The following is a 57,060-nucleotide window of genomic DNA, read 5'->3' as shown; positions in this document are numbered from 1 at the left end:
GGGCCGCGCCGAAGTCGGCCATGGCCATGAGCGTGAGCGACACGTAGGGCCAGGAGACCACCTTGGCCCCGCCCACCCCCACGACGATGGGGCGCAGGGCCATGGGCGCGGCCAGCAGGAGGCCCGAGAGGTACTGGCTCGATTCCTCCAGGCTCACGTCGGCGTGGTCGCCGCAGAGGCCCTCGGTGCGGATGACGAAGGGGGGGAAGCCGGGCTTGCCCTCCCACTCGAACACCGGCCCCAGGTGTTCCAGGGCGCTGACCAGCTGGCCGATGGGGCGTTCGTGCATGCGGCCCTCGCCGTGGATGCGGAAGAGCCCGCGTCCGGCGGCCAGCACGGCGGTGAGCAGGCGGCAGGTGGTGCCGGATTCGCCCACGTCGCAGTCGGCGGGGTGCTTCATGCCGCCGGAGGGTCGGCCTGCCGTGCCGGTGATCTCCCAGCCGCGCTCGGTGTTGCGGAAGACGGCCCCGGCGGCCGTGAGGCAGCGCCGGGTGCGGATGAGGTCGTCGGACTCCAGGGCGTCGGTGACCAGGGAGGTCCCCTCCGCCAGCGCCGCGCAGATGAAGGCGCGGTGCGAGACGGACTTGGAGGCCGGGGCCTTGATGTCGATGGGGGCGTTCACGCGATGCTCCTCATGTGTTGATCAGGCCCGTTCCAGCACGGCGGACCCGGAGACGTCCAGGTGCGGCCCCGTGGGGTAGCTGCCCAGGATGCGCAGGGAGTTGAGCTCCTGGCGCAGCTGCTCCAGCATGGTCTTGAACTCGTCGCGGCCCAGGTCGCACTGGAGGTCCGCGAAGAAGACGTATTTCCACTTTTCGCCGCGCAGCGGGCGCGATTCGAGCTTGGTCAGGTTGATCCCCTCCACGGCCAGGCGGTTGAGCACGGCGGAGAGGCTGCCCGGCTTGTCGGGCAGGGTGAAAAGGATGGAGGTCTTGTCGCGGTTGCCGGTCTTGGTCTCGGCGGGGCCGATCACCAGGAAGCGGGTCCAGTTGTCGGGCAGGTCCTCGATGCGGCTGGCCAGCACGTTCAGGCCCAGCATCTCGGAGAGCTTCACGTGGCCCACGGCGGCGGCCTTGGGGTTGTAGAGCACGCGCCGGGCGGCGGCGGCCGTGGACTCGGCCGGGATGATCCGGGCCATGGGCAGGTGGGCCTTGAGCCAGCCGCCGCACTGGGCCAAGGGCTGGGGATGGGAGTAGATCTCCTCGATGCGCGAAAGGTCCGACCCCTTGGAGAGCAGTGCGTGGCTGATCTTGCAGTAGAGCTCGGACTGGATGAACACCTCGTGGCGCAAAAAGAGGTCCAGGCTCTGGCCCACGGTGCCCTGCAGGGAGTTCTCCAGGGGGATCACTCCCAGTTCGGCGTCGCGCAGGTGCACGGCCTCGAACACCTCGGGGATGCCGGGCTGGGGGGTGAACTCGGAGGAGCGGCCCAGGTAGCTCACGGCGGCGAAGTAGGAGAACGTGCCCTCGGGGCCAAGGTAGGCCACCTTCTGGGTGCGCTGGAGCCTGCGCGAGCTGGACATGATCTCGCGGTAGATGGAGCGCAGGTGCTCGTCGGGCAGGGGGCCGGGGTTCTCCCGGGCGAGCTTTTCGAGCACCTCCTTCTCGCGGAAGGGCTTGAACACGGGCTCGTCGCTGCCGGCCTTGAGGCGTCCCACCTCCAGGGAGAGGGCGGCGCGGCGGTTGAGCAGGGCCAGGAGGTCCTGGTCCACCTGGTCGATGGCGTCGCGCACGGCGACGAGGGGTTCGTCGCGCGCGGGGTCGTCGGTGTTGGAGGTCATGCCTAGCCTTCCTTGATCTCTTCGGCGATGCGCATGCCGAAGTGGCGTCCGGCCTGGTCGGAGCGCACGAGGATTTCGTCGCCGGGCTTGAGGGCCACCACGCTCACGGGCTCGCCGCCGGGCCGCGTGAGGCGGATGGTCTCGGCGTTCTGGAGGAACACCGCGCCCTCGCGCTCGGCGGTTCTGGCCGTCACCAGCAGCATGGGGCGCACCTCCACCTTGGTGCGGCCGATGGTGGCCAAGCTCGTTTCGCCAGAGGCCGAGACGATGAGCACCTCGTCGCCCGAGGCCAGCTCTTCGAGATAGGTGGTGCGGTCGCCGGGCATCACGGCGTAGGCGTGCACGGCCCCGGCGTTCACCCGGAAGGGGCGCGCTGCCACGTAGGGGTTGGATTCGGTCTCGGCGTGCACCAGGAAGGTGAAGGCGCTCGAATTGCCCACAAGCATGCCCTGGCCCTTCTTGAGCACGCTCATGGTGTCCACGCAGACGCGGTGGCCCAGCCCGGCGGCCTTGATGGACGTGACCACGGCCGTCTCCAGGGGCATGGCCCCCTGGGAGAGCTTCACGCCGGCCACGATACGCTTGAGGTCGCCCGCGGCCTCGGGGAGCACCAGCACGGCGTCCACGCCGCGCTCCAGGATGCCCGCCGCCAGGAGCGCGCGGTCGAGCCCGTCCACTTCCACGGCCAGGCCCTTGGCCTGGGCCAGGATGTTCTCCACGGGGATGATCTCCCAGCCCAGGGTGAGCACGGTTTTGCGTCCGTCCCTGAGGGCGTCCACGGCGGTCTGCTCGTCGGCTTTGGAGGCCAGGGCCACGAAGGCGGCCTCCTCGGGGGTGAAGACCTCCACGCGGCCCAGGGCGCGCACGGCGTCGGCGTGTTGGGGTTCGGCGAGCACGGCGTCCACGCCCGACTCCAGGGCCAGGGTGACGAGCTTCTTCTCGAAGGGGATGGCTTTGAACCAGACCTGTTTCACGATGTCCCGCCTAGTCCTTGAGGAGTTCCATGGCCTGTTCCACCTCCCAGTTGAGGTGCACCACGCCGTGCAGGGCCTGCACCAGCCGGGAGGGCTGGGCGTACTGGAAGATGTTGCGCCCGATGGAGAGGCCCGAGCCGCCCGCCTGTACGGAGTCGTGGGCCATGGTCACCAGGTCGCGCACGTCGGAGAGCTTGGGGCCGCCCGCGATGACCACGGGGATGCAGCAGGACTCGCAGACCTTGGCGAAGGTTTCCACGTCTCCGGTGTAGGGCACCTTCACCACGTCCGCGCCCAGTTCCATGCCCACGCGGGCGCAGTGGGCCACGGTGGCGGGGTCGTACTCGTTCTTCACCTTGGGGCCGCGCGCGTAGACCATGGCCAGCACGGGCATGCCCCATTCGGTGGCCTTGGAGGTGGCGTGTCCGAAGTCTTCGAGCATGTGGCGTTCGGTCTCGTCGCCCAGGTTGATGTGCAGGGAGACGCCGTCCGCGCCGAGCTTGAGGGCGTCCTCGACGGTGGCCACGAGGGTCTTGGCGTTGGGGAAGGGCGAGATGGTGGTGGAGGCGGAGAGGTGGATGATCAGGCCCACGTCGCGGCCGCGCTTGCGGTGGGAGCAGCGCACGAGGCCTTTGTGCATGAGCACGGCGTTGGCGCCGCCCTCGGCCACCTGGTTGATGGTCTCGCGCATGTCGATGAGTCCGTCGATGGGGCCAACGGTGACGCCGTGGTCCATGGGGACGACGATGGTGCGGTTGTTGTTGCGGTTGAAGATGCGTTCCAGGCGTACGGCTTTTCCGATGAGCATTTTGCGATCCTCCGCGGTTGCGGCCTCCGGATAAGCCGGGGTCCTGGTAAACGAAGAGGGCCGCCGGCTTTATGCCAGCGGCCCTCGGTTTGGTTTCCGGTCGATTCGTTTCGTTACCGTGCACCACTCCCGATACCGCTGGCGCGGCTAAACCAAAAATAAAACCAGGAAAAGAAGCCAGCGGTAAAGTTGGTGGAGTGCATGGGCTGCATGACTACCCGCCCGGCGGCGGGGGTGTCAAGGGGCAAAGTGCGAAAAATGGGAAAAGGGGGGGCTAGCGCGCCCGTCCCCGTTTGCCCAGGCCCTCGGCGATGTAGGTGGCCACGAGCATGTTCATGGACACGCCCTCCTTCTTGGCCTGCGAGACCAGCCGGGCGTGCAGGCTCTTGGGAAGGCGCTGGCGAAACTGCCCCGAGGCCGTCTGGCCGGAGCCCGGCTCCGGCACGGGGTGACCGGTTTCCTCCAGGGCGGCGATGGTCTCGGCCAGGGCCTCGCGGCCGTTGGCCAGGGCCTCCTCGATGGTGGCCCCGTCGCTCACGCAGACGTTGAAATCGGGGTAGGAGATGAGGAAGCCCCCGCCGTCCTCGGGAGAGAGCGTGCGGATTTCGAAGGGGTACTTGCTCAGGTCGTGCATGGTCATTCTCCGAGGAATTCCAGGAAAAGCTTGATATAGACCGGCTTGATGGGCCGCTTGGCCGGAACGGGCAAGGTCGCTCCGTCCCGGCGCACGAAAATGCAATGGCTCGTGCCTTTATGCCGCCACTCGATCCCTTCCGCTCTGGCGATGGCCTGGAGGTCTTCGATGCGCCAGTCCTGGAGGTTGCGCCTCATGCGCGCCAGATTCTTCTTCGTTGAACCCATGAAGAATGGTACCGCATGTGGCCCCATTTGCCAACGGGATTTCAGGGGGGGGGAGAGAGGATGAGCAGGCCCGGGGAGGTGCGCCCACGCGGGCTGTTTGACGCGGCGTGACCATGGCCGAAGGGAAATACAGAACTTCCGTATGCCGTTGGTTGATTTCAGTCGTCAGTCATGTGAGAAGGGATGCGTCTAGCTGATGATGTGCGCATGTGCACGATGGATACAATTTGTTGATGTACGTTCAACAACCTGAACATGTCAGATGTTCCGACATTGAAAGAGGATCCGGCGCATGGGCAATGAAATCCGGGAGGCTTACGAAGCCCGCCAGTACCAGGGCGCTTCACCAGCGGTTGCAAGACATATCTTCTGGGGGACGGACGCGAATTTTGATTCGGAACTGTCCGGAGAGAATAGGAAGCTCGTTCTGGAATACCTCAGGGATGGGCCTGCGTTCTGGAGACAACATAAGGGTCAAAAGCATCATCCGTTCGTTGTGGATGGGTATAAGTTCCAGAAGGGGCGACGGTACCATGTGATGTTTCAAAAACTTGGTTTTTATGCGGCTGACGCCGAGGATGTCTGCTTTGCGGACCTTTGTGGATATTCAGAAGATGCGAAATTCGATCCGTCCAGGAGAGTTCCCCTTGATCATCTCGTGAACCTCGCGAGACAGTGTTTCACGGGCGGCAAGATGAATTTCATGCCCATTTCGGTCTTGCGCGGTTTCATGCAGCGCCTGCCGCATGTTCAGCCGCTCCTTGCGCTCTCTGCCAGCGATACGGAAGGCGTGCTTGCACTCACGAACTACAAGCTGAAGAATCCCCAGGAGATCCCTGTATATCTGGGCAAGGATTATGCTGTCGTCAGGCACTACCACTTCTCATGCTCCAATTTCTCGTGTGCTAATGCATTAAAATTGCGGAGCGTTTCCAGGAAAATTCTTTCCAGAGACATGGGTGAATCGGTGCGCGAAGGAGTGCTCCGGGTGTTTTGAACTATGATTTTACGTAATGTTATAGGTGTTTGATGAAATTGCGCATCCTGTGCCGGATCATCCGGTCCGCACAGGATGCACCTTCGTCAGCGCGACGACGATCCCGCCCCACTCCTTCCTGCTCATGCCCCGCTTTCGAAGGAGAACCCCGGGTATTCTCGGGCGTACTGCGTCTCGAAAAAGCGGAGCATCTCGTCCTCTTCCCCCGTCTCGTAGAAGCGCAGCATCTTCTCGTTGTATTCCAGGAGGCTTTTCGCGGGGACGCTGAAGGGCATCAACCCTTTGCTCAGGAACAGGCCGTTCATCATCAAGAGGCCGGTTCTCTTGTTGCCGTCGAAGAAGTATTGGTTGCGCGCCATGTCCAGGGCGACCAGCACGCCTGCCGTGAAGGTATGTCGCGTCGCACCGACTCGTGCCCGCAGCCCCTCGAATCGCGCGTCCAGCGTCGCGTGATCCGGGGGGGCGTAGTCCGTGCCCATGATCCAGACCGCGCCCTGCCGGAACCGACCGGGAACCGCAGCCTCGTCCTTGGCCACAATGGCGTTGAGTTCGCAGGCCACGTGCTTGGTGAACTCGAACGCGTCCTCCTCGACGATCCGGATGAGATGCTGCCAGGCGAGGGCCTGCTGCTTCAGCTTGTCCTGGTCGGAGACCTTGTGGCCCCCGACCGTGATCCCCTGCAGGTAGGTCTGCACCTCGGGCAAGGTGAAGGGCATGCCTTCAAGGGCCTGGAAATAATAGACCAGACCCGCCATGTTCTTCCTGGCGATGAACAGCGCCTTGTCCCTGCTGCGGCTCATGGCGATGGGCTCCACGTGGTTGGAATCGATCGCTCGCCAGCGACCGGCCCGGACGCTCCGGCGCGGGCGGCGTCGAGAAAGCGTAGCGCCATCCTACGTTTGAGCGCGAAAATGTCAAAGCAATGCGCGAAGAGTCGAAGTGGCGCATCGATGGCCGCCGCGCGGGCATGCCCGCCCCCCCGCAGGTCAGCGGACATGGCTCGCTGCCGCTGCGTTCACGCTTCCCCCGCCCGTTCCTGGGCGCGCGGCCAGGGCCGGGGGGATGCGGCAGCCCGCCCCCGTCAGTCCCTGGCGGGGTCGCCCCGGTCCAGGTCCAGGCGCATGGCCGCCAGGCACAGGGCCAGACCGGCCGCGCAGATCGCCGCGCCCAGCCAGAGGAACCCCGCCGGGCCGAAGGCGTGGACCGCCGCCGTGCCCACCAGCGGCCCCGTGAAGCTCCCGGCCTGCATGGCCATGGTGGCCAGGTTGGAGTTCACCCCGCGCATGCGCGGCTCCGACACGGCCACCATGAGCGCGTTCATGGCCGGGGACCCGGCCCCCATGCCCAGGCCCATCACGGCGGCGGCCGCCAGCAGTTGCGGGAGGCCCGAGGCCGTGGCCGCCAGCACGCACGAAACCCCCGAGAGCCCGAAGCAGAACCCGATCAGCCACATTTTGCGGATGCGGTCGAAGCGGTGGCTGGCCGCCAGGCGCACCAGAATGATGCAGGCCATCTGCACCACGAAGAAAGCCCCCACCTCGGGCACCCCCAGGGTCTGGAAATAGGCCTTGGCCAGGAAGAACACCGCCGAGAACACCGTGATGTAGAGCGCGCACACCCCCAGCACCGCCGCCACGGGCGGGCGCGCCGCGCCCCGGGCCATGGCCCGGTAGCCCACGGGCGCGGGCGGCGCGTGGCGGCACGCCCCGGCGCGGCGGCCGATGATCGGGGCCACCACCAGGGCCGGGGCCAGGCACAGCGACATGGCCATGTACCCCTGGGCCAGTGTCCCGGCCCGGGCGAAGAGGGCGTCGAACACGGCGGGCACCACGCAGTAGGGCAGGAGCATGGCGATGGAATACATCCCGAAGGCCTGGGCGCTGCGCCCGGGCGGGATGCGCTCCACCAGGAGCGTCATGGCCGAGGCCGAAAGGAGGTAGACCCCCAGCCCGTTGGCCAGGCGCACGGCCAGGATCGACCACGGGTCGGCGGCCGCCAGGTAGGCCGATCCGCAAGCCATGAGCAGCACGGCCCCGGCGCAGGCGCGGCGCGAGGCGTTGGCCGTGGTGGTGGAGGGCGAGAGCGCCAGGTAGGCCGCGATGGTGGAGAGGGACGACGCGCCGATGAGCAGCCCGCGCCATCCCGGCTCGATGCCCAGGCGCGCCAGGTGCACGTCCAGGCTGTAGAACACCGTGTGGTTGCAGTAGGCCAGGAAGATGATGCAGCACAGGCCGAGGAAATCGGCGGTGAAGAGGGGCTCGCGGCCCTTGGCGGAGGTCATGGATCGGGTGCGTCGCGGTCCGGCGGGGGATCAGGCCTCCCGGGCCATGTTGTCCAGCAGGGTGAAGAGCATGGCCTCCAGCTCCGGCAGGTGGCTGGGGGCCAGGCGGCGCAGGGTGTCGGCGTCCTGCGTGAAGGGCCCGGGGTCCATCTCGTCGCCGCAGTGGGCGATCAGGGCCTCCATGCTCTCGGCGGTGGTCTCGAAGTGGAACTGGAGCCCGGCCAGCTTGCCGCCCACGCCGAAGGCCTGGTGGGCGCAGGCCTCGCTTGCGGCCAGCAGCGTGGCCCCCTTGGGCAGGGAGAAGGTCTCGCCGTGCCAGTGGAAGCCCGTGAAGCGCGCGGGGATGCCCCGCATGAGCGGCGAAGCCGCGGCCCAGGGCGAGGCCGAAAGAGGATGCCAGCCGATCTCGCGCTGCGCGTTCTTCGTCACGTGGCCGCCCAGCACCTCGGCGAGCAGCTGCGCGCCCAGGCACACGCCCAGCACGCTGCGGCCCCGGGCCACGGCCTGCTTCACGCAGCGCTTCTCGTCGGCCAGCCAGGGGAACTCGAGTTCGTCGTGCACGCTCATGGGGCCGCCCATCACCGCGAGCAGGTCGAACTCCCCGGGCTCGGGCAGGGCGTGGCCCGCGTGGAGCAGGCGGCGGTCCAGGTGGTGGCCCCGGCTTGAGGCCCAGACGGCGATGTTGGCGGGCCCCTCGAAGGGGACGTGCTCGATGGTGGCGATGCGCATGGTCGGCTCCTCGGTCCGGGTGATGGACCCGTTCGCGGCCCAGGTCAAGGGGGAACCTCCAGGGAACCCGGGCGGCGGGATTTGCGCGGAGCGCGCCCGGCTGCTATGCCTGGGCCGCCATGTCCCCGAGCTATTCTGTCATCGTGCCGGTTCTGGGCGAAGCGGCACGCATCAACCGCCTGGTGGACCACGTGCGCGCCGTGGGCTACGGACTGCCCGTGGAGATCGTGGTTGTGGACGGACGCCCCGGGGCCGACACCCTGGCCGCCCTGGACCGCCCCGGCGTAACGGCCCTGTGCGCCCCGCGAGGGCGCGCGCGCCAGATGAACGCCGGGGCGGCCGTGGCCGGCGGCGACGTGCTGGTGTTCCTGCACGCCGACTGCGCCCTGCCCGTCGGGGCCTTCGCCGCCATGGAGCGCGTGCTGGCCTCAGGACGCAGGGTCGGGGCCTTCGGCCTGGCCATCCGTTCGACGCGCTGGTCGCTGAAGCTCGTGGCGCTGGCGGCCACGCTGCGCTCGCGGATCACGGGCGTGCCCTACGGCGACCAGGCCATCTTCATGGAGCGCGCTGTTTTCCACGCCCTGGGCGGCTACGCGGACATCCCCATCCTGGAGGACGTGGACCTCTTGGCGCGCGCCCGCCGCGCCGGGATGCGCGCAGGCTTCGCCCGGGGCCGCTGCACGGCCTCGCCCCGGCGCTGGGAGGCCGACGGGGTCTGGCGGCGCACCTTCGCCAACTGGGGCATCATGGCCCGCTATCTGCTGGGGGCGTCCCCGGAGCGACTCGCCCGGGACTACCCGCCGCTTACCGAGGAGGACACACCGTGAACGCATTCGAGGAACTGGCCGGAGGGGCCATCCGGGCCGACGGCCTGGACGTGCTCCAGGTGAACGTGGGGCTTCGGTGCAACCTCTCCTGCACCCACTGCCATCTGGAGGCCGGTCCGGCCCGCGTGGAGCTCATGGACCGCGCCACCCTGAACAAGGCACTCGCCGCCGCCCTGGCCGTGAGGCCCGCCCTGGTGGACGTGACCGGCGGCTCGCCCGAGATGAACCCCGGCCTGCCGGACTTCCTGCGCGGGCTGCGGGGCGCGGGCCTGGCCGTGCAGGTGCGCAGCAACCTGGCCATCCTGGAGGAGCCGGGTTTCGAGGACTTCCCGGCCCTTTACCGGGAGCTGGAGGTGGGGCTGGTGGCCTCGCTGCCCTGCTACCTGGAGCAGAACGTGGACCCCATGCGCGGCGCCGGGGTCTACCGCAAGGTGCTCTCGGCCATGCGCCGCCTGAACGCCCTGGGCTACGCCGCGCCCGGCGGCCCGGCGCTGGACCTGGTGTTCAACCACCCCCTGGGGCCCTACCTGCCGCCCTGCCAGAAGAGCCTGGAGGACGCCTACCGCAAGGAGCTGGCCCCCCACGGCGTGGCCTTCTCGCGCCTGATCGCCATCGCCAACATGCCCCTGGGCCGCTACCTGGAGGAGCTGGAAGCCATGGGCCAGGCCCAGGACTACTGGAAGCTCCTGCGCGATTCCTTCAACCCCGCCACGCTGCCCGGGCTCATGTGCCGCCGCCAGGTGAACGTGGGCTGGGACGGGGCGCTCTACGACTGCGACTTCAACCAGGCCCTGGGCCTGCGCGTGAACCACGGCGCGCCCGACCACCTGGACGCCTTCGACCGCGAGGCCCTGGCCGGGCGCACGGTGGTCACCGGGGCGCACTGCCTGGGCTGCACGGCCGGCGCGGGGTCCAGCTGTCAGGGGGCGCTGGCCTGAGCGGCGGGATGACGGAGAAGAAGCCTCCGGCGGGCAAAGAGGGCTCCGCACTCAGCTTGATGACAAACCCTGAAGCGGGGTTTGTGGGAGCCGCTTACGGGCGGCAGAGCCGCCCTACTCCAGGCTGCGCTCCGCGCAGGGCTCCCCGGCGGGTGGGCCGTGCGGCCTGACGTCCGCCTGCTCCTGATGCTGCGCGCCCCCCTGGAGGGGCGCGTGAAGACCCGCTTGGCCCGCGACGTGGGCGACAGGGCGGCCCTGGCCCTCTACCGCGCCATGGTGGAGGACGTGCTGGAGGCCCTGGACGGGGCGGGCGCGCGGGTGGCGCTGCTGGTGGAGCCGGGCGCGGAGATTCCCTTGGTCCGCCGCTGGCTGGGAGAGGGCCGGGAGTGCGTGGCCCAGCGGGGCGCGCACCTGGGCGAGCGCCTGGAAAACGCCTTCGCCTGGGCCTTTGCGGCAGGCTGCGACGCGGCGGCCGCCGTGGGTTCCGACGTGCCGTGCCTCTCGCCCGGGGCCGCGGGGCTCCTGGTGGAGGGCCTGCGCGCGGGCCGCGCGTGTCTCGGCCCCTCCCCGGACGGCGGCTACTGGACCGTGGGCTTCACCCGGGGGAACTTCCTGCCCGAGGTCTTCCGGGACATGCCCTGGAGCGAGCCCGGCCTGCTGGCCCGCACCCTGGAGGTGATGGCCCCCCTCGATCCCTTCGTCCTGCCGGAACTGGCGGACGTGGACACCCTGGCCGACCTGGGCCGCGCCCTGGGGGCCTGTCCGGAGGGGCTGGCCCGGCGCACGCGGGCTGCGGCGCGGGCGGCGGGGCTGCCTCCCGCCGCCCCCGGCCAGGTCCCCGGGCAATAGACGGAACCCGGCCCGGAGCGCGGCCAGGAGCGCGGTTCGGAACTTGGCCCGGGACCCGGGCAGGCCCGCAACCCTGCCCGTGCGAGAGCCGGAGCGCAGGGCGAGGGCGCGGGACGAAGTGAGACCCCGAACGCTGACCGGAGCGCAGGGCGAAGAGCGGACCGGATGGAGGCCGGAGGGCAGGGTGGTGAGGGGGGGCCGGAACCGCTCCCGGCTCAGCGGCCTGGCGGCGGCCCGTTCACGGACCAGTCGTAGGGCAGGAACTTCAGCGTAACGGCCTGCGGGTCCAGGACCGCCAGCTGTCCGGCCAGCTCCGGCGGGGCGTGGCGGGCCACGAAGGCGATCACGCCCGGCTTGCCGCCGAAATCATCGGAATACCAGTCGAAGATGGCGCTCACGTGGAGCGTCGCGCCTTCCAGGCGCGCCCGGTCCGGCACCGAGAGCATGGCCCTGGCCGCGCGGTCCAGCTGTTCGTCCAGGCGCGCGGCCTCGAAGGGCTCCCCGGCCAGGGGCGGGCAGCCTCGCGAGGCGCAGTTGAGGGCCGCGTGCACGCGCGACTCCCCGAAGCGCGGGCGCAGGAAGCCGTGCTCCAGTTCGTCCAGGGTCATCAGGCCCCGGGCCGTGCGCACGAAGCGGATCTTCCAGGGCGAGCCGAAGAGCCCCCCGATGTCGCGGATGGAGGCCACGGGCCAGTGGTCGCGCACCAGGGCCAGGGTGGCGGCGTTGTAGAGGTTGACGGCGGCGGCCAGGGCCTGCGCGCGGGGCAGGGCTTCCAGGTCCACGGCGGCCATGCCCTCCAGGTAGGCGTCCAGGTCCGCCCGGTCGGCCTTGAGGGCGGGGTAGTCCACGAGGCCGCCGCGCACGTGGGCCGCGAGCACCCGGGCGTACGGGGCGTCGTCTGCGGCCCGGGCCGGGGGGGCGCAGCACAGGCAAAGCGCCAGCAGGGCGGCCAGGAGGCGCGCCGTCGGGGCGAAGCCGAACACGCCAGAGCCGGGCACGCCAGAGCCGGGCACGACCGGACCAGACATGACCGGACCAGACGCGATGGGACGGGGCGCGGTGGAGAAGGGCGCGGCCGGGCGATCCGTCACGGCTTCTGCGTGGGCAGTTCCAGCACCAGGCGCTCCAGCGACATCCACGCGGCCTGACCCTCCAGGCCCTCGAAGCCGAGCACGTGGCCGCCCAGGGTGCGGTCCTCGCTGACGAAGTGGACGTGCCATCCCGCCACCCAGCCGCCGCCGGGGCGGGCCGGGCCGCGCAGGGCCACCAGGGTGCCCCGGGCGTTCGCGATGGTCTTCACGTGCTGGGTCTTGAGGGCGTCGGTGAGGTGGGGCCAGGGCTGGGCGTAGCCCGGCACGCTGCGGATGGTCAGGCTCTTGAATCCGGCGTCCACGCGGGCTGCCGCGAAGCCGCCCTTGGGCAGGCGGGCGTCCAGCCACTGGGTCAGGGCGGCCATGTGGGGCATGTCCTTCACGGCCTCCCGGCCCTGGGCCTTGAAGGTGACCAGATTTGCGAAGGGCGAGAGCGCGTCCATGGAGGGCCGCGTCAGGTTGCACTGGCCGTCGGCGCGGTAGAACACGCCGTCCACCACCACCATCTCGCCGTCCAGGCCGTGCAGGGTGCCCAGGCCGAAGTCGCCGCTTTTGGCCAGCTCCTTCAGGGGGCGCGTGCCCTGGTAGTCGCCCAGGGCGAACACCTCGAAGTCGCCCAGCTGGTAGACGGCCGGGGGCTGCTTGGGGGTGCAGGCGGCCAGGAGCAGGGCCAGGATCAGGCCCGGAAGGAGCCGGGCGGCGGTGGACGGGAGCGGGCTGCGGCTGGGCATGGGGCCTCCGGTCGGGGCCGGAGGAGGGCCGGGGTGCGTCCGGCGCGCTACGGCCCGCGCGCGTCCGGCCGTGGCGCGCGCGGGGCGTTGAGGGCGATGCCTTGCTAGCCGATGGCCCCTTCCCGGGCGAACTTCGGCTCGTGCAGGGGGATGATGATGTCGGCCATGTCGCGGCACTTGAGCACGATATCGTAGGCTTCCTTGAGGTCCAGGCAGGTGGAGGGGGGGATCACCTCCATGCCCAGGCCTTTCACTTCCTTGGCGGGGTAGAAGTTGTCCATGATGCAGCAGAAGCCCGTGATGAGCGCCTTGCCCTTGGCCGTCTCGATGAGCACGCTCATGGAGCCCTCGGTGTGTGCCGGGGTGTGGATCATGGTGATGCCGGGGACCACTTCGGTGTCCTCGGAGAGGGTCTTGATCTGTCCGTTCTCCTCCACGTCGAGGATGAAGTCCTCCTGGTAGCGGTAGTCCAGGGGATGGGGGTCGTGCACCACTTCCATTTCCTTCTCGTGGACATAGAAGGTGGCGTTGGTGAACTTGTAGTCGTTTTCGCAGTGGTCGCGGTGCAGGTGGGTGTGGATCACGATGTCGATGTCCTCGGGGGTGAGGCCGTGGCGGGCCAGGCCTTCCTCGATGGTCTCGATCTTGGCCCCGATGAACTCCTCGCGGTCGGGGCTGACGATGGGCCGGAGTTCCCCGGTGTCCACCAGGATCTTCTTCTCGCCGCCCAGCACGAGCCAGGCGTAGAGGGGGATCACGTAGGGCGTGCCCATCTCCTGCTGGTAAGTCATGAAGCCTTTGTCGAAACGCTTGGAACCCACCACGAGGGGGTGGATGGTGTATTTGGCGGACATGTTCGCTCCGGGGTTGTCGTTGATTGGCCGTGAGATAGCCATTCCGGCGGGCCCAGGCAAGCCCGGAGGATGCCCAAAGCCTCCGCCGGGGCTTGCCTGTGCCGTCGAAACGGCCTAAGGGGACGGCTTGCGGTCCGCCGGACCCTCCGCCTACCGGAGCACGCCATGAGCAATCCCCGCCAAGAACCCCAAGGACGACTCGAAGACTACATGGGCCGCACAGGCCAGGCCGGACTCGCGGTCTATCTCGCCTCGCGCGCGTCGAGCCCCTTGCGCTACGCCCTGGAGCAGACCGCCCAGGCCCTGGTCGGCTGGCTCCCCGGGCTGCCCGGCATGGCCCTGCGCGGCGCGCTCTACCGCCCGCTCCTGGGGGCCTGCGCCTCCACCCCAGTGTTCGAGTCCGGCGCGGAGCTCCTGCACATGGACTCCATCCGGCTGGGCCGCAGCGTCTACGTGGACCGCCTCGCCCGGCTGCACGCCTCCGCCGCCGCCATCGAGCTGGGCGACTGCACCCGCGTGATGCGCGCGGCCTACCTGTGCACCTTCACCTCCGATTCGCGCCCCGGCGAGGGCATCGTCACCGGCGCGCGCTGCTGGATCGGCGTGAACGCCGTGCTGGCCTCGGGGCAGGGGGGCATCACCCTGGGCGAGCAGGTGCTCATCGGCCCCGGGGCCATGATCGTCACCGGCGACCACGACTTCCGCCGCCTGGACCTGCAGGCCGTGGAGCGCGCCTACACCGGCCGCCCCGTCACCGTGGGCGACAACGTCTGGATCGGCGCGGGAGCGGTGCTCCTGGGCGGCGTGACCGTGGGCCGCGACGCCGTGATCGCCGCGGGGGCCGTGGTCACCCGCGACGTGCCACCGCGCAGCGTGGCGGGCGGCGTGCCCGCGAAAATCATTTCCGACATCGAGCAAGGAGCCGGGTCTTGAAAATCCTCCTCATGAACGTCCCGGACCTGAGCATCGCCAAGACCTCCAGCTCCTGGCAGCTCGAAGCCTCCGACATCGGCATCTTTCCGCCCATCGGGATCATGTACCTGGCCGGGGCGTTGCGCGCCCACGGACGCCACGAGGCCGTGCTCCTGGACACCATCCTGGAGCGCATGAACCACGCCGAGGTGGTCAGGAAGGCCCTGGAGATCAGGCCCGACGTCATCGGCATGACCGTCTACACCCCCAACCTCCACGACGCCCTGGCCCTCACCCGCAGGCTGCGGGAAGCGCTGCCCGGCGTCCCCCTGGTCTGGGGAGGCCCCCACGCCGACCTTTTCCCCAACGAAAGCCTCACCCACGACTGTGTGGACTACCTCGTGCTGGGAGAGGCCGAACACACCCTGCCGCGCTTTCTCGACGCCCTCGAAGACCGCACGCCCCTGGCCGACATCCCCGCCCTGGTCTTCCGGGGCCTGGACGGCGCGCCCGTGTTCACAGGCCCCGCCGGGTTCGTGAAGGACATCGACTCCCTGCCATTCCCGGCCTTCGACGCCCTGGACTACAGGCGCTACTATTCCGCCATCGGCACGGGCCAGCCCGTGGGCACCATCTGCTCCTCGCGCGGGTGCCCCTTCAACTGCACCTTCTGCTGCCGCCCCTATTCCTCCTACCGCACGCGCTCCGTGGAAAACATCATGGAGGAGATGGAGGCCTACCACGGCCGGGGCATCCGGGAATTCTTCTTCTTCGACGATCTCTTCAACGCCACGGCCAAGCGCGTGCGCGCCATCGCCCAGGCCATCCTGGACCGGGGGTGGAACATCACCTGGGCCTTCCGGGGCCGCGTGGACGCCATCGACGAGGAAATGCTCGCCCTGGCGCGGCGCTCCGGCTGCCGCCAGATCCTCTTCGGCGTGGAAACCTCCACCGACGAAGGCCTGCGCGACATCAACAAGAAAATCACCATCGCCCAGGTGCGCCGGGCCATGAAGATGTGCCGCAAGGCGGGCATCGTCACCAGCACCAACTGGATCATCGGCTTCCCGCACCACAAGACCCGCGAAGACGTGCTCCACCTGATAGAGACCGCCGTTTCCATCGACTCGGACTTCGCCCAGTTCAACATCCTCATCGTCTACCACGGCACGAAGATCTTCGAGGACGGCGTGCGAAAGGGCCTCTTCCCCGCCGACATCTGGCGCGCCCAGGCCCTGGACCCCGTGCCCAACTTCGTCGAGCCCATCTGGGAGGAACGCCTCTCCCGCGACGAGCTTTCCAAGCTCCTCAAGCGCTGCTACATGCGCTTCTACTTCCGGCCCATGCCCATCCTGCGCAAGGTCCTGAGCCTGCGCAATCCCCGGCAGTTCATGCTCTACGCCAAGGGGGCGCTCAAGCTCCTGGGCATCGGGCAGGGACGCCCCAAGGACGAAGCCTAGCCCCGCCATCCGACACTGACCAAGGAGCGCCCATGCGCGAACAATTTCTCACCCAGCTGGACGAGACCCTCGAACAGATCCGCCGCGACGGCCTCTTCAAGGGCGAACGCGTGCTCGCCGGGCCACAGGCCGCCCTTGTGCGCCTGGAGGACGGCCGCGAAGTGCTCAACTTCTGCGCCAACAACTACCTGGGCCTCGCGGGCGACCCCCGCATGATCCAGGCCGCCAAGGACGGGCTCGACCGCTACGGCTTCGGCATGGCCAGCGTGCGCTTCATCTGCGGCGCGCAGACCGTGCACAAGGCCCTGGAAAAAGCCCTCTCGGACTTCCTCCAGACCGAGGACACCATCCTCTATTCCAGCTGCTTCGACGCCAACGCCGGCCTCTTCGAAACGCTCCTGGGACCCGAGGACGCCATCGTCTCCGACGCGCTCAACCACGCCTCCATCATCGACGGCGTGCGCCTGTGCAAGGCCAAACGCTACCGCTACGCCAACAACGACATGGCCGACCTGGAAAAACAGCTCGTCCAGGCCCGCGCCGACGGCGCGCGCCACATTCTCGTCGCCACCGACGGCGTGTTTTCCATGGACGGCGTGGTGGCCGACCTGGACGCCCTCTGCGACCTGGCCGACAAGCACGGCGCGCTCACCATGGTGGACGACTCCCACGCCGTGGGCTTCGTGGGTCGGCACGGCCGGGGCTCCGTGGAACTGCGCGGCGTGCTGGGGCGCGTGGACGTGATCACCGGCACACTCGGCAAGGCCCTGGGCGGCGCCTCCGGCGGCTACACCTCCGGCCGCCGCCAGATCGTGGACCTGCTGCGACAGCGCTCCCGGCCCTATCTCTTCTCCAATAGCCTGGCCCCGGCCATCGCCGCCGCCACCCTGCGCGTGCTGGAACTGCTGGCCTCCCCCGAAGGCGCGGCACTGCGCGCGCGCCTGGAAGCCAACGCCGCGCTCTTCCGCAAACTCATGGAAGGCCACGGCTTCACCCTGGCCGGAGCGGGACACCCCATCATCCCCGTCATGCTGGGCGACGCCGCCCTGGCGGGCCGCATGGCCGCCGCCATGCTGGAGGAAGGCGTCTACGTCACCGGGTTCTCCTACCCCGTCGTTCCCCTGGGCAAGGCCCGCATCCGCACCCAGATGAGCGCCGCCCACACCACCGAACACGTGGAACAGGCGGCGGCGGCCTTCGCCAAGGTCGGCAAGGCCCTGGGCGTGATTTAGCGGCGGGAGTCTGCTGCTGTGCTGGCGGGGGGCCTGCACCCGGGGACAAGACACGATGGCGTGCCCGGGGGAGCCCGCGAAGCAACTCGGGAGTGCAGAGGGCGAAGCCCTTTGCCCGCCGGAGGCTTCTCCCCAGACGGCCCTGTCGCCCGCGTATGCCGTGCCTGGCGAAGCTCTGGCGCAACGACAATCAACCAGACCGCTGAAGCGGGAGGACATAGCATGAGAGCATTGGTCAAAACCGGCCCTGGCGAGGGGCTTGAGCTCCAGCGCGTGAAGAAGCCCGAGCCCGGGCACAACGACGTGCTGATCAAGATCAGGAAGACGGCCATCTGCGGCACGGACGTGCACATCTGGAAGTGGGACGAGTGGGCGGCCAGGACGATTCCCGCGCCCATGGTGGTGGGCCACGAGTACGTGGGCGAGGTGGTGGCCGTGGGCCAGGAGGTGCGCGGTTTCCAGGTGGGCGACCGGGTTTCGGGCGAGGGCCACGTGACGTGCGGCTTCTGCCGCAACTGCCGCGCGGGACGCAGGCATCTGTGCCGCAACACGGTGGGCGTGGGCGTGAACCGTCCCGGGTGCTTCGCGGACTACCTGGCGATTCCGGCGTTCAACGCCTTCAAGATCCCCGACGGCATCGAAGACGACCTGGCCGCGATTTTCGATCCGTTCGGCAACGCGGCGCACACGGCGCTGTCGTTCGATCTGGTGGGCGAGGACGTGCTCATCACGGGCGCGGGCCCCATCGGAATCATGGCGGTGGCCATCGCGCGCCATGCCGGGGCGCGTCACGTGGTGATCACGGACGTGAACCCCTACCGCCTGGGCCTGGCGGAGAAGATGGGGGCCACGCGGGCGGTGAACGTGCTGGAGCGCGGGCTGCCCGAGGTGATGGCGGAGCTGGGCATGACGGAGGGCTTCGACGTGGGCCTGGAGATGTCGGGCGCGCCGAGGGCGTTCGAGTCCATGCTGGAGAACATGAACCACGGCGGCCGCGTGGCGCTTCTGGGCATTCCGCCCAAGTCCACGGCCATCGACTGGAACCACGTGATTTTCAAGGGACTTGTGATCAAGGGCATCTACGGCCGCGAGATGTTCGAGACGTGGTACAAGATGACGGCCATGCTCCAGAGCGGGCTGGACATCCGCCCGGTGATCACCCACCGCTTCCCGGTGGAGGAATACGCGTTGGGCTTCGAGGCGATGATCGGCGGCCAGAGCGGGAAGGTGATCCTGGACTGGAGCGCGTAGCCCGGGCGGCCCCGCACGGGGCGCACCGGATCGGAAACGATGCTGCGCGAAGCGCAGCCTGGAGCAGGGCGGCTTTGCCGCCCGTAAGCGTATCTCACAAACCCCGCTTCGGGGTTTGTCATCAAGCTAACGGGCGGCCATGGCCGCCCGTTTTTCTTGGAGTGCGTTTCGAAATGAACGATGGATTTGGACCGCAAATCAGTCTTGATTTAAGCATGATAAATGTTAATGGATCACGTGGTGGCTTCGATATGAAGAACGTGTCGAGCGTTTTGTGGCGAAGGCTCACAGGCTTGCATCGGTTCAACGTGTAAGAAATTGCGGTGACTGGATGTTCAAGAGGCTTGGCGTCAAGCTGGTCGCGATCATGGTGATGTCCTTGGTCCCCGTGGTGTGCGCCTTCGTGTTCGCCGCATACAGGCTCAAGGAAGAGTCGATTCTTACGGCCAATTATCGGATACTGCACGTCTCGCACGAGCTGAAGCACTCGCAGATGGCGCTCGTCGGGGAGATCAAGGAGACGTTACTCCTGTTCTCCCAGGACAAAAGGGTCCGCGGGGGGGAGCTGGAGCGGATGCGGGAGATCTTCCGCAGCCTGTTGATGCAGCACGCGAACATCTACAGCAACATCTTCTATTGCGACATCGGGGGGAACATCGTCGTCTCGGCCCGGGATTTGGCCGGGAGCATGAATTCCCGGGAAAGGAAGTATTTCCGCGACGCCGTGGAGTCCCGGAAGTTTTCCACGGGCGAATATCTCGTGGGACGTGTGACGGGGAACCCCGTGTTCCATTATTCCTATCCCGTCCTGGACGACGCGGGGGCGGTTTCGGGAGTGTTGGTGCTCTCGGTGAACCTGAACTACCTCATGGACCGCTTCGAGGACATCCCGCTTCCTCCCGGCTCCTTCGTGCGCGTGTTGGACCACCAGGGGATGAGCCTGTTTCGCATTCCCGTGGACGACGCCAACTATCCCCAGGGTTCGCGGCTGGCCGAAGCGTTCTGGCGGCGCATACACTCGGAGAAAGGCGAGGGCACCTTCCTGTCCAAAGGTTCCGACGGCGTGGAAAAGCTCTACGCCTACACGAGCGTCTCCCTGGACGATGGCAAGGAACCCTACATGCACTTCCTCTTCGGCATCCCCACGGAGGAAATCTACGCCGGCGCAAACCAGTTGACGGTCGTCATGCTCGCCGCATTCGGCGCGGGGCTGGCGCTGGTGGTGCTCATCTACGCCTACGGTTCCCGGAAGCTGCTCACGGAGCGCATCGAGGCCCTGGCCAGGGCCATGGACTCCGACGTCGCCGTGGAGAGCTTGCCCGTGCAGGACAACCACGCCGACGAGATCAGCGACCTCGGCAAGGCCTTCGCGGACATGAAACGGCGGACGCAGGAATACGCGGCCGAGGCCATCCGCTCGCGCAACGCGGCCCAGCAGGCCGACCGCGCCAAGAGCGAGTTCCTGGCCAACATGAGCCACGAAATCCGCACGCCCTTCAACGGCATCATGGGCATGCTCCAGCTCTGCCAGGAGACGCGGCTGACGCCCGAGCAGACCCAGTACGTGTCCATGGCCCTGGAGTCGTCCCGGAAGCTGATGCGGCTGGTCAACGACATCCTGGACCTGGCGCGCATCGAGCAGGGCGGCGAAGTGTTGTGCGTTTCCACCTTCAGCCTGGCGGAGCTGGTGAATGAGCTGGACGCCCTGTTCAGGGTCCAGGCCTCCGAAAAGGGGTTGTTCCTGCGCTGGAGCATGGAGCCCGGCGTGCCGGACATGCTGCAGGGCGACGAAGTGAAGTTCCGGCAGGTGCTCTTCAACCTGATAGGCAACGGGTTCAAGGCCACGGAATCGGGCGGGGTGAGCGTGCGCTTCTCGCGCCTGGAGGGCGGGGAAAGGCCTGGAACCGTGCGGCTGCTGGCGTGCGTGGAAGACACGGGGCGGGGAATCGCGGACAATGATCTCCCCAGGCTCTTCGAAAAGTTCACCCAGGTTGACGGCTCCTACACGCGCCGTTCGGGCGGCGCGGGCCTGGGGCTGGCCATCGTGAAGCGTCTGGTGGTGTTGCTGGAGGGCACGCTCTGCATTTCTTCGGTGGTGGGCAGGGGCACGCAGTGCTATCTCTCGCTGGCCTTCTCGCCCGGCCGCGAGCATGCGCCGGGCGAGGCCACTGCCCCCCGTCCCCGGGAACCGCTGCCGCGCCCGGCCCTGCGGGTGCTCCTGGCCGAGGACGAGCGCATCAACCAGGCCACGGTGAAGGCCTTCCTGGGCAAGGAGGGCTGGAGGGTGGACGTGGCCCGGACCGGACGCGAGGCCCTGGACTGCCTGGAGTCCGCGCCCTATGACGTGGTGCTCATGGACGTGCAGATGCCGGAGATGGACGGACTCCAGGCCTTGCGGGCCATCCGAGAGGGGGGCAGGCCCTACGCCTCGGTGCCGGTGATCGTGCTGACGGCCCACGCCATGCTGGGCGACAAGGAAGCGATCCTCGAAGCGGGGGCCACGGCCTACCTGGCCAAGCCCGTTGACCTCAAGCAGCTGGTCAGGACCATCCTGGATTGCCTGGCCGGGCGATAGGCCCGGACGACAGGACCGCCCGGGGCGGCTGCTCATCCGCCTCCCTGGCCAGCAGGGGCCGGGACAGGCCCTCCTGTGCGCAGTCCTGCAGCCGTCGTCTTCATCCGTTGCTCTCCATCCCCTCAATCCGCCACGTTTTCCTTTTTCTGTGAATCCCGACCGGAATCGGATTGACAAAATTCCTTCCTCCGCATAAACGTGCCGGAAATTGATTACGCCGTTTCGCTGGGAGTAACGATGCCCACGCCGGACAACACAGCCGCCCCTCTGCGGCAGGCCGCCGCCGAGGAAACGAAGCCCGCGCGCGCCAAGGACAACGCCTCGGAGACCCTGGCCAAGGGTCTGCGCATCCTCGACATCTTCGGCATCGATGACTCCGGGTTCACCCTGAGCCAGATCGCCGCCCGGGTGCACCTGAACAAGACCAGCGTCTACCGCTACGTGAACACCTTCCGGGAGCTGGGCTACCTGCGCCGGGACGAGCGCACCGGGCTCTACCACCTGGGCGTGCGCTCCCTCTCGCTGGCCTACACCATCGTGGAAAAGTCCGAGATGGTGCAGCTGGTGAAGCCCTTCGTGCTGGAGGCCAACCGCAAGCACGGCGTCCACGTGGACGTGGGCCTGGTGAAGGGCGACGCCATCTACCTGATCTACCGCCACGAATCCAAGGACACCTCGGTGTTCCGCTCCTTCTCCTACTCCTCCGACCTCTACTACCTGGCCACCGGCAAGGCCGCCATGGCGTTCATGGAGCAGGACGAGCTTTCAGCCCTGCTGGACCGCCTGGACCTGGCCGCCAAGACCGACAAGACCCTCACGGACCGCGATTCCCTGCTCAAGGAGCTGGAGCGCGCCCGCGAGCAGGGCTACTGCGTGAACAACGAGGAGTTCGTTCCCGGGCTCATCGCCATCGGCGCGCCGCTGTTCTCGCTGCGCACCGGCAAGGCCATCGGCGGCGTGAGCTTCGACTCCACCACGGACCAGTTCTCCATGAAGGAGTTCGAGGCGCGCTTCTCGGGCTACCTTGTGGAGCTTGCCAAGAAGATATCGGCGGTGGTCTCGCTCTAGCGCGGCCCCGGCGACGGCTTAACCCATCCGGCGGCCGAGGGGCCTGCCGGCAACACCAGACATGGAGGCAGTTTGATGAAACGGATTCTCGCTCTGTGCATGGCCATGATCCTCGCCATGGCCACCTTCGCCTGGGCCGCGGACGACACCGTCCGCATCGGCGTGTTCCTGCCCCTGACCGGCCAGAACGCCTTCGGCGGCCAGCTGGAGCTTGAGGGCGTGCAGATGGCCCACAAGGAAGCCGGCACGGTCCTGGGCAAGAAGGTCGAGCTTTTCGTGGTGGACAACAAGTCCGACAAGGTTGAGGCCGCCAACGCCACCAAGCGCCTGATCGAGAAAGAGAAGGTGCAGGCCATCATCGGCACCTACGGCTCCTCCCTGGCCATGGCCGGCGGCGAGCACTCCGAGAACGCCGGAATCCCCCAGGTGGGCACCAGCTGCACCAACCCCCTGGTGACCCAGGGCAAGAAGTACATCTTCCGCGTGTGCTTCATCGACCCCTTCCAGGGCGCCGGCGCGGCCACCTACGCCGCCAAGACCCTGGGCTTCAAGAAGGCCGCCATGCTGGTGGACGTGGCCAACGACTACTCCGTCGGCCTCTCCAACTTCTTCAAGAAGTCCTTCACCAAGCAGGGCGGACAGATCGTGGCCACCCTCAACTACCAGTCCGGCGACCAGGACTTCACCGCCCAGCTGACCAAGATCATCGCCGAGAAGCCCGATGTCCTCTTCATCCCTTCCTACTTCGCCGAGGGCGCCATCATCATGAAGCAGGCCAAGGAGCTGGGCGCCACCTTCAAGATCATGGGCGGCGACGCCATGGACAACCCCGAGATCACCAAGATCGGCGGCAAGGCGGTCGAGGGCTTCGTGCACACCACCTTCCCCTACGATCCTTCCATGAAGGAAATGAACCCCGTGGCCAAGAAGTTCACGGATGACTGGAAGAAGACCCACTCCGCCGACAAGGAGCCCAACGTCAACGCCGCCCTGGGCTACGACGCCTACATGATCATCATCGACGCCATCAAGCGCGCCGGCAAGGCCGACCCCGCCGCCATCACCAAGGCCCTGGCCGAGACCAAGGGCTTCGTGGGCGTCACCGGCGCCACCACCATCAACGAGACCCACGACGCCGAAAAGCCCGTAGGCCTGGTGATGATCCAGGACGGCAAGAAGGTCTACACCGGCGAGATCACTCCCGACCTGTAAAGGCGGCGGCGGGAAGCCTCCGCCAGCCCCTTGATCCGTGACCCGCGAGCGGGGTCCGCCTTCGGGCGGGCCCCGCATGCGGGAGGCTCCCGGCACGCCGGGAACCCCGCGCGCCGCTCCCCGACGGCGCAAGCGCCCAAGGGCGCGCGGCCCGAACAAAGGACTTTCCATGAACGTCGAACAGTTCATCCAGCACGCCCTGAACAGCCTGACCCTGGGCAGCCTCTACGCGCTCATCGCCATCGGCTACACCATGGTCTACGGCATCCTGCGTCTCATCAACTTCGCCCACTCCGAGATCTTCATGCTGGGCGCGTATTTCGTCTTCTGGGGCGTCACGCTTTTCGCCCTGCCCTGGCCGGTGGCCATCGTGCTCTCCATCGCGGTCACGGCGCTCACGGGCGTTTTGGTGGACCGCATCGCCTACCGGCCCCTGCGCGACGCGCCGCGCATCTCGGCGCTCATCAGCGCCATCGGCGTCTCGTTCTTCCTGCAGAACGTGGCCATCGTGTTCTTCCAGGCCATTCCCCGCGCCGTGTACCGGCCCGAGTGGATGGAAGACCCCCTCATCTGGGGCAACGTGCGCGTTTTGCCCATCACGCTCTTCGTGCCGGTGCTTTCGGTGGCGCTCATGCTGGCCCTGCTCTGGGTGGTCTACCGCACCAAGACCGGCCTGGGCATGCGCGCCATCAGCAAGGACATCGAGACGAGCTACCTGATGGGCGTGCCGGTCAACCGCGTCATCGCGGTCACCTTCGGCATCGGCTCGGCCCTGGCGGCGGCCTCGGGCATCATGTGGGCCCTGCGCTACCCGCAGCTGCAGCCCGTGATGGGGGCCATCCCCGGCTTCAAGGCCTTCATCGCGGCCGTGTTCGGCGGCATCGGCTCCATCCAGGGCGCGGTGGTGGGCGGCGTGGTCCTGGGCTTCATCGAGATCATGACCGTGGCCTTCTTCCCCGACCTGGCCGGCTACCGCGACGCCTTCGCCTTCGTGCTGCTCATCGGGGTGCTCCTGATCAAACCCACCGGCCTGTTCGGTGACAAGGCCGAGGAGAAGGTGTGATGAAACGCTCCACCACCACCCTGCTCAACGTGGCGGCCGTGGCCCTGGTGGGCCTCTTCACGGCCTGGGCCCAGGCCAGCCTGGACGGCTACTCGGTCCAGATTCTCAACCTCATCGCCGTGAACATCATCCTGGCCCTGTCGCTCAACCTGATCTACGGCTTCACCGGGCTCTTCAGCCTGGGTCACGCCGGGTTCATGGCCATCGGAGCCTACGTCTGCTCCATCCTGATCATGACCGCCGAGCAGAAGGAGATGCTCTTCATCCTGGGCGACCCCGCCCCCTGGGTGCTGGCGGCGCACGCCCCCTTCGTGGTGGCCGTGCTGGCCGGCGGGCTCGTGGCGGCGCTCTTCGGCGCGCTCATCGGGCTGCCGCTCTTGAAGCTGGGAGACGACTACCTGGGCATCGCCACCCTGGGCTTCGCCGAGATCGTGCGCGTGGCCGCCACCAACATGAGTTCCGTGACCAACGGCGCGCTGGGCTTCAAGGGCATCCCCGCCTACGCCAACCTCTGGTGGAACGTGGCCTGGTGCCTGGTGACGCTCTACGTGATCGTGAAGCTCCTGGGGAGCAACACCGGCAACGTGCTCAAGGCCATCCGCGACAACGAGGTGGCGGCCAAGGCCATGGGCGTGGACGTGTTGCGCATGAAGCTGCTCTCCTTCACGGTGGGCTCCTTCTTCGCGGGCGTGGGCGGGGCGCTGCTGGCCAGCCTGCTCACCACCATCGACCCCAAGATGTTCCTCTTCACGCTCACCTTCAACGTGTTGATGATCGTGGTCACGGGCGGCCTGGGCTCCCTGACGGGCTCGGTGCTGGCGGGCGTGGGCATCACGGTGCTGCTCGAGTGGCTGCGCGTGGTGGAGAACCCGGTGAGCTTCGCGGGCATCGAGATCGCGGGCATCCCCGGCATGCGCATGGTGGTGTTTTCGCTCGCGCTCATCGTGATCATCCTCTTCAGGCGCGAGGGCCTCATGGGCATGCGCGAGATCACCTGGGAGGGCATGGCCCGCGCGTTGCGGGGCAAGGGGGTGGCGAAATGAGCGACTACGTCCTGGAAACCCGGGGCCTGACCATGCGCTTCGGCGGCCTCACCGCCGTGAACGGTTTCAGCGTCCAGCTGGCCCAGGGGAGCATCGGCGGGCTCATCGGCCCCAACGGCGCGGGCAAGACCACCTGCTTCAACATGATCACCGGCTTCTACCGCCCCACCGAGGGCACGGTGCTCCTGGACGGCAGGGGCCTCACGGGCATGTCGCCCGACAAGGTGTGCGCGGCGGGCATCGCCCGCACCTTCCAGAACATCCGGCTCTTCGGCAACGCCACGGTGCTGGAGAACGTGATGGTGGCCGCCCACGTGCGCCAGCGCTCCAGCTGGCTGGGGGCCGTGTTCTGCACCCCCGGCGCGCGCCGCGAGGACAAGGAGATCCGCCAGCGCGCCCTGGAGCTTCTGGGCGTGGTCGGCCTGGCGGGCCTGGCCCACGAGCAGGCCTCCGGCCTGCCCTACGGCGCGCAGCGCAGGCTGGAGATCGCCCGCGCCCTGGCCACCAACCCCAGGCTCCTGCTCCTGGACGAACCGGCCGCGGGCATGAACCCCCAGGAGACCCTGGAACTCATGGACTTCGTGCGCGACATCCGCGACCGCTTCGAGCTCACGGTGCTGCTCATCGAGCACGACATGAAGCTCGTCATGGGCATCTGCGAGCGCATCTGGGTGCTGGACTACGGCGTGACCATCGCCGTGGGCGACCCCGGGGAGATCAAGTCCGATCCCAAGGTCATCGAGGCCTACCTGGGCGAGGAGGCCCACTGCGATGCTTAAGGTGCAGGACCTTCACGTGCACTACGGCGGCATCCACGCCCTCAAGGGCGTGAGCCTGGAAGCGCCCCAGGGCAAGGTGGTCACGCTCATCGGGGCCAACGGGGCGGGCAAGTCCAGCACGCTGCGCGCCATCGCGGGGCTCCTCAAGAACAAGAAGGGGTCCATCTCCTACAACGGCAAGGACATCGGGGCCATGAACCCGGTGGAGGTGGTCAAGTCGGGCATCGCCATGTCGCCCGAGGGCAGGCGCATCTTCCCCCACCTCACGGTGTACGAGAACTTCATGCTCGGGGCCTACTCCCGCGAGGACAAGGACGGCATCGCCCGCGACCTCAAGTGGGTCTACGAACTCTTCCCCCGCATGTACGAGCGCCGCGAGCAGAAGGGCGGCACCCTTTCCGGCGGCGAGCAGCAGATGCTCGCCGTGGGCCGCGCCCTCATGAGCGCCCCCGAGGTGCTCATGCTCGACGAGCCGAGCCTGGGCCTGGCCCCCATCCTGGTGCGCGACGTCTTCGAGATCATCAAGGCCATCAACGAGAAGGGCATGACCGTGCTCCTGGTGGAGCAGAACGCCTTCGCCGCGCTCAAGGTGGCCCACTACGCCTACGTGCTGGAGACCGGACGCATCGTGCTGGAGGGCACGGGCCACGAGCTCTCCTGCGACCAGCGCGTGCGCGAGGCCTACCTGGGCGGCTGAACCCCGCCCCGGAGCGCTCCTTCCACACCTTCCACGGGCGCGCGGGGGCTCCCCCGCGCGCCCAAACCATCACGGGCAGGCACATGGACGAGACCACCCCCCCCAGGGCCTCCAGGCAGCAGCGCGTGGAGCGCGACTCCCTGGGCGAGATGAGCGTCCCCGCCGGGGCGCTCTACGGCATCCAGACCATGCGCGCCGTGCGCAACTACCCCATCACCGGGGTGCACATCTCCCACTACCCGGAGTTCATCAAGGCCCTGGCCGCCGTGAAGAAGGCCGCCGCACTGGCCAACGAGCGCATGGGCCTGCTGGACGCCGAGCGCGCCGGGGCCATCCGCGAGGCCTGCGCCCTGCTCCTGGCGGGAAGGTACCGCGCCCACTTCCCCGTGGACGTGATCCAGGGCGGCGCGGGCACCTCCACCAACATGAACGTCAACGAGGTGGTGGCCAACCTGGCCCTGGAGATCCTGGGCAGGCCGCGCGGCGACTACGCCTTCCTGCACCCCCTCAACCACGTGAACCTCTCCCAGTCCACCAACGACGTCTACCCCTCGGCCCTGCGCCTGGCCCTGGTGATGATGGGGCGCGACCTGCACAAGGCCATGGGGCGGCTCGCCAAGGCCCTGGAGGCCAAGGGCAGGCAGTTCGCCCACATCATCAAGATAGGGCGCACGCAGTTGCAGGACGCCGTGCCCATGACCCTGGGCCAGGAGTTCTCGGCCTGGGCGCTCATGGTGGAGGAGGACCGCCAGCGCCTGTTGGAGGCCCTGGACCTGGTGCGCGAGATCAACCTGGGCGGCACGGCCATCGGCACCAGCCTGAACGCCCCGGCGGGCTACCCGGCCCTGGCCGTGGAGATGCTCTGCAAGGTGAGCGGCCACCGCATGGTGCTCTCGTCCGATCTGGTGGAGGCCACCCAGGACGCCGGGGCCTACGTGCAGTTCTCGGGGGTGCTCAAGCGCACGGCCGTGAAGCTCTCCAAGATCTGCAACGACCTGCGCCTGCTCTCCTCGGGGCCGCGCTGCGGCCTGGGCGAGATCCGCCTGCCCAAGATGGCCCCGGGCTCGTCCATCATGCCCGGCAAGGTGAACCCCGTGATCCCCGAGGTGGTCAACCAGATCGCCTTCCAGGTGATCGGCTCGGACCTCACCGTCACCCTGGCCGCCGAGGCGGGCCAGCTGGAGCTGAACGCCATGGAGCCCGTGCTGGCGCACAACCTTTTCAACTCGCTCACGCTCCTGCGCAGGGGGTGCCTGGTGCTGGCCGAGAAGTGCGTCAAGGGCATCGAGGCCGACGAGGCGCGCTGCCGCGAGCTGCTGGAGCGCAGCCTCGGCCTGGCCACGGCCCTGTGCCCCCTGGTGGGCTACGACCAGGCCGCCCGAGTGGCCCAGCACGCCCAGGCCACGGGCCAGAGCGTGCACGAGGCGGCCCGCGAGCTGCTCGGCTGGGACGAAGAACGCCTGGCCCGCGTGCTGGACCCCTCGGCCATGCTCAACCCCGACGCCAAGGGAGGCGCCGCGTGAAGCTTTCCATCTACACCATGGGCGGAACCATCGACAAAATCTACTTCGACGACCTCTCCACCTACGAGGTGGGCGAGCCCCAGGCCGGGGAGATCCTCAAGGAGGCCAAGGCCGCCGTGGAATTCACCCTGCGCGAGGTGACCCGCAAGGACAGCCTGCACCTCACCGCCGAGGACCGCGCCCTCCTGCGCTCCCTGATCGAGGCCGACCCCGCCCGCCACGTGCTGGTGACCCACGGCACGGACACCATGGCCGAAACGGCCGAGGCCCTGCGCGGCATCCCGGGCAAGGTGATCGTGTTCACCGGGGCCTTGAGCCCCGCGCGCTTCAAGGGGTCGGATGCGCCCTTCAACGTGGGCTGCGCCGTGGGCGCGGCCCAGGGCCTGACCGAGGGCGTGTACCTGTGCATGAACGGCCTGGTGTTCCAGGCGGGCAAGGTGCGCAAGAACCGCGAGGCCGGACGCTTCGAGGCCCAGGGCTGACCCGGGCCGGAGGCGGAGGGGGCTTGCCAGCGCCTCGCGGTTGAGGGTATGTCTGCGGGCTCCCCGCCGCGCGGCCAGCCCGCGACACCCCCCAGGAGACATCCGTGTTCGACCGCATCGCCGCCTCCATGGCCTCCCGTCCCGCCCGCTGGCTCGTCACCGGCTGCGGCGGATTCATCGGCTCCAACCTCGTCGAGCGCCTGCTGGGTCTTGGCCAGTCGGTCACGGGCCTGGACAGCTTCGCCACGGGGCACCGCTCCAACCTTGAGAACGTGCGCGACTGCGTGGGGCCGGAGGCCTTCGCGCGCTTCACCCTGGTGGAAGGCGACATCACCGACCCCAAGGCCTGCGCCGAGGCCTGCCGCGGAGCGGACTACGTGCTCCACCAGGCCGCCCTGGGCAGCGTGCCGCGCTCCATCGACGATCCGCTGCTCACCAACGCGGTCAACGCGGGCGGCTTCCTGAACATGCTCGTGGCCGCGCGCGACGCGGGCGTGCGCCGCTTCGTCTACGCCTCCTCCAGCTCCGTCTACGGCGACCACCCCGGACTGCCCAAGGTGGAGGAGCGCACCGGCCGCCAGCTCTCGCCCTACGCCGTGAGCAAGATGGCCAACGAGCTCTACGCCGACGTGTTCGGCTCCTGCTACGGCATGCAGCTGGCGGGCCTGCGCTATTTCAACATCTTCGGCCCCCGGCAGGACCCCGAGGGGGCCTACGCCGCCGTGATCCCCAAGTGGTTCGCGGCCCTGCTGGCCGGGGAGACCGTCTTCATCAACGGCGACGGCGAGACCAGCCGCGACTTCTGCTACGTGGAGAACGCCGTGCGCGCCAACCTGCTGGCCGCCCTCTCGGAGCACCCCGAGGCCCCGGGCAAGGCCTACAACGTGGCCTGCGGCGAGCGCACCACCCTGAACGAGCTTTTCGTGCTCATCCGCGAGATCGTGGCCCGGCGCAGGCCCGAGGCCGCCGACGTGGCGCCCGTGCACCGCGCCGAGCGCGCGGGCGACGTGCGCCATTCCCTTGCCGACATCTCCCGCGCTCGCGAGCTGCTGGGCTACGAGCCCGTGGTGCTGGTGCGCCCGGGCATGGAGCTGGCCGCCCGCTGGTATTTCCGCGCCGCCGGAGTGGAAGCCTAGCCCCGCCGCCCCGCCCGCGCTTCCGCCGCAGCGCTTGCGAACCCGCGCGGGAGGCTTCCCGCGCGGGTTGCGCGTTTCATCCCCCCCGCATGTCTCCGGTCCGTTCGAGGACGGGCCGCCCGCTCCGCCGCGTCCCGAGGCCTGGCGCTCCGTTTTTCCCTGTCCGCAACGCCGTTTCGGCTGGTTCCCACGCGCTCCGGCGGCTCCGGTCGGCCTGGGCCGCGCAGGGGGCGCCCGGCGTCGGAAGGCGTTTCTTTCTTGTCATTTTCACACAATTGTGATGTCAACTTGGCGAATCCTCATGCCGTCTGCCTTGTCGTCGCTGCCGCCTCCGGTCGTCATCCACGTGGAGGAACCCGGGGCGGTTGAAGGATGCGTCGTGACCGCTTTGCGGAACGTCAGCCAGCGGAGGCCCCGTGTTGATCGACAATCTGAGCGTGAAGGCGAAGCTGTTCTCCATCGTCGGGCTCGGTGTGGGCTGTGTGGCCTGTCTGTATGTCTATGTGATGGTCCATTCCGCCGACCTGGACCGCGCCATGCGGGAGCAGCTGGCACAGGCCGAGGTCGTGGTGCGGACGGTGGACACGGCCCGGGAGGCCCAGGTCGCCTTCAAGGTGCAGGTGCAGGAGTGGAAGAACATCCTCATCCGGGGCAACGACAAGGCCCTCTACGAAAAGCATCTGGCAGGCTTCAGGGCCGAGCACGAAAAGATGCTCGCCAGCCTGGCGGAACTGCGCCGCGACATGCGGCAACTGGGCATGGCCTCCGACATGGCCGACGGCACCGCCGCGCTGCACACGGCGCTCTTAGGGAAATACCTCGACGCCCTGCGCGCCTTCCACCCCGAGGACCCGCAGACCGGCAAAGCCGTGGACAAGCTCGTCACGGGCATCGACCGGGAGCCCACCAGGGCCATCGATGCCATCGTGGATTCCATCGCCAGGACCGGCGAGGAGGCCCGCGCTGCTGCCCTGACCCGAACGGAGGAATCCCGTCGGGGGAGCGTGATGCTCTCGTCCCTATTTCTGGTCTTAGTGGCGGCGGTCCTGAGCGGTCTTTCGCTGCTGGTGATAAGCAACATCGCGGGGCCGCTCCGCGAGAGCGTGCGCTACGCACGCGCCGTGGCGGAGGGCGACCTGGATTCGGTGCTTGACGTGCGACGCGGCGATGAGATCGGCATGTTGGCCGAATCGCTGAGGCGCATGGTGGCGGCGCTCAAAGACAAGATCCGGATTGCCGACGCCAAGAGCGCCGAGGCGGCGCGGGAGGCTTTGGCCGCGCGCAAGGCCATCGGCGAGAGCGAGTCGGCCCGCGAGACGGCGGAGGCGCACTCCCGGAACATGCTCCATGCGGCCGAGCGTCTGGAGGATGTGGCGGGCTCCCTGGCAGGGGCCTCGCGGGAGCTCATGGAGCGCATCGGCCGCTCCAGCCGGGGGGCGGAGGAGCAGTCGCGTTTCGCGGGGCAGACGGCCGTGGCCATGGACCAGATGAACGCCACCGTGCTGGAGGTGGCCCGCAGCGCCACGCAGGCCGCCCAGACGGCGGGCGTCGCGCGGGACAAGGCCCAGGAGGGCTCCCGCGCGGTGACGGAGGTGGTGCGCGGCATCGGGGCCGTTCAGGAGTCGGCCTTGGGCCTCAAGGGGGACATGGCCGTGCTGGGTGGCCAGGCCGAGGGCATCGGCCGGGTGATGGGCGTCATCTCGGACATCGCCGACCAGACCAACCTCCTGGCCCTCAACGCCGCCATCGAGGCCGCCCGCGCGGGAGACGCCGGGCGCGGCTTCGCCGTGGTGGCCGACGAGGTGCGCAAACTGGCCGAAAAAACCATGTCCGCCACCAAGGAGGTCGGCGACGCCATCAGGGCCATCCAGGAGGGCACGCGCAAGAACGTGGGCAACGTCGAGCAGGCCGTGGCCGGCATTGAAGCCGTTACGAACCAGGCTCGATCCTCGGGCGAGGCCCTCGACGAGATCGTCTCCCTGGTGGAGCGCACCACGGATCAGGTCCGGTCCATCGCCGCGGCATCCCAGGAGCAGGCGGCGGCCAGCGAGCAGATCAACAGGGGAGTCGGCGACGTCAACCGCATCTCCTCCGAGACCGCAGAGGCCATGCAGGAGAGCGCGCGCTCCGTGGACACCTTGTCCGGGCAGACCCATGTGCTGGCGGAGCTGATTGAACATCTCAAGTCCTGATGCGGCCGCGACGGAAGCGCTCCCTGTCCCGGGGGCGTCAGGCCTCTTGCTGTGGACAGCCATTATCTGGTAAGAATGGTTCATGCGAGTAGGCGGTCTCTTCCGGCAAAATCCTTGGGTTCGCCCGGAAAAGGTGCTATCCGCCCGGGTGCGGCCCCAAGCGCCGCGCACGTTGTCATCATCAGGAAACGAACCTGCACGTAAAGGAGAATCGCGATGTCCGACAGGGAAGCCCGCAAGGCCAAAGTGGTGGAAGTGCTCAACAAGGCCCGCGGCATGGAGCTTCAGGCCATCCACCAGTACATGAACCAGCACTACAACCTTGACAGCCTGGACTACGGCGAGCTGGCCAAGAACATGAAGCTCATCGCCATCGACGAGATGCGCCATGCCGAGATGTTCGCCGAACGCATTAAGGAGCTCGACGGCGACCCCACCGCCGAAAAGGCCGGAAACATCGTGAAAGGCCAGAAAGTGGAGCAGGTCTACGTCTTCGACGCCAACACCGAGGACGACACCATCGACTCCTACAACCAGTTCCTCAACGTCTGCCGCGAAAACGGCGACTCCATCAGCGCCAAACTCTTCGAAACCGTCATCGAGGAAGAGCAGCTGCACTTCAACTACTTCGACAACATCGACAAACACATCAAGACGCTGGGCGCCACCTACCTCTCCAAGATCGCAGGCACCCCGGCCTCCACGGGCGGCACCACCAAAGGCTTCGCCATCCCCGGCGGAGCTGCCTGACCCCAGGCAGCCAACGCCGCGCGACCAACCAGGACGCCCCGGCCGCCAGCGCGTGCGGCCCGGGGCGTTCGCGTCTCCCCACCCGTCCCGCTCCAAACCGTTTCAGCACCCGCCGGCACGCCCCGTCGCTACGACCCGATCTGGCCCGCCCGGCCCGGACCGGCGCCGTCGCGCCGGAAGAACATGGGGCTCCGCCCCAAACCCCGCCATGGCTCCGCCCTGGACCCGCCGGGGGGAGAGCCTCCCCCCGGACCCCGGCAATGGCTTCGCGCCCGCGTCCGGTCCCAAAGCGGACCGGACGCGGGCGCGAAGCGGTTGGCACAGTCGGTTGGATAAGACCGAACCAGGGAACGGGGCAGAGCGGCGACCAGACGGGGAGCGGGGCAGAGCGGCGTCCGAAACGGGGAGCGGCAGGGCAGGGGGCCTAGGCCCTGCGTCCCCCGGCGACGAACACCGGGTCGCCGGTGAACGTCTGGCGGATGTGCGGATCGTCCGCCGGACGCCACCGGTTGCGGTCCGAGAAGGTCCACAGCCCCTCGAAACGCCCGTCGCGCAGCAGCAGGTCCAGCACCCAGCCCAGGCGCTCGAAGGGGTGCAGGTCCATCCACAGCGCCGGAACCTTCGTGGGGAACCAGCGGTCGGAAAAGCCGATGACCAGCTCGCCGCCGGGAGCCAGCACCCGCGCGCACTCGGCCACCACCTCCAGCGGCCGGATGAGGTACTCGATGGACAACGTACACACCACCGCATCGAACGAGGCGTCCGGGAAGGGCAGCAGGGGGCTCTTGTTGAGATCGTGCACCACGCGCTCCGCAAGGAGCGGATTGGCCGCCAGCTCCTGCGCGTTCATGCCCAGGCCCGTCACGTGAATCCCCGCGCAAGGGTCCAGGTGCGTGCGCCATCCGGCCATAAGGTCCAGCACGCGCGTTCCGGGCCGCACACGGCGCATCGCGGCTTCGCGCAGCACCTGGGCCGCCCCGGAATCGACGTGGTTCACCAACCGGGGCGTCTCGTGGAAGAGCGCGTCGTCCGATGGGTCAAGGCGGGTCATGGCGTCGGCGTCCGCGAAGTCCGTGGGGCAGCCGTCCTCGCACCGCGCCTGAAGCCCCGGCCCGCCGTCGCAAAGCTCCTCCATCCAGCAGGAGATCCGCCCCCCCGTGTCCGAGGTCTTGTCGCGCACTTCAAGCACCTGGGCCGTCACGTCCAGGGTGCGCCACGCGAAAGGATGCCCCATGTCCACGCGCAGCAGGGACTCGTCCGCGCGGAGCACCCGGCCCGGGCGTGCGTCCTGCGGGTAGACCCCGGGCAGCCCCTCGAAAAAACCAAGAGGGTAGAACCGGCCCGCCCGGGGCGTAATGTCCCGGCCCGAGGGCGAACGCCCTCGGAAGGCCCGGCGGGGCAGCTCCACCACGCGGCTGGCCTCGCGGCCCGGCAGGCCGCGTCCCGGCGCGTACGACGCTCGCACGCCCTCGCCCGCGCCGAGCCCCATGAGAAGATCCTTGAAACCGGGAGGAAAGATGTCTCGCCAGAGATTGGCCTTGCGGGCCAGGAACCGTTCTTCGTGGGTGGCCTCGGCGCTGCGCCAGGCCAGTGAAAACTGGATGGATGCGTAGGAACCCTCGTTGATCGTGGACACTGTCTCCTTCTTGCTCACCCTGAATTGGGTTCTGGGTTAGACCTGATCACGCCAGAGGAGAGAATAAGTCATCTCGCGGTCGAGTCAAATGCTGCAAATGCAGGCCGGTTGTTGTCAGAAGGAACAATCTGTCATAAACTGTTCTACCTGTCGGAAATTTCAGGAGGAGCCGATGATCTTTCGCGCGACGTGCCTGGCGGTCCTCGCGTTGGTCGCAATCTGCGGTTGCCTGGGCTCCCAGGAAATCGTGGTGGGCTTTTCCGGCCAGCTCACGGGGGTCTCCTCGGACCTGGGCGTGCAGGGACGCAACGGCGCGCAGCTTGCCGTGGAAGAGGTCAACGCCGCGGGCGGCGTGGCCGGAAAGAAGCTCCGGCTGGTGGCCGCCGACGACGGCTACACCCCCGAATCCGCCCTGGCCGCCGACCGCGAACTGCTCGACGCCGGGGCCGTGGCCATCGTGGGCCACATGACCAGCGCCCAGACCATGGCCGTCCTGCCCATGCTGGCGGGCCGGGAGGTGTCGCTCGTCTCGCCCACCACGGCCACGCCCGAGCTTGCAGGGCTCAAGGACAACTTCTACCGCGTGATCCCCGAAAGCGGCCGCTGGGCCTCCGCCCTGGCGGACCACGCGGCGCGCCGCCTGCGCGTCGGGGGCGTGTTCGTGGCGGGCGATGCCGACAACGCCGCCTACACCCGCACCTTCAACGAGGCCTTCACGGCCCACTTCCAGGCTGCCGGGGGCGAGGTGAAAGGGCGCGAGGAGTTCTCCTCCCGGGCAGGCCCGGACTGGACGGCCCTGGCGAGCCGGGTGAAGGCCTCCGGGGCCGAGGCCGTGCTCCTGTCCGCCTCCGCGCGCGACGTGGCCGCCTTCGCCCAGGCGGCGTCCCTCGCTGGGGGCAAGCCTTTGATCCTCTGCCCGGCCTGGCCCTACACCCGGGAGATCCTCCTGGCCGGGGGGGCCAGCGTGGACGGCATCCTCTTCGCAACCAGCTACACCGAGGACAACCCCACCCCCGAGTTCGAGCAGTTCCGCGCCCGTTACGAGGCGCGCTTCGGCTGGCCCCCCAACTTCGCGGCGGCCTTCTCCCACGACGCCGTGCGCCTGCTGGCCGAGGCCCTGCGCGTCACGGACGGCTCGCGCAGGGGACTCGGGGAGGCCCTGATCTCCCTGGGCCGCATCGCGGGCGTCATGGGGCCGTTCAGCCTGGACGCCTCCGGCGACGTGGACCGCGAGGTGTTCATCGTCACCATCCGCGAGGGCCGCTTCGTGACAGTGAACGGGCACGGGGGCTAGGGTGGAGACCCAGGGCCTTTCGCGCATCATCCAGGGCAGCGTGCTGCGGCGCACCCTGGCGCCCGCGCTTGCGGGGCTCGCGTTCCTGGCGGTGTTTCTTCTCGACCAGCAGAAGGAGGCCGTGGAGGCGCGCAACGGCCAGTTCGCGCACACCATGGCCGTGTACGTGGACAAGCACCTGGACGAGGCCTACCGCGCCCTGGAGCGTCTGGCCCCCGAGGTGGGACAAAGCCAGGGCCAGGGCCGCTCTCTGCGCGAGCTCATGGGTATGCTGCCCTTCTTCAACCGCCTGATGCTCCTGGACGCGCGGCGCACGGTACTGGACGTCTGGCCCGCGGGCGGGCGCGGCCAGGAATACCCCGTGCGTCTTGCCGAGCAGGAACGCGGCCGGCTGCTCCTTTCGCGGCCCATCCCCTCCAGCCGGGGCGGCGACATCTCGGTGGTGGTGGCCGTGCGCATGGCGGGCGGCGGCGTCCTGGCCGCCGAGGTGGACCTGCGAGCCCTCGCCAGCCACATGACCGAATTGTCCGTGGCCATGGGCGGCGACGTGATCGTCTGCGACGGCTACGGCAATCTGGTCTGCCATCCCGACGTGGCGCAGGTGGCGCGCCAGGGCAACATGGGCGATTCGCCGCTCTTTCTGGCCATGAAGCGCGGGGGCCGCTCTCTGGTGTACGAGGAAGACGGGGTGTTCTACGTGGGGTCCGGGGCTCACGTGCCCGAGATGGGCTGGATGGTCTTCGTGCGTACCCAGGCGGTCAGGGCCTTGGCCCCGGCGGCGCTGCCGGTGTCGGTGGGCGCGGCGGCCATGGCGGCGGCCCTGGTGGGCATCATGCTCTCCCTGCGAGGGCGGCTCACCAAGCACGTGGCGCGGCCCCTGGCGGATGTCGCCGGACGGCTCGACGTCCTGGAGCCGGGAGAGGTCTACCGGGCGGGCGAGGCCCCGGCCTTCCGGGAGCTGGGCCGCTTCGAGCAGGCCCTCCAGGAGATGACGGGCCGCATCGCCCAGGGCGAGGAGCGCCTGCGCGCCTCGCTGGCCGAGAAGGAGGTGCTCCTGCGCGAAATCCACCACCGCGTGAAGAACAACCTCCAGATCATCTCCAGCCTGCTCTACCTCCAGAGCGAGCACATCGACGACCCCAAGACCCTGGATGCCTTCCTCTCCAGCCGCGAGCGCATCGCCTGCATGGCTCTGGTGCACGAGGCCCTCTACCGCTCGGAGAACCTGGACGACGTCTGGTTCGGGGAGTACGCGCGACAGCTGGTCTCGCGTCTCATGAGCTCGCTGTGCGCGAGGCCGGACGTGCACTACACGGTGGAAGCGGACGACGTGCGCCTGAGCATCGCCCAGGCGGTGCCCCTGGGGCTCATCCTCAACGAACTGGTGACCAACGCCATGAAGCACGCCTTTCCCGGCGGTCGGGGCGGCTCGCTGAACCTCCGGGTGCGCCAGGTTGACACGACTGTAATGCTGCATATAGACGATGACGGGGTTGGTATCCCCGAGGGGTTCGACCCTGAGACAACGTCCACCTTGGGCATGCAGCTGGTCGTTCAGCTCACCCGGCAGCTGCGGGGCGAATTGATCGTCGGAAAGGGCCGTAAGGGAGCGTCGTTCAGCATCACCTTTCCAATCAAGGGGACGAACTGCCATGTCCGCCAGAGTCATGATCGTTGAAGACGAAGTCATCGCCGCCATGGCCACCGAAAAGATGCTGCGCAAGCTGGGCTACGAGGTGTGCGGCAACGTCACCTCCGGCGAGGAGGCCCTGGCGCTCTCCGAGGCCCTCTGCCCGGACATCGTGATCATGGACATCCGCCTCGACGGCCAGCTCGACGGCATCGACACGTCGCTCAAGATCAAGGAGCTCTGCGAGGCGGAAGTGGTCTTCGTGAGCGCCTACTGCGACGACAAGACCCGGTCCCGCGCCCAAGCCGCCAATCCTCGCGCCTTCGTGAGCAAACCCCTCGACATCTACCAGCTCAAGAGCATTCTGGGAGACTCGCCGGTCGCCTGCCACTAGGACCGCTCCCCGGGACAGGCCCGCGCCGCATCCCGGGCACCCGGGAGGGCGCCTTCGTGACCCTGTCCGCCCGGACGCCTCGCCCCGCGCGCGGCCCCGCCCGCATTTTCCGGCTCCCCTCCCTTGGCGCGCGTCCCCTTCGGGCGTACAAGGTCCGAAACCATCGAGGAGCCCCAGCCCATGAGCGAACATGTTGTGATCATCGGCGCGGTGGCGCTCGGCCCCAAGGCCGCCTGCCGCTACAAGCGCCTGCGCCCCGACGCCCGCGTCACCCTTATCGACCGCGACGCCATCGTCTCCTACGGCGGGTGCGGCATCCCCTATTACATCTCCGGCGACGTCTCCGACCTGCGCGAGCTGCGCACCACCAGCTTCAAGCTCGTGCGGGACGAAAAATTCTTCCAGGAATGCAAGGACATCGAGGTGCTCACCCGCACCGAGGCCCTCTCCATCGACCGCCAGGGCAAGACCGTGCGCCTGCGCGACCTGGAATCCGGGGCCGAGCGCGACCTGGCCTATGACAAGCTCGTGCTGGCCACCGGGGCCAGACCCCGCCGCCTGGGCATCCCGGGGGAGGACCTCCCCGGCGTGCACGCCGTGGCCAACCTGCGCGACGCCCGCGACATCCGCGACCGCGTGAGCGCCGGCAAGGCGGGCAAGGCCGTGGTGGTGGGCTCGGGCTTCATCGGGCTGGAGGTGGCCGAGGCCCTGGCCGACATGTGGGGCCTGGAGGTGGCCGTGGTGGAGATCATGGACCACGTGCTGCCGCGCAACGTGAGCCCCGCGCTGGCGCGGATGGCCCAGGCCCATCTGGCGGAGAAGGGCGTGGAGCTGCGCTTCGGCGAGAAGGTGCTGGCCCTGGAGGGCGAGGGCCGTGTGGAGCGCGTGGTCACGGACAAGGGCGTGCTGGAGGCCGACCTGGTGGTGCTGGCCGCCGGGGTGGTTCCAAACGGCGAGCTGGCCCGGGCCGCCGGGCTGGAGGTCTCCCCGCGCGGCGGCGTGCTCGTGGGCGAGACCCTGCGCACCTCGGACCCGGACATCTTCGCCGGGGGCGACTGCGTGGAGATCCACCATCTCGTCACGGGCAAGACCTTCAACCTGCCCCTGGGCTCCATGGCCAACCGCCAGGGCCGTGTGATCGGCAGCAACCTGGCCGGGGCCAAGGCCGTGTTCCCCGGGGCCGTGGGCTCCTTCGCGGTGAAGGTGTTCGACCGCTTCCTGTGCGGCGCGGGGCTCACGCCCGAGCAGGCCCGCCAGGAGGGCTTCGACGCCCTGGCCGCCCTGGTGATCCAGTTCGACCGGGCGCACTTCTTCCCCGGCAAGGAGCTCATGACCCTGGAAGTGACCGTGGACCGCGCCACCCACAAGGTGCTGGGCATCCAGGGCTTCGGCCCTTCGGGGGACGCCCTGGCCGGGCGCGTGGGGGCCGTTGCGGCGCTCATGCAGAAGGGCTGCACGGCGGAGGACCTCTCCATCCTGGAGTATCCCTATTCGCCGCCCTTCTCCTCGGCCATGGACATCGTGAACACCGCGGGCACGGTGGCCGAGAACCTGCTGGCGGGCATGAACCGGGGCATCTCCTCGGAGGAGTTCACGCGCCGTCTGCGGGCCCAGGACCCCTCCTGCTTCTTCCTGGACTGCCGCGAGCCCGACAACGCCGCCCCCTACCTGGCGGCCCATCCGGGCCAGTGGCACAACATCCCCCAGGGCCAGTTGCGCGAGCGCCTGGACGAGATCCCGCGCGACCGCACGGTGGTGCTGGTGTGCAACACGGGCATCCGCTCCTACGAGGGGCAGATCACCCTGGAGCAGGCCGGGTTTCGCGACGTGCTCAACGTGCACGGCGGCATGGCGGGCCTCAAGCAGAGCGGGTTGGACCCCAAGTAGGGGGGCGCGCTCAGCCGGAGAAAGGCGACCGCAAGCCCAAAACGAAAGCCCCCTCCCGGACCGGCCGGGAGGGGGCTTTTCGATTCGTTGTCCTCGCGCGCGTCAGCTGCGGTAGGAGGCGTTGCACTTCACGTAGTCGAAGCCCAGGTCCGAGGCCAGCAGGAGGTATTCGCCCTCGCCCGCGCCCAGGTCGATGTCGATGGCGATCTCGGCGCGGCGCATGTGCGGGGCCAGCAGGCTGTCCAGGTCGCCGGGCACGGGCTGGCCGTTCTGGAACACGGGGATGCCCCCGATGGCCACGCTCACCTTCGCGGGGTCGAATTCGGCCCCGGAGCGGCCCACGGCGGCCACGATGCGGCCCCAGTTGGCGTCGCGCCCGAACATGGCCGTCTTCACCAGGGGCGAATGCCCCACGGCGCGCGCGCAGGCCTCGGCCTCCATGTGGTCCTGCGCGCCCGTCACGTGCACGCGGACGATCTTGGTGCCGCCCTCGGCGTCCTCCACGATCATGTAGGCCAGGGCCTGGCAGAGCTCGTTGAGCGCGGCGGCCAGGGCGGAGAGTTCGTCGTCCTCGCGCACGGCCACGCCCGACGCGCCGTTGGCCATGGCCAGCACGCAGTCGTTGGTGGAGGTGTCGCCGTCCACGGTGACGGCGTTGAAGCTCGCGTCCACGGCGGCGGCCAGCATGGCCTGCCAGCGGGCCTTCTCCACGTCGGCGTCGCAGAGCACGAAGCCCAGCATGGTGGCCATGTTGGGGCAGATCATGCCCGCGCCCTTGGCCATGCCCAGCAGGCGCACGGTGCCCGAGGGGGTCTCCACGAAGCCCCAGGCCATCTTGGGGAAGGCGTCGGTGGTCATGATGGCCTTGGCGGCGTCCAGGGGCGCGGCCTTGCCCAGACCGGCGGCCAGGGCGGGGGCCTCGGCGCGCCAGAGGTCCATCTTGAGCTGGGGGCCGATCACTCCCGTGGAGGCGGGCAGGATCTCCCCGGGCTCGATGCCCAGGCGCTCGGCCATCATCTCCAGGGTGGCGCGGCAGTTGGCCAGGCCCTCGTCGCCGGTGCAGGCGTTGGCCTGTCCGGCGTTCACCAGGAAGGCGCGGATGCTCTGGGAGTTCTTGATGTTCTCACGCGCCACGGTGACGGGCGCGGCCTGGAAGAGGTTCTTGGTGAACACGCCCGCGCCCACGGCGGGCCTGTCGGAGACGATGAGGGCCAGGTCGTCGCGGCCCTGGTAGCGCATGCCCGAGGCGTGGGCGGCGAAGGAGAATCCCGCGGGGACGGGGACGATCGATTCCATCAGTGTTCCCCCCTGGCTTCCCGGACGACCTCAAGGAGGTACTGTCCGTAGGAGTTCTTGAGCATGTCCTGGGCCAGATGCTCCAACTGCTCGTCGGAGATGTAGCCCATGCGGAAGGCGATTTCCTCCAGGCAGGAGACCTTCAGGCCCTGGCGGTCCTGGATGGCCTGCACGAATCCGGCGGCCTGGTGGAGCGACTCGTGGGTGCCGGTGTCCAGCCAGGCGAAGCCGCGCCCGAGGAATTCCACCTTGAGCTGGCCCTGCTGGAGGTAGACGTTGTTCACGTCGGTGATCTCCAGCTCGCCTCGCGGCGAGGGCTTGAGCTTCCTGGCGATCTCCACCACCTGGTTGTCGTAGAAATAAAGGCCCGTGACGGCGTATTTGCTCTTGGGGGCCTTGGGCTTCTCCTCGATGGAGATCACCTTCTTGGAGGCGTCGAACTCCACCACGCCGTAGCGCTCGGGGTCGCGCACCTTGTAGCCGAAGACCACGCCGCCGGTGTCCAGCTGGGCGCAGCGCTGGAGCACCTCGGCCAGGCCCTTGCCGTAGAAGATGTTGTCGCCCAGCACCAGGCAGACCTTGTCCTTGCCGATGAAATCCTCGGCCAGGATGAAGGCCTGGGCCAGGCCCTCGGGCTTGGGTTGCACCTTGTAGTGGAAGGAGAGCCCCAGCCAGGAGCCGTCGCCCAGCATCTCTCGGAAGCGGGGCAGGTCCTCCGGGGTGGAAATGATCATGATCTCCCGGATGCCCGCGAGCATCAGGACCGAGAGGGGGTAGTAGATCATGGGCTTGTCGTACACCGGCAGGAGCTGCTTGCTGACGACTCTGGTGATGGGGTAGAGTCTCGTGCCGGAGCCGCCGGCCAGGATGATGCCTTTCATGCACGTCCTCGCTTGTGCTGTGTTCCCGTTATGGGCTTGTTGCCCATGCCCGCCAAATTTGCAACCGTCAAGGTGGTTTCGCATGAACGGCTCGGTTCTGCTCGCCCTCACCCAGGAGACGACCGTCCTCCCCGGCCAGCGCGTGTTCATCGCCCCGGGCGCCCCTTCGGGGGGGCTCAAACCCGTGTTCTCGTCGGTGGGGGCCCTGCCCCGGCTGCGCGTGGGCACGCATCTGGGGCGCATGGCCGGCACGCCCCTGTTCCAGGTGGCCGGGCGCATGCGCTGGCCCCAGGGAGGGGCCGCCCCTGCCCTGGACGTGGTGCTGGCCGACGCCCTGGACGAGGTTTACTTCCCCATGGGCGCCACCACGCTCCTGGCGTGGTCCGGCGGCTTCAGCCTGGCCTGGGTGACCCTCTCCGACAAGGGCGCGGCGGGCCTGCGCGACGACGCCTCGGGACCGCTCATCGGCGACATGGTGGCCGCCGAGCTGGGGCTCTCCTCCATCCAGGGGCACATCCTCCCCGACGACCCCCGCCAGCTCAAGGCCCTGATCATGGACCTGGCCCTGGCCCAGGGCTTCGACATCGTGGTCACCACGGGCGGCACGGGCGTGGCCCCGCGCGACATCACGCCCGAGGCCACTGGGGCCGTGCTGGAGACGCGCCTGCCCGGCTTCGAGACGGCCATGGCCATGGCGGGCATCCAGTCCACGCCCCGGGCCGTGATCTCCCGGGCCATGGCGGGCTTCGTGGGCAACACCCTGGTGGTGAACCTGCCGGGCTCGCCCAAGGGCGTGCGCGAAACCCTGGCCGCCGTGCTCCCGGCCTTCGAGCACGCCCTGGAGAAACGCCAGGGCGACCCCGGAGACTGCGGGGGCGCGTAATCCCTCCGCCGGGGCCGGAGCATCTCCCCGCGCCGCCCGGGCCCGCTCCCGCACGCAGCCCTCTCGGCTGAGCATTTCGCAGGAAAGAGGCGTTCGGGAAGTGCCCCCGGAAGGACTTGCCAACGCGACCCGGAAGGATTAATTTGGGGCATCCTTCAGGAGTACCGTCGTGCAGTTGCGTCTTTTCGACATGGTGGGCTGCCTCGCCAACGCCGTGGACCTCGTGAGCCCCGAGGTGGCCGGACACCATCGCCGCGTGGGCATCCTGGCCCAGGCCCTGGCCGAGGAGGCCGGGCTCCCCGCCCACGAACAGGCCGACCTGGCCCTGGCGGGCCTGCTGCACGACGTGGGAGCCTTCACCCTCAAGGACCGCCTGGCCGCCCTGGCCTTCGAATCCTCCGACCAGACCCACCCCGAGATCGGCGCGCGCCTCCTGGAGGGCTCCCCGGGCCTGAGCCGCGCGGCGGAGATCGTGCGCTGCCACCACCTGCCCTGGCGTCTGCGCGGGGAGGGCCGCTGCCGGGGCGGCGTGGAGGCGGGCAACCTGCTCGGCCTGGCCGACCGCGTGGACACCCTCCTGCCGCGCGCCAAGGGCGCTCCCATCGACCGCCAGCGCCTGGACCGCATGATCCGCGAAGGACGCGGCAGGCTCTTCAACCCCGCCTGGGTGGAGGCCTTCGAGGCCCTGGCCGCCCGGCCGGGACACCTGGAGGCCCTGGCCGAGGCCGGAGCCGCCGGGGCCAGCCCGCACATCCCCGAGGCCTGCAACCCCGGCCTGCGCGGCGAGGACGTCTCCCGGCTCTCGCGCCTCTTCAGCCAGATCATCGACTTCCGCTGCCGCTTCACGGCCACGCACTCGCGCGGCGTCACGGCCACGGCCATGGCCCTGGCCTCGGAACTGGGCATGGACGGCCACTCCCGCGACGTGCTGGAGATCGCCGGAGAACTGCACGACCTGGGCAAGCTGGGCGTCCCGGCCGAAATCATCATGAAGCCCTCGGCCCTGGACCCGGGCGAGATGCGCGTGATGCAAAGCCACGCCGAAAACGGCTTCAACGCCCTGGCCTCGGCCCCGGCCCTGGCCGATGTGGCCCTGCTGGTGGGCCAGCACCACGAGCGCCTGGACGGCAAGGGCTATCCCCACGGCATCCCGGCCTCCAGCCTGGGGCTGGGCGCGCGGGTGCTCACCGTGGCGGACATGTTCACGGCCATGGCCGAGGACAGGCCCTACCGCGCGGGCATGGAGCTTTCGCGCATCGTGGGCATCCTGGAGGACATGGCCGCCCACGGCTCCCTGGACCCCGACGTGGTGGGCGTGGCCTCCGCGCGTCGCGGCATGCTCGACGAGACACGCCGCCGGGCCCAGAAGCAGGCCCTGGCCGAGTTCGAGTGCTTCGCCGGGGGGCTGGCGCTCGTGCAGTGCGTGGACACTGCGTAAAAATTGCGGAGAACGCGGCGAGGGACTTGCGTGTTTCCCTCCTTTCTGGTTTATAATGACGCATCGACTCCTCCCCACAGTCGTGCAGGATTCCCCTGCTGGAAAGGCCCTTGTCCGCGCAGGGGCCTTTTCATCTTGGCGCCCGCCCGTTCCCGTCCCGGGGGCTTGGGCCGGGGGCCTTGCCCGCGCGGCCCGAAGACGCTAGTCTGCCCCATCCTCAAGGCGGGGCGACATGGACCAGTACAGGGCTGATCTGCACATCCACTCCAGGTTTTCCAGGGCCACCAGCAAGGGCCTGACCCCGCGCCATCTGGCCGCGTGGGCCGGGATCAAGGGCCTGGACGTGGTGGCCACGGGCGATTTCACCCACCCCCAGTGGCTCGAGGAGCTGCGCGAACAGCTCGTGCCGGATTCCGAGGGCCTTTTGCGCCTCAAGGACGCGCGCGGCCTGGAGGGCGAGATCCCCTGGCTGCCCGACGCCCACCTGCCCGGACACGCGCGCTTCATGCTCTCGGCCGAGATTAGCTCCATCTACAAGCGCGGCGGCAAGGTCCGCAAAGTGCACAACCTGGTCTACGTGCCCACCTTCGAGGCCGCCGAAAAGCTCAACGCCCGTCTGGCGCGCGTGGGCAACCTGGCTTCCGACGGCCGCCCCATCCTGGGCCTGGACAGCCGCCACCTCCTGGAAATGGTCCTGGAGACCGATCCCCTGGCCTACCTGGTGCCAGCCCACATCTGGACCCCGTGGTTTTCGCTCCTGGGCTCCAAGTCCGGCTTCGACTCCGTGGAGGAGTGCTTCGGAAGCCTCTCCGAACACATCTTCGCCCTGGAGACGGGCCTTTCCTCCGACCCCGAGATGAACCGCCTGCTCTCCAGCCTGGACCGCTACCGCATGGTCTCCAACTCCGACGCCCACTCCGGCGAAAAACTCGGGCGCGAGGCCAACCTCTTCTCCGGCACGCTCTCCTACGAGGGCATCTACCGCGCCCTGCGCGGCGAGGGCCTGGGGCACGAGTTCCTCGGCACCGTCGAATTCTTCCCCGAGGAGGGCAAGTATCACCTGGACGGCCACCTGGCCTGCGGCGTGGTCATGGACCCCCACGAGACGCGGGCCAAGGGCGGGCTGTGCCCCGTGTGCGGCAAGCCCCTCACCGTGGGCGTGCTCAACCGCGTCATGGAGCTGGCCGACCGCGAACAGCCCGTCAACCCCAAGGGCGAGCCGGGCTTCGTCTCGCTCATCCCCCTGGCGGAGATCCTCTCCGAGATCCACGGCGCGGGCGAGTCCACCAAGAAGGTCCGCGCGCACTACGCCCGGCTGGCCAAACGCTTCGGCCCCGAGCTGACCATCCTGGCCAACATCCCCCTGGACGACCTGGCCCAGGACTCCCCCGTGCTGGCCGACGCCGTGGGCCGAATGCGCCGGGGCGAGGTGTTCCGCCAGGCCGGGTTCGACGGCCAGTACGGACGCATCAAGGTCTTCAGCCCCGAGGAGCTGGCGCGGGCCGTGCGCGGGCAGGCCCTGGCCGACCGGCCGGCCCCGGGCGCCACGCGGGTGCGCCGGGGCAGGACCCGCGCGGACAGGGCGGGCGAGCCCGGAGACCCCGAGCCCTCCGGACCCGAAAGCCCCGGACCCGAAAGCCTCGGACAGGACGCGGCCGAACCGGAAACCTCCGGCGGCCACGCCACGCTCCCCGGCGCGCCGCCCGCCCTCAACGAGCGCCAGCGCCACGCCGCCCAGTCCCGGGAACAGCGCCTGCTGGTGCTGGCCGGGCCTGGCACGGGCAAGACGCACACCCTCATGGCCCGCATCCGCCGCCTCCTGGAGGAGGGGGCCGACCCTTCGGAGCTGCTGGTGGTCACCTTCACGCGCCGCGCCGCCCAGGAACTGCGCGAGCGCCTGGGCGACGTCCCCGTGCGGGCGGGCACCCTGCACTCCTTCGCCTACGACTGCTGGAGCGAGGCCTACGGCGAGAAGCCGGTGATCCTCTCCGAGGAGGCCGCCCGCAGACTCTTCGCCGAGGTGAACCCGGAGCTCGCGGGGCCCAGGCTCAAGCAGGCCTGGACCCAGCTCACCCTGGACCGCGAGCGCATGCGCCGCCGCCCCCTGCCCGTGTGGCCCGAGAAGCCCCGCGCCCCGGCCGAGCCCGGTCAGCCGCGCCCGCCGCGCCAGGACGCCCCCCTGCCCGCCGGGGAGGACCACGCCGCCCGCTACGCCCGCCAGAAGGCCTCCTGGAACCTGGCCGACCACACAGACCTCCTGGAGTTCTGGCTGGAGAAGATCGAGGCCGGGGTCTACGACAACCGCTTCCGGCACGTGCTGGTGGACGAGGTGCAGGATCTTTCGCCCCTGCAACTGGCCGTCATCCGCTCGCTCGCGGGCGGGTCGCGCGGTTTCTTCGGCATCGGGGACCCCAAGCAGTCGGTCTACGGCTTCCGGGGCGCGTCGGCCGACGTGCGTCGCGAGCTGGAGGGCTTCTGGCCGGGGCTCTTCACCGTCTCGCTGGAGGAGAACTACCGCTCGGCCCAGGCCGTGCTGGACCTGGCCCACGGGCTCTTCCCGCGCTCGAAGCCCCTGCGGGCCGTCGGGGAGAAATCCTGCGAGATCATGGAGTTCACCGCGCCCCAGGGGCTGCGCGAGATTTCCTGGATGGCCGAGAAGATCCGCCAGCTCCTGGGACCCACCTCCGCCACGCTGGCCGGGGCGAGGAACCGGCGGGGGAGCGCCCCGGCGCTCTCTCCGGCGGACATCGCGGTGCTGGTGCGCTTCCGGGGGCTCATGGCGCCCATCGCCAAGGTGCTCACGCGCTTCGGCGTGCCCTGCTCGGTGCCCGAGGCCGAGGCCTTCTGGGCCGACGGGCGCGTGAAGGCCATCCTCAACGCCGCCGGTCGTTTCCTGGGCATGGCGGACATGGAGGGCGCGCTCTCCCTGGCCTGCCCGGACCGCGTGCTGGCCAAGGGGCCGAAGGAGATCGCCTTCTACCTGCGCGACGTGCCGCCCTTCGAGCACCTCTTCTGGCAGGGGCCGGAGTTCGGGGAACTCTGCGAGGCCTACGTGCGCCACGGAGGCTGGGCCGGGCTTCTCTCCCACGTGAACGAGCAGAGCGAGCTGGAGCTGGTGGGCCGCCGCGCCGAGAAGGTGCGCGTGATGACGCTCCACGCGGCCAAGGGGCTGGAGTTCGAGGCCGTGTTCCTGCCCGCTCTGGAGGACGGCATCCTGCCGTTCGCGGGCATGGGCAGGCTCACGGGCAAGCTGAGCCCGGCGGAGACGCCCCCGGACGAGGCCGAGGAGGAGCGCCTGCTCTACGTGGGGCTCACCCGGGCCAGGACGCGGCTCTACCTGAGCCATGCCGAGAAGCGCGAACTCTACGGACGGCTGCTCATGCTCAAGCCTTCGCGCTTCCTGAAGAAGCTCGACATGGAGAACGCCCGGCGCTCCCACCTGGTGGCGCGCACGGTGCGCAAGGAGCAGCAGCTGGGCCTCATCTGACGCTTGCGGGCGATGCGGCGGCAGGGAGCGCCGGACGCCGGACCGGATCGCCCGGACGGGCCACGGACGTCCCACACGCCCCAACCCCAACGCCCCGCGCCCGCGCGGGGGAGAAGGAGCCTTTCCCATGCCCCTGGACGCCTGGCTGGCCTTCGTGGCCGCCTCCTGCGTGATCCTGGTGATTCCCGGCCCCACGGTGCTCCTTGTGGCGGGGTTCTCCCTGTCGCGGGGCGCTGGCCGCGCGTGGTGGTCGGCCTTCGGCGTGGCCCTGGGCGACGCCACGGCCCTGGGCTGTTCGCTTCTGGGCCTCGGGGCCTTCCTGCAGGCCAGCGCGGGGCTCTTCACGGCGCTCAAGCTGGCGGGTGCGGCCTATCTGGTGTGGATGGGCCTGGGCATGCTGCGTCGCTCCGGCCGTGCCCGGTCCGGGCCGGTGGTCCCGGCCGGCGCGGCGCCCGCGGCCTCGCGAGGGGGCTCGCCGTGGCGCATGGCGCTCCAGGCCTACGTGGTTACCGCGCTCAACCCCAAGTCGATCCTCTTTTTCGTGGCCTTCGTGCCGCAGTTCATCACGCCGGGGCCCCAGGCGGGGTCGCAGATGCTCGTGGTGCTGGCCACGTTCCCGGCCCTGGCCTTCGTCAACGCCCTGGGCTTCGTGCTCCTGGCGGACCGGGCGCGCCGCGCGGCGGCCAGCCCGGCGGCCGGGCGGGCCTTCCAGCGCCTGGGCGGTGCGGCCCTGGTGGGCGCGGGGCTCTGGACGGCCGCGCGCGAGGCCTCCTGAGGCAGGGCGGCGTGCGCGCGCACGGCATGCCTCCGCCTGCCGCAGCCGGTCCGGGCGTCCGTTCCACCGGTCCGGGCGCGGCGGGAATCCTCCGGGCGCTTGGGCCGTTGCGCGTCCCGCCTCCGGGAGCTGACGCCCCGTGAGCGCCGCCCCCACCCGCGCCCAGGAGGCCGCCGCAGACGCCCGCGAGGGCTTCAAGGTGGGCCTTTCGGTGGTGATCGCCCTGGGCGTCGCCTACGCCCTGGGCTGGGACGAGCCCCAGTGGGCGGCGCTTTCGGCCATCGTAGTGCATCGCGGCCCGTACGGGGCCTCCATCCTCAAGAGCGTGAACCGCGTGGTGGGAACGCTGGCCGCCGCCGTGGTGGCCGTGGCGCTGGTGGCCAACTTCTCGCAGTCGCGCTGGGGGTTCATGGCGGCCATGTCGGCGTGGATCGCCGTGGCGGGCTACATGAGCTTCACCTCCCAGCGCTCCTACCTCTGGATGAAGGCCCTGGTGGTGAGCTTCCTGCTGGTGGCCCACTCCGACCTGCAAAGCGCCGACGTGTTCGACGTGATCCTCTCGCGCACCCAGACCACGGTGCTGGGCGTGCTGGTCCACTACCTGGTGGACACCTTCCTCTGGCCACGCCTCACGCGGCCGGGCCTGCTGACCAGCCTGGACGGGATCCTCGCCCTGGAGGCCGAGATCCTTCGCGACCTCTTCGCCGGGCGCTACCAGGGCCAGGAGCCCGAAGCGCCCCATGGACGCCCTCGCATGCTGCTGCGCCAGACCGCGCACTTCGAGGAGCTTGTGGAGCAGTGCATCATCGAGGACCCGCGCACCTTCGAGGAGCGCCACGCCTGGCGCGCCGTGGCGCGCACGGCCGAGCGCGCGGTGGAGGTGCAGGGCCAGGCCGTGCGCGCGCTCATGTCCTGCGGCGGCGTGAACCCCCTGGACGCCTGCCTGACGGGCGCGCGCGACTTCCTGGACGAACTGGGCCGACGTTCCGCCCACATGCGGGCCCTGGCGGCAGGGCAGGCCCCGCCCGCGCGGCCCGTGCGCCGCGTGCGCCTGGGCTTCGCCCCCGGCGCGCTCCGGGGCGCGATGGGTGTGCCCCGGACGACGCTTCTGGTGCTCAAGGCGCGCCTGGACGAGATGGAGGAACTTTCGGCCCGCATGAGCGGGCATCTCCAGGCCATCCTGGCCGACGCCTCCCCGCTGCCGGACCGCTCCCCCGAGCCGCGCGGCTTCACGGGTCTGGACCCCGAGGCCCTGCGCCTGACGCTCTGCCTCCTGGCCATGTTCTCGGCCTGCTTCCTGACCTACATCTACACGCAGGTGCCTACGGGGATGGAGTTCGTCTACATCTCGCTGCTTTTCACGCTGCAGTCGGTACTCTACACGCGCACGCGGGTGCAGACGTTGGTGTGGCCGTTCTTCGTGGGATACGTGGTGTCTTTGGCGCTCTACATCGTCCTTTTCCCGAAGCTCTACGCCTTCCACCAGATCGCCCTGGCCATGCTGGCGGCCATAGTGCTGTTCTGGGTGTTCCTGCGCAAGACGCTGGGCACGTGGCCTTGCATCCTTCTCATGTTCACCTGCGGCACGGCCATCACCTCGCCGCCCACCTACGACATCACCTCGGCGGTGAACATCGCCGTCTCGCTCTTTCTCTTCTTCACGCTGTGCTACCTCTCCACGGAGTTCATCTATTCGCTGAGCGGGGAGAACATCTTCGTAAGCCACGACCGCTGGTTCCGCGCGGCCCTGGCCCAGCGCGCCGACGCCCTGCGGGGGCCGCTCTGGCGAAGCCTCGCGCGCGCGCCCTCCCGGTTCACCGCGTCCATGCGCCCCGTGGACCTGGCCCGGCGCATGGACGAGGCCTCCCGCAAGCTCGACCCGCGAGACCTCACCCCCGATCGGGCCGGGGCGGTGGCCGACTACGTGGAGCGCTCCTACCTGCTGTCGGCCCAGGTGGAGGGCCTGCGCCAGGACTACCGCCGCCTGACCGAGGGCAACCCGGACCCGGGCGACCGGGCCGCCGCCGAGCGCTGCATGGAGCGGGTGCGCGCGGTGCTGGAGGCCGTGGGCGCGCGGGCAGGCGGGGCGGGTTCCGCCGCCGCGCCGGGTCCCGCCTCCGGGACCGGCCCCGCCCCCGCGCCCGGCTCCGGACCCGGTCAAGGCCCCGGCGGTTCCGGTCCTGGACCAGGCCCCGGCGTGGCCGTGGCCGCCGGTCCCGGCGCCCCGGCGGCCCTCGCGGCGGGCGAGGCCGATCAGGCCCTGGCGGACCTGGAGGCGCGCGCCGCGCGGCACGCCGCCGCCGACCCCGACTCCGAGCGCCTTCTCCTCTGCTTCGGCCAGTGCGTCTCCACGGTGCTGCGCCACGCCCTGGCCCTGGACGGGCTGCACCCCCGGCTGGACGTGGAAGCGCTGGCCCAGACGCGCTTCTGATGATTCGCCTTGATAAAGGACGCCATGTCTTTCACAACAGGAGCGAGACGCGGCAAACCGGAGCAGGAGGCCCGATGTTCAGCGTGCCCCACGAGATCGACCTCTTCGGGATCTACTTCCCGCCCTTCTTCCTGGCCTCGGCCCTGGGGGTGCTGGCCACGTGCCTGCTGGCCTGGCGGCTCAACGCCCTGCGCCTGAGCCGCTACTTCACCAACCCGGCCCTGGCGTTCCTGGCCGTGAGCGCCATCCTCGCCTGCCTCTTCGGGACCTTCGTCCTGCCCAGCTGACGCCATGCGCTTCGAACGCCGCAAAACCGCCGTAACCCTTGCCGTGGTCCTGCTGGCCGTGCTGGCCCTGGGCCTCAAGTACCGGCAGTACCTGGTCAACCCGTGGACCCGCGACGGCCAGGTGCGGGCCAACGTGGTGCTGGTGTCGCCGCGCGTGTCGGGCCCCATCGTGCGCCTTCCCGTGGTGGACAACCAGCGCGTGGCGGCCGGGGACCTGCTCTTCGAGATCGACCCGCGCACCTTCGAATCCAAACTCAAGGAGGCCCAGGCCAACCTGGACCTGACCCTGCAGAACCTCGCGGCCCTGGACCATCAGGTGCGCGCCGCCGAGGAGGCCGTGCGCCAGGCCGAATCGCGGGTGAAGCAGGCCGAATCGGGCATCGCGGACTTCGAGGCCCAGCTCCTGCTGGCGCGCAAGAACCTGGGGCGCGCCTCCACCCTGGTGGCCGAGGCCACCATCCCGGTGCAGGCCTACGACCAGTCCAAGGAGACCCACGACACCGTGCAGGCCCGCCGCCAGCAGGCCCAGTCCGCCCTGCGCCTGGCGACTGCGGCCAAGCGCCAGGCCGACGCCGAACTGGACCGCTCCGTGACCGCGCGAGGCCCCCTGGGCGAGGACAACCCCCAGCTGCGCGCCGCCCGCGCCGCCCTGGAGGACGCCCGGCTCAACCTGGAGTTCACGCGCCAGCAGGCCTCCGTGGACGGCTACGTGACCAATCTGAACCTGCGCCTGGGCAGCCAGGCCGTGGCCAACCAGCCCGCACTGGCCCTGGTGGACGCCTCCAGCTTCTGGATTTCGGGCTACTTCATGGAAACCCAGGTGGGGCGCATCCAGCCCGGACACCCCGCCGTGGTGACCCTCATGAGCTACCCCGACAAGCCCCTGCAGGGCGTGGTGGAGAGCATCGGCTGGGGCATCTTCCAGAAGGACGGCAGCACCGGGCAGGACCTGCTGCCCACCGTGAGCCCCACCTTCGAGTGGATCCGCCTGGCCCAGCGCATCCCCGTGCGCGTGCGCCTGCTGCGCCTGGAGGAGGGCGTGCTCCTGCGCGCCGGGGTCACGGCCTCCGTGCTGGTGATGACCGGCGACAAGCCGCAGGACCTGTCGAGCGTCCCGCCCGCCCCGGCCCTGCTCCAGTAGCTCCTGGGGGGAGGAGCGCGAGAGAGGGGAATCTTTCCTGGCTTGTTTGACGCGCCGGGAGGAACAATCTACCTTTGACCGATGCCAGGGGCGCCACGCGATGCCGGACGGGCTCCGGTCCGCGCGAAGCCTCCGCTGACGCCGCCAAGGAGGCGCGCATGATGGAAGGACGCAACGCGGCCTGGGACCTGCTGGAACTGGGGCACTCCCTGGGGGCCGAACGCACCGCGTACCTCTTCGGCGGCTCGAACCTCACGTACGGCGCGCTGAAAGAGCGCTCCCTGCGCTTCGCCTCCTACCTCGACGCCCGGGGCGTGCGGCCCGGCGAGCGCGTCCTGCTCGTTCTGCCCGACACCCCGGCCTTCGTCTGCGCCTTCCTGGGAGCCATGCTCGCCGGAGCCTGCCCCGTGCCGGTGAACACCACGCTCAAACCCTCGGACTACGCCTTCCTGCTGGAAGACAGCGGCGCGCGGCTCCTGCTCACCGTGCCGGGCCACCCCTCCCTGGAGGCGGCCGGACCGGACCGCCCCGCCGTGACCTGCGGCGATCTGGGGCCGCCGGACTTGGACGAAGCCCCCGAGGGCTTCGCCCCTCGCCCGGCTGATCCGGCCCATCCCGGCTTCATGCTCTACAGCTCCGGCTCCACCGGAAACCCCAAGGGCGTGCCCCACGCCCAGGAGAACCTGCTCGTCCCGCACAGGACCTGGGGCCGGGTGCTGGAACTGGGGCCTTCGGACGTGGTGTTCTCCTCCAGCAAGCTCTTCTTCGCCTACGGCCTGCTGGCCAGCCTGGCGCTGCCCCTGGCGGCCGGTGCGGCCACGGCGCTCTTCCCCGGCAAGCCCGGCCCGGGCGACGCCTTCGACCTGATGGCCCTCCACCGGCCCACGGCCTTCTTCGGCGTGCCCACGCTCTACAACGCCATGCTTCGGGTCTACGAGCCCGCCATGAAGCCGTTCGTCCCGGCGCTCTGCTACAGCGCGGGCGAGGCCCTGCCGCCGCTTCTGCACGAGGAGTGGCTGCGGCTCGCCGGGCGGGAGATCCTGGATGGCATCGGCTCCACCGAGGCCTTCAACGTCTTCGTCTCCAACCGCAAGGGGCGCTCCCGGGCGGGCAGCGCCGGGCAGCCCGTGCCGGGCTTCGAGGTGCGCCTCGTGGACGACGAGGGCGGCGACGCGCCCCCGGGCAGCGAGGGCCACCTGCTCATCCGGGGCGAGGGCCTCTGCCGGGGCTACTGGAACCGGCCCGACAAGACCCGCGAGGCCATGCTTCCCGGCGGCTGGCTGCGCACCGGGGACGTGTTCGTGGAGGAGGGAGGCTTTTTCTCGCACCGGGGCCGCAGCGACGACATGCTCAAGTCCGGCGGCCAGTGGGTGTCGCCGGTGCGGGTGGAGGAGGAGCTTCTGCGCCATCCCGCCGTGGCCGAGTGCGCGGTGGCGGCGCGGCGCGCGGCGGGCGCGGAAGTGGTCTGCGCCTTCGTGGTGCCGGCCCCGGGCGCGGTCCCCGGCAAGGCTCTGGATCTGGAATGGCGGCGGTTCCTCCTGGAGCGCCTGCCCCAACACATGTGCCCGGCGCGCTTCGAGTGCGTGTCCGAGCTGCCCAGGACGTCCACCGGCAAGGTGCGGCGCTTCGTGCTGCGCCAGGGCTGAGGCGTCCCGCAGGAGGTTTTGTGGAACAGCTGATCCAGGAACTGCGCGAACTGCTCATGGAGGCGGGGGTGGACCGGGCCGTGGCCGGGGCCGTGCGCTCCGAAGCGCCGCTGTTGCGTCAGGGGGTGGATTCCCTGGACTATCCGGCCTTCTCCCTGGCCGTGGAGAGCCGCTACGGCCTGTCCATCGACGAGCGCGACTCCCTCTCGCTGCGCACCCTGGACGATTTTGCGGCCTACATCCGTGAGCGCGTGCGGGGAGAGAGCCCCATCGGCCGCATCCGCCGGGACTGGAAGACGGTGAACCCCGGCCGCGACTACGAGGTCGGCCCCCTGCGTCCCGGCGACGGCCGGGGCGTGGCCCAGCTTTTCTACTCCGTCTACGGCGACCGCTACCCCGTGGAGGACTACTACGTCCCCGAGCGCATCGAGCAACTCAACGCCGAGGGAGCCCTGCTCACGGTGGTGGCCCGCCTGGACGACGGCTCCGTGGCGGGGCAGGGGGCCTTCTATCAAAGCTCTCCGCCCAACAAGGCGCTCTTCGAGTTCGGGCAGGTGATGGTGGCCCCCGAATACCGCGAGACGCGCATGGCCGCCCGGATCATCCGGGAGATGGATCGCCTCTCGCACACCATGACCCAGGCCCAGGGCTTTTTCGGGGAGGCCGTGTGCACGCACACCGTCACCCAGAAGCTCGTGGACAAATGGGGCTACTCCGAGTGCGGCCTGGAGGTGGCCCTCATGCCCGCCGGGGCCTACGAGAAGGAGGGCGCGGGCGCGCGCCGCGTGAGCTGCCTCCTGGGCGCGCGCGTGGACCGCGACCGCTCCATGCCCCTGCACCTGCCGGAATGCTGCCGCCCCGCCCTGGAGCTGATCCTGGAGGGCTTCCGCCTGGAGCGCGCCATCCGCTGGAGCCCGGCGGACCAGCCCCTCGCCGCCCGGACCTCACTGGAGCGCCGATCCTTCGATTTCGCCCAGGTGGAGCGGGCGCAGGCGCTCGCCGTGGGGGCCGATTTCCCGGACATCGCCGCGCTTCTGGACCGGGAGGCGGTCCAGAGGGGCCTGGCCGTGCTCCAGGTGTACGTGAACGCGGGCGAGCCCGGCGCGGCCTTCGCGGTGGAGGCCCTGCGGGAGCGCGGCTTCTTCCTGGGCGGGCTCATCCCCATCTGGTTCGGCCCGGACGCCATCCTCATGCAGAAGCTCTACGTGGAGCCCGAGTTCGAGGCCATCAACCTCCATTCGGACAGGGCCAGGGCCATCCTCGGACACATCCGGGCGGACCACGCCCGCGCCTGTGCCACCCTCTGAGGCCGCCGTGACGCACCTGCCGGACACCCTCTCCAAGGCCGTGGGCGCGGAGCGCTTCGCCACGGATTTCCTCCCGCCGGACTGCCTCTGGGCCGGAGCCAAACGCGCGGGCGTTGCGCACGCCGGAATCAGGACCGTGCACACGGGCGAGGCCCGCGCCGTGCCGGGCGTGCTGGCCGTGCTCACCGGGGCCGACGTGCCCGGGACCAACCGCCAGGGCATCGTGCACAAGGACCATCCCGTGCTGGCCGTGGACGCCGTGCGACACGCCGGGGACGCCGTGGCCCTGGTGCTGGCCGTGGACAGGCAGGCCCTGGCCCATGCCCTGGAACGCATCCGCGTGGAGTTCGACCCCCTGCCAGGCGTCTTCGATGCCGAAGAGGCCCTCGCTCCGGGCGCACCCCTGGTCCATCCCGGCCGGGAGGGCGGCAACCTCCTGGCCCATGCCCTGGTGGAGAAGGGCGACGCCCCGGGGGCCTTTGCGCAGTGCCATGCGGTGGCGGAGGGCGTCTTCGAGACCCCCATGCAGGAGCATGCCTTTCTGGAGCCGCCCAACGGCGCGGCCCGGCGCACCCGCAACGGCGGCATCGAGATGGTGGTTTCCACCCAGGCCCCCTTCCGCGACCGCTTCGAGATCGGCCACGCCCTGGGCCTGGACCCCATGAAGGTGCGCGTGCGCGCCCCCTCCCTGGGTGGCGGCTTCGGCGGCAAGGACGGGGCCACGGTGCAGTGCCTGCTTGCCCTGGCCGCGCTGCACGGCGGCGGGCGCTGGGTGCGCATGTGCTGGAACCGCGAGGAGACCTTTCTGGCCGGGTACAAGCGCCACGCCGCGCGCATCCGGGTGCGCCTGGGGGCCTCGCGAACCGGGGCGCTCAAGGCCCTGGAGTGCGTCATGCATTTCGATTCCGGCCCCTACGCCCACCTGGCCGTGGAAATCATGGCCCTGGCCATGGAGCACGCGGGCGGGCCTTACGCCGTTCCGCACACACGCGTGGAGGGCTTCTGCGCCTACACCAACAACCCCGTGGGCGGGGCCTTCCGGGGCTTCGGCGTGGCCCAGGCCAGCTTCGCCCTGGAGCGGACCCTGGACCTGCTGGCCGCGCGCCTGGGCATGGACCCGGCCGCCCTCCGCCTGAGGAACGCCCTGCGCCCGGGCGAGCTGAACTGCGCGGGCGTGGCGATGGAGTCCCCCACGGGGGCGGCCGAGTGCCTGGAGGCCGTGATGGACCATCCCGTCTGGAAGGACCGGGAGGCCTGGAAGGCGCAGGCCCCGGCCTTCAAGCGCCGGGGCGTGGGCATCGCGGCCTCGTGCAACGCCATGGGCTACGGCCGGGGCCTGCCCGACGCGGCCGCCGCCAAGCTGGAACTCACGCGGGCCGGGACCTTCCGCATCTACAACTCCGTGCCGGACATGGGCCAGGGCAACTCCCTGGCCTTCGCGCGCATGGCCGCCCAGGCCTTGGACCAGCCGCCCTCCGCCTTCGAGGTGGTCCGGCCCGACACGCGCCTGTGCCTGCCCGCCGGGTCCTCCTCGGCCAGCCGCACCACCTAC

The 57,060-nt window shown here is 69.4% G+C and carries 49 protein-coding genes (2 of these 49 running past the window's edge); 34 read left to right on the top strand and 15 right to left on the bottom strand.

What is annotated here, in order from left to right:
• From aroA to NNJEOMEG_RS09030, 6 genes are all read right to left on the bottom strand, one after another.
• Positions 1-622 carry the start of a 3-phosphoshikimate 1-carboxyvinyltransferase gene (aroA, locus tag NNJEOMEG_RS09055; RefSeq protein ID WP_173083575.1) on the bottom strand. 692 nt of this gene lie to the left of the window's left edge, so the window shows 622 of its 1,314 coding nt (coding positions 1-622); the start codon lies at positions 620-622; its stop codon lies beyond the left edge, outside the window.
• A 21-nt stretch (positions 623-643) separates the two neighbouring features.
• A complete protein-coding gene (gene pheA, locus NNJEOMEG_RS09050; RefSeq protein WP_173083573.1) occupies positions 644-1,780 on the bottom strand; it encodes a prephenate dehydratase in 1,137 nt (378 codons plus the stop codon).
• 2 nt (positions 1,781-1,782) lie between these two features.
• A complete protein-coding gene (locus NNJEOMEG_RS09045; protein WP_173083571.1) occupies positions 1,783-2,754 on the bottom strand; it encodes a 3-dehydroquinate synthase II family protein in 972 nt (323 codons plus the stop codon).
• A 10-nt stretch (positions 2,755-2,764) separates the two neighbouring features.
• A complete protein-coding gene (locus NNJEOMEG_RS09040) occupies positions 2,765-3,562 on the bottom strand; it encodes a 2-amino-3,7-dideoxy-D-threo-hept-6-ulosonate synthase (RefSeq protein WP_173083569.1) in 798 nt (265 codons plus the stop codon).
• A gap of 274 nt (positions 3,563-3,836) precedes the next feature.
• Positions 3,837-4,196: a type II toxin-antitoxin system HicB family antitoxin gene (locus NNJEOMEG_RS09035; RefSeq protein WP_173083567.1), complete on the bottom strand. Its 360-nt coding sequence runs from the start codon at positions 4,194-4,196 to the stop codon at positions 3,837-3,839.
• 2 nt (positions 4,197-4,198) lie between these two features.
• On the bottom strand, positions 4,199-4,423 hold the full coding sequence (locus NNJEOMEG_RS09030; protein WP_173083565.1) for a hypothetical protein: 225 nt from the start codon (positions 4,421-4,423) through the stop codon (positions 4,199-4,201).
• A gap of 292 nt (positions 4,424-4,715) precedes the next feature.
• On the opposite strand from NNJEOMEG_RS09030, the gene NNJEOMEG_RS09025 reads away from it, so the two are divergent.
• Positions 4,716-5,420 carry a hypothetical protein gene (locus tag NNJEOMEG_RS09025; RefSeq protein WP_173083563.1) on the top strand — a complete coding sequence of 235 codons (705 nt, stop codon included), beginning with the start codon at positions 4,716-4,718 and terminating at the stop codon, positions 5,418-5,420.
• 122 nt (positions 5,421-5,542) lie between these two features.
• On the opposite strand, the gene NNJEOMEG_RS09020 is transcribed toward NNJEOMEG_RS09025, so the two are convergent.
• The 3 genes from NNJEOMEG_RS09020 to NNJEOMEG_RS09010 all read right to left on the bottom strand — a co-directional run bounded on the left by NNJEOMEG_RS09020 (position 5,543) and on the right by NNJEOMEG_RS09010 (position 8,430).
• Positions 5,543-6,220 (bottom strand): Fic family protein, encoded by a 678-nt coding sequence (locus NNJEOMEG_RS09020; protein WP_173083561.1) that lies wholly within the window; start codon positions 6,218-6,220, stop codon positions 5,543-5,545.
• A gap of 281 nt (positions 6,221-6,501) precedes the next feature.
• Positions 6,502-7,701, bottom strand: a complete 1,200-nt coding sequence (locus NNJEOMEG_RS20970) for an MFS transporter (protein ID WP_173083559.1) — start codon at positions 7,699-7,701, stop codon at positions 6,502-6,504.
• Positions 7,702-7,731: 30 nt separating this feature from the next.
• Entirely contained in the window at positions 7,732-8,430 is a 699-nt protein-coding gene (locus NNJEOMEG_RS09010; RefSeq protein WP_173083557.1) for a type 1 glutamine amidotransferase, read from the bottom strand.
• Positions 8,431-8,549: 119 nt separating this feature from the next.
• Here NNJEOMEG_RS09010 and NNJEOMEG_RS09005 point away from each other — a divergent pair, with 119 nt between their 5' ends.
• The 3 genes from NNJEOMEG_RS09005 (at position 8,550) to NNJEOMEG_RS08995 (ending at position 11,044) form a co-directional block, all read left to right on the top strand.
• Positions 8,550-9,257, top strand: a complete 708-nt coding sequence (locus NNJEOMEG_RS09005; protein WP_173083555.1) for a TIGR04283 family arsenosugar biosynthesis glycosyltransferase — start codon at positions 8,550-8,552, stop codon at positions 9,255-9,257.
• Positions 9,254-10,195: an arsenosugar biosynthesis radical SAM (seleno)protein ArsS gene (gene arsS / locus NNJEOMEG_RS09000; protein ID WP_173083553.1), complete on the top strand. Its 942-nt coding sequence runs from the start codon at positions 9,254-9,256 to the stop codon at positions 10,193-10,195. Before NNJEOMEG_RS09005 ends, arsS begins: the two co-directional genes overlap by 4 nt.
• Before the next feature lie 159 nt (positions 10,196-10,354).
• Positions 10,355-11,044 (top strand): TIGR04282 family arsenosugar biosynthesis glycosyltransferase, encoded by a 690-nt coding sequence (locus tag NNJEOMEG_RS08995; protein WP_173083551.1) that lies wholly within the window; start codon positions 10,355-10,357, stop codon positions 11,042-11,044.
• A 215-nt stretch (positions 11,045-11,259) separates the two neighbouring features.
• Here the strand turns inward: NNJEOMEG_RS08995 and NNJEOMEG_RS08990 are convergent, their stop codons facing one another.
• The 3 genes from NNJEOMEG_RS08990 to NNJEOMEG_RS08980 form a co-directional block, all read right to left on the bottom strand.
• Positions 11,260-12,072 (bottom strand): DUF547 domain-containing protein, encoded by an 813-nt coding sequence (locus NNJEOMEG_RS08990; RefSeq protein ID WP_173083549.1) that lies wholly within the window; start codon positions 12,070-12,072, stop codon positions 11,260-11,262.
• Between the two features lie 59 nt (positions 12,073-12,131).
• Positions 12,132-12,866, bottom strand: a complete 735-nt coding sequence (locus NNJEOMEG_RS08985) for an acetolactate decarboxylase (protein WP_173083547.1) — start codon at positions 12,864-12,866, stop codon at positions 12,132-12,134.
• A gap of 104 nt (positions 12,867-12,970) precedes the next feature.
• Positions 12,971-13,720 carry an N-acyl homoserine lactonase family protein gene (locus NNJEOMEG_RS08980; protein ID WP_173083545.1) on the bottom strand — a complete coding sequence of 250 codons (750 nt, stop codon included), beginning with the start codon at positions 13,718-13,720 and terminating at the stop codon, positions 12,971-12,973.
• Between the two features lie 165 nt (positions 13,721-13,885).
• On the opposite strand from NNJEOMEG_RS08980, the gene NNJEOMEG_RS08975 reads away from it, so the two are divergent.
• From NNJEOMEG_RS08975 to NNJEOMEG_RS08900, 16 genes are all read left to right on the top strand, one after another.
• Positions 13,886-14,653 carry an acyltransferase gene (locus tag NNJEOMEG_RS08975; protein WP_173083543.1) on the top strand — a complete coding sequence of 256 codons (768 nt, stop codon included), beginning with the start codon at positions 13,886-13,888 and terminating at the stop codon, positions 14,651-14,653.
• On the top strand, positions 14,650-16,092 hold the full coding sequence (locus NNJEOMEG_RS08970; RefSeq protein WP_173083541.1) for a B12-binding domain-containing radical SAM protein: 1,443 nt from the start codon (positions 14,650-14,652) through the stop codon (positions 16,090-16,092). The genes NNJEOMEG_RS08975 and NNJEOMEG_RS08970 overlap by 4 nt, the downstream gene beginning before the upstream one ends.
• 32 nt (positions 16,093-16,124) lie before the next feature.
• The gene (locus NNJEOMEG_RS08965; RefSeq protein WP_173083539.1) at positions 16,125-17,324 is read left to right on the top strand and encodes a glycine C-acetyltransferase; all 1,200 of its coding nucleotides are present in this window, start codon (positions 16,125-16,127) and stop codon (positions 17,322-17,324) included.
• 222 nt (positions 17,325-17,546) lie between these two features.
• Positions 17,547-18,575, top strand: coding sequence for an L-threonine 3-dehydrogenase (gene tdh, locus NNJEOMEG_RS08960; RefSeq protein ID WP_173083537.1), 1,029 nt, complete (start codon positions 17,547-17,549; stop codon positions 18,573-18,575).
• A 331-nt stretch (positions 18,576-18,906) separates the two neighbouring features.
• Entirely contained in the window at positions 18,907-21,150 is a 2,244-nt protein-coding gene (locus tag NNJEOMEG_RS08955; RefSeq protein ID WP_173083535.1) for a hybrid sensor histidine kinase/response regulator, read from the top strand.
• Between the two features lie 237 nt (positions 21,151-21,387).
• Positions 21,388-22,218: an IclR family transcriptional regulator gene (locus NNJEOMEG_RS08950; protein WP_173083533.1), complete on the top strand. Its 831-nt coding sequence runs from the start codon at positions 21,388-21,390 to the stop codon at positions 22,216-22,218.
• A gap of 75 nt (positions 22,219-22,293) precedes the next feature.
• The gene (locus NNJEOMEG_RS08945; RefSeq protein ID WP_173083531.1) at positions 22,294-23,430 is read left to right on the top strand and encodes an ABC transporter substrate-binding protein; all 1,137 of its coding nucleotides are present in this window, start codon (positions 22,294-22,296) and stop codon (positions 23,428-23,430) included.
• Between the two features lie 169 nt (positions 23,431-23,599).
• The gene (locus NNJEOMEG_RS08940; RefSeq protein WP_173083529.1) at positions 23,600-24,493 is read left to right on the top strand and encodes a branched-chain amino acid ABC transporter permease; all 894 of its coding nucleotides are present in this window, start codon (positions 23,600-23,602) and stop codon (positions 24,491-24,493) included.
• A complete protein-coding gene (locus NNJEOMEG_RS08935; protein ID WP_173083527.1) occupies positions 24,493-25,536 on the top strand; it encodes a branched-chain amino acid ABC transporter permease in 1,044 nt (347 codons plus the stop codon). Before NNJEOMEG_RS08940 ends, NNJEOMEG_RS08935 begins: the two co-directional genes overlap by 1 nt.
• Entirely contained in the window at positions 25,533-26,315 is a 783-nt protein-coding gene (locus NNJEOMEG_RS08930; protein WP_173083525.1) for an ABC transporter ATP-binding protein, read from the top strand. Before NNJEOMEG_RS08935 ends, NNJEOMEG_RS08930 begins: the two co-directional genes overlap by 4 nt.
• On the top strand, positions 26,308-27,012 hold the full coding sequence (locus NNJEOMEG_RS08925; RefSeq protein WP_173083523.1) for an ABC transporter ATP-binding protein: 705 nt from the start codon (positions 26,308-26,310) through the stop codon (positions 27,010-27,012). The genes NNJEOMEG_RS08930 and NNJEOMEG_RS08925 overlap by 8 nt, the downstream gene beginning before the upstream one ends.
• A gap of 83 nt (positions 27,013-27,095) precedes the next feature.
• On the top strand, positions 27,096-28,535 hold the full coding sequence (locus NNJEOMEG_RS08920) for an aspartate ammonia-lyase (protein WP_173083521.1): 1,440 nt from the start codon (positions 27,096-27,098) through the stop codon (positions 28,533-28,535).
• Entirely contained in the window at positions 28,532-29,017 is a 486-nt protein-coding gene (locus NNJEOMEG_RS08915; RefSeq protein WP_217270496.1) for an asparaginase domain-containing protein, read from the top strand. The genes NNJEOMEG_RS08920 and NNJEOMEG_RS08915 overlap by 4 nt, the downstream gene beginning before the upstream one ends.
• A 128-nt stretch (positions 29,018-29,145) precedes the next feature.
• Entirely contained in the window at positions 29,146-30,153 is a 1,008-nt protein-coding gene (locus NNJEOMEG_RS08910; protein ID WP_173083746.1) for an SDR family oxidoreductase, read from the top strand.
• A 416-nt stretch (positions 30,154-30,569) separates the two neighbouring features.
• On the top strand, positions 30,570-32,345 hold the full coding sequence (locus NNJEOMEG_RS08905; RefSeq protein ID WP_235956905.1) for a methyl-accepting chemotaxis protein: 1,776 nt from the start codon (positions 30,570-30,572) through the stop codon (positions 32,343-32,345).
• Between the two features lie 216 nt (positions 32,346-32,561).
• Positions 32,562-33,095: a ferritin-like domain-containing protein gene (locus NNJEOMEG_RS08900; protein WP_173083519.1), complete on the top strand. Its 534-nt coding sequence runs from the start codon at positions 32,562-32,564 to the stop codon at positions 33,093-33,095.
• 424 nt (positions 33,096-33,519) lie between these two features.
• Here NNJEOMEG_RS08900 and NNJEOMEG_RS08895 read toward each other — a convergent pair whose 3' ends face one another.
• Positions 33,520-34,731 carry a methyltransferase domain-containing protein gene (locus tag NNJEOMEG_RS08895; protein WP_173083517.1) on the bottom strand — a complete coding sequence of 404 codons (1,212 nt, stop codon included), beginning with the start codon at positions 34,729-34,731 and terminating at the stop codon, positions 33,520-33,522.
• Positions 34,732-34,903: 172 nt separating this feature from the next.
• Between NNJEOMEG_RS08895 and NNJEOMEG_RS08890 the strand changes: the two genes are divergently transcribed.
• The 4 genes from NNJEOMEG_RS08890 to NNJEOMEG_RS08875 all read left to right on the top strand — a co-directional run bounded on the left by NNJEOMEG_RS08890 (position 34,904) and on the right by NNJEOMEG_RS08875 (position 39,936).
• Positions 34,904-36,025, top strand: coding sequence for an ABC transporter substrate-binding protein (locus NNJEOMEG_RS08890; RefSeq protein WP_173083515.1), 1,122 nt, complete (start codon positions 34,904-34,906; stop codon positions 36,023-36,025).
• A 1-nt stretch (position 36,026) separates the two neighbouring features.
• Positions 36,027-37,703 carry a sensor histidine kinase gene (locus NNJEOMEG_RS08885; protein ID WP_173083513.1) on the top strand — a complete coding sequence of 559 codons (1,677 nt, stop codon included), beginning with the start codon at positions 36,027-36,029 and terminating at the stop codon, positions 37,701-37,703.
• Complete coding sequence (locus NNJEOMEG_RS08880; protein ID WP_173083511.1) at positions 37,678-38,049, top strand: response regulator; 372 nt, start codon at positions 37,678-37,680, stop codon at positions 38,047-38,049. Before NNJEOMEG_RS08885 ends, NNJEOMEG_RS08880 begins: the two co-directional genes overlap by 26 nt.
• Before the next feature lie 180 nt (positions 38,050-38,229).
• Positions 38,230-39,936 (top strand): FAD-dependent oxidoreductase, encoded by a 1,707-nt coding sequence (locus NNJEOMEG_RS08875; RefSeq protein ID WP_173083509.1) that lies wholly within the window; start codon positions 38,230-38,232, stop codon positions 39,934-39,936.
• A gap of 102 nt (positions 39,937-40,038) precedes the next feature.
• Here NNJEOMEG_RS08875 and argJ read toward each other — a convergent pair whose 3' ends face one another.
• Entirely contained in the window at positions 40,039-41,235 is a 1,197-nt protein-coding gene (argJ, locus tag NNJEOMEG_RS08870; protein ID WP_235956913.1) for a bifunctional glutamate N-acetyltransferase/amino-acid acetyltransferase ArgJ, read from the bottom strand.
• On the bottom strand, positions 41,232-42,113 hold the full coding sequence (rfbA, locus tag NNJEOMEG_RS08865; protein WP_173083505.1) for a glucose-1-phosphate thymidylyltransferase RfbA: 882 nt from the start codon (positions 42,111-42,113) through the stop codon (positions 41,232-41,234). Before rfbA ends, argJ begins: the two co-directional genes overlap by 4 nt.
• An 82-nt stretch (positions 42,114-42,195) precedes the next feature.
• On the opposite strand from rfbA, the gene NNJEOMEG_RS20965 reads away from it, so the two are divergent.
• The 10 genes from NNJEOMEG_RS20965 to NNJEOMEG_RS08815 all read left to right on the top strand — a co-directional run.
• Positions 42,196-42,996, top strand: a complete 801-nt coding sequence (locus NNJEOMEG_RS20965; protein ID WP_173083503.1) for a MogA/MoaB family molybdenum cofactor biosynthesis protein — start codon at positions 42,196-42,198, stop codon at positions 42,994-42,996.
• A 169-nt stretch (positions 42,997-43,165) separates the two neighbouring features.
• Positions 43,166-44,434, top strand: a complete 1,269-nt coding sequence (locus NNJEOMEG_RS08855; RefSeq protein WP_173083501.1) for an HD-GYP domain-containing protein — start codon at positions 43,166-43,168, stop codon at positions 44,432-44,434.
• 232 nt (positions 44,435-44,666) lie between these two features.
• On the top strand, positions 44,667-47,921 hold the full coding sequence (locus NNJEOMEG_RS08850; RefSeq protein ID WP_173083500.1) for a UvrD-helicase domain-containing protein: 3,255 nt from the start codon (positions 44,667-44,669) through the stop codon (positions 47,919-47,921).
• A gap of 127 nt (positions 47,922-48,048) precedes the next feature.
• Positions 48,049-48,696: a LysE family translocator gene (locus NNJEOMEG_RS08845; protein ID WP_173083498.1), complete on the top strand. Its 648-nt coding sequence runs from the start codon at positions 48,049-48,051 to the stop codon at positions 48,694-48,696.
• A gap of 139 nt (positions 48,697-48,835) precedes the next feature.
• The gene (locus NNJEOMEG_RS08840) at positions 48,836-51,127 is read left to right on the top strand and encodes an FUSC family protein (RefSeq protein WP_173083496.1); all 2,292 of its coding nucleotides are present in this window, start codon (positions 48,836-48,838) and stop codon (positions 51,125-51,127) included.
• A 74-nt stretch (positions 51,128-51,201) separates the two neighbouring features.
• Positions 51,202-51,414, top strand: a complete 213-nt coding sequence (locus NNJEOMEG_RS08835) for a DUF1656 domain-containing protein (RefSeq protein WP_173083494.1) — start codon at positions 51,202-51,204, stop codon at positions 51,412-51,414.
• A 4-nt stretch (positions 51,415-51,418) separates the two neighbouring features.
• The gene (locus NNJEOMEG_RS08830; RefSeq protein WP_173083492.1) at positions 51,419-52,555 is read left to right on the top strand and encodes an HlyD family secretion protein; all 1,137 of its coding nucleotides are present in this window, start codon (positions 51,419-51,421) and stop codon (positions 52,553-52,555) included.
• Between the two features lie 158 nt (positions 52,556-52,713).
• Entirely contained in the window at positions 52,714-54,201 is a 1,488-nt protein-coding gene (locus NNJEOMEG_RS08825) for a benzoate-CoA ligase family protein (protein ID WP_173083490.1), read from the top strand.
• A 20-nt stretch (positions 54,202-54,221) separates the two neighbouring features.
• The gene (locus NNJEOMEG_RS08820; RefSeq protein WP_235956904.1) at positions 54,222-55,508 is read left to right on the top strand and encodes an acyl carrier protein; all 1,287 of its coding nucleotides are present in this window, start codon (positions 54,222-54,224) and stop codon (positions 55,506-55,508) included.
• A gap of 7 nt (positions 55,509-55,515) precedes the next feature.
• Positions 55,516-57,060, top strand: partial view of a xanthine dehydrogenase family protein molybdopterin-binding subunit gene (locus NNJEOMEG_RS08815; protein WP_235956903.1) — the 5' portion only. Its footprint extends 717 nt past the window's final position; the window shows 1,545 of its 2,262 coding nt (coding positions 1-1,545); its start codon is at positions 55,516-55,518; its stop codon lies off the right edge, out of view.

Source organism: Fundidesulfovibrio magnetotacticus, from assembly GCF_013019105.1.
GTDB classification, from domain to species: Bacteria; Desulfobacterota; Desulfovibrionia; order Desulfovibrionales; family Desulfovibrionaceae; genus Fundidesulfovibrio; species Fundidesulfovibrio magnetotacticus.
Note: the sequence above shows the minus strand (reverse complement) of the source record. Positions and strands in the feature narration are given on the sequence as shown.

Bases quoted from the DNA above. Each gene is read 5' to 3' on its own strand.
- pheA (WP_173083573.1), bottom strand. From the start codon at position 1,780: ATGACCTCCAACACCGACGACCCCGCGCGCGACGAACCCCTCGTCGCC.
- NNJEOMEG_RS09040 (WP_173083569.1), bottom strand. From the start codon at position 3,562: ATGCTCATCGGAAAAGCCGTACGCCTGGAACGCATCTTCAACCGCAAC.
- NNJEOMEG_RS09035 (WP_173083567.1), bottom strand. From the start codon at position 4,196: ATGCACGACCTGAGCAAGTACCCCTTCGAAATCCGCACGCTCTCTCCC.
- NNJEOMEG_RS09030 (WP_173083565.1), bottom strand. From the start codon at position 4,423: ATGGGTTCAACGAAGAAGAATCTGGCGCGCATGAGGCGCAACCTCCAG.
- NNJEOMEG_RS09025 (WP_173083563.1), top strand. From the start codon at position 4,716: ATGGGCAATGAAATCCGGGAGGCTTACGAAGCCCGCCAGTACCAGGGC.
- NNJEOMEG_RS09020 (WP_173083561.1), bottom strand. From the start codon at position 6,220: ATGAGCCGCAGCAGGGACAAGGCGCTGTTCATCGCCAGGAAGAACATG.
- NNJEOMEG_RS20970 (WP_173083559.1), bottom strand. From the start codon at position 7,701: ATGACCTCCGCCAAGGGCCGCGAGCCCCTCTTCACCGCCGATTTCCTC.
- NNJEOMEG_RS09010 (WP_173083557.1), bottom strand. From the start codon at position 8,430: ATGCGCATCGCCACCATCGAGCACGTCCCCTTCGAGGGGCCCGCCAAC.
- NNJEOMEG_RS09005 (WP_173083555.1), top strand. From the start codon at position 8,550: ATGTCCCCGAGCTATTCTGTCATCGTGCCGGTTCTGGGCGAAGCGGCA.
- NNJEOMEG_RS08990 (WP_173083549.1), bottom strand. From the start codon at position 12,072: ATGTCTGGTCCGGTCGTGCCCGGCTCTGGCGTGCCCGGCTCTGGCGTG.
- NNJEOMEG_RS08985 (WP_173083547.1), bottom strand. From the start codon at position 12,866: ATGCCCAGCCGCAGCCCGCTCCCGTCCACCGCCGCCCGGCTCCTTCCG.
- NNJEOMEG_RS08980 (WP_173083545.1), bottom strand. From the start codon at position 13,720: ATGTCCGCCAAATACACCATCCACCCCCTCGTGGTGGGTTCCAAGCGT.
- NNJEOMEG_RS08975 (WP_173083543.1), top strand. From the start codon at position 13,886: ATGAGCAATCCCCGCCAAGAACCCCAAGGACGACTCGAAGACTACATG.
- NNJEOMEG_RS08965 (WP_173083539.1), top strand. From the start codon at position 16,125: ATGCGCGAACAATTTCTCACCCAGCTGGACGAGACCCTCGAACAGATC.
- tdh (WP_173083537.1), top strand. From the start codon at position 17,547: ATGAGAGCATTGGTCAAAACCGGCCCTGGCGAGGGGCTTGAGCTCCAG.
- NNJEOMEG_RS08955 (WP_173083535.1), top strand. From the start codon at position 18,907: ATGTTCAAGAGGCTTGGCGTCAAGCTGGTCGCGATCATGGTGATGTCC.
- NNJEOMEG_RS08950 (WP_173083533.1), top strand. From the start codon at position 21,388: ATGCCCACGCCGGACAACACAGCCGCCCCTCTGCGGCAGGCCGCCGCC.
- NNJEOMEG_RS08945 (WP_173083531.1), top strand. From the start codon at position 22,294: ATGAAACGGATTCTCGCTCTGTGCATGGCCATGATCCTCGCCATGGCC.
- NNJEOMEG_RS08940 (WP_173083529.1), top strand. From the start codon at position 23,600: ATGAACGTCGAACAGTTCATCCAGCACGCCCTGAACAGCCTGACCCTG.
- NNJEOMEG_RS08935 (WP_173083527.1), top strand. From the start codon at position 24,493: ATGAAACGCTCCACCACCACCCTGCTCAACGTGGCGGCCGTGGCCCTG.
- NNJEOMEG_RS08930 (WP_173083525.1), top strand. From the start codon at position 25,533: ATGAGCGACTACGTCCTGGAAACCCGGGGCCTGACCATGCGCTTCGGC.
- NNJEOMEG_RS08925 (WP_173083523.1), top strand. From the start codon at position 26,308: ATGCTTAAGGTGCAGGACCTTCACGTGCACTACGGCGGCATCCACGCC.
- NNJEOMEG_RS08920 (WP_173083521.1), top strand. From the start codon at position 27,096: ATGGACGAGACCACCCCCCCCAGGGCCTCCAGGCAGCAGCGCGTGGAG.
- NNJEOMEG_RS08910 (WP_173083746.1), top strand. From the start codon at position 29,146: ATGGCCTCCCGTCCCGCCCGCTGGCTCGTCACCGGCTGCGGCGGATTC.
- NNJEOMEG_RS08900 (WP_173083519.1), top strand. From the start codon at position 32,562: ATGTCCGACAGGGAAGCCCGCAAGGCCAAAGTGGTGGAAGTGCTCAAC.
- NNJEOMEG_RS08890 (WP_173083515.1), top strand. From the start codon at position 34,904: ATGATCTTTCGCGCGACGTGCCTGGCGGTCCTCGCGTTGGTCGCAATC.
- NNJEOMEG_RS08880 (WP_173083511.1), top strand. From the start codon at position 37,678: ATGTCCGCCAGAGTCATGATCGTTGAAGACGAAGTCATCGCCGCCATG.
- NNJEOMEG_RS08875 (WP_173083509.1), top strand. From the start codon at position 38,230: ATGAGCGAACATGTTGTGATCATCGGCGCGGTGGCGCTCGGCCCCAAG.
- rfbA (WP_173083505.1), bottom strand. From the start codon at position 42,113: ATGAAAGGCATCATCCTGGCCGGCGGCTCCGGCACGAGACTCTACCCC.
- NNJEOMEG_RS20965 (WP_173083503.1), top strand. From the start codon at position 42,196: ATGAACGGCTCGGTTCTGCTCGCCCTCACCCAGGAGACGACCGTCCTC.
- NNJEOMEG_RS08850 (WP_173083500.1), top strand. From the start codon at position 44,667: ATGGACCAGTACAGGGCTGATCTGCACATCCACTCCAGGTTTTCCAGG.
- NNJEOMEG_RS08845 (WP_173083498.1), top strand. From the start codon at position 48,049: ATGCCCCTGGACGCCTGGCTGGCCTTCGTGGCCGCCTCCTGCGTGATC.
- NNJEOMEG_RS08835 (WP_173083494.1), top strand. From the start codon at position 51,202: ATGTTCAGCGTGCCCCACGAGATCGACCTCTTCGGGATCTACTTCCCG.
- NNJEOMEG_RS08830 (WP_173083492.1), top strand. From the start codon at position 51,419: ATGCGCTTCGAACGCCGCAAAACCGCCGTAACCCTTGCCGTGGTCCTG.
- NNJEOMEG_RS08825 (WP_173083490.1), top strand. From the start codon at position 52,714: ATGATGGAAGGACGCAACGCGGCCTGGGACCTGCTGGAACTGGGGCAC.